Origin of the sequence: Kribbella sp. VKM Ac-2568 (assembly GCF_004345365.1) — a bacterium.
GTDB classification, from domain to species: Bacteria; Actinomycetota; Actinomycetes; order Propionibacteriales; family Kribbellaceae; genus Kribbella; species Kribbella orskensis.
Genome location: NZ_SLVF01000002.1, coordinates 57,672 through 115,342, shown reverse-complemented (window position 1 = coordinate 115,342; position 57,671 = coordinate 57,672). Strand labels below are relative to the sequence as shown.

Here is a 57,671-nt window from a genome sequence, read left to right as displayed (position 1 = left end):
ATCACCGCCTTGCACGCGCCCGACGAGCATCGTTACGCTCGCCCGGCGCCCAGCCCGACGAAGTAGCCAGCAGTATCCCTTGAGCGAAAGAGGACCGAGGTGTACCCCGAAGACCTGAAGTACACGGCCGAGCACGAATGGGTGAAGGCCGGCGAGGGCCCGGTGCGGGTCGGCATCACCGACTTCGCGCAGGACGCACTCGGCGACATCGTGTACGTGCAGCTGCCCGAGGTCGGGGCCGCGGTGCGGGCCGGTGACTCCTGTGGCGAGCTGGAATCCACCAAGAGCGTGAGCGACCTGTTCGCCCCCGTGAACGGCACCGTCACCGCCGTCAACGAGGCCCTGGCCGACCAGCCGGATCTGGTCAACACCGACCCGTACGGCGAGGGCTGGCTGCTCGACATCCAGGTCGAGGACGACGAGGAGGTGGCGGCGCTGATGGATGCCGACACCTACCAGGGCCAGCTGGAGCAGAACTGACAAGCCAGGACTGATAGGTTTTGTCGGACCTCAACCGCTGGTAGAGGGTTGAGGTCCGGGCTTTTGTCCGGGCCAGTCACACTGTCAACACGGGATCAACTGAGAACGTCGCCGGACCGCCGGCGATCGGGAGGATCACAGCATGCCGTTCTGCAACCAGTGCGGGCACGAGAACTCCGAGGGCAGCAAGTTCTGCTCGCAGTGCGGAACGATGCTCCCTGGCGCGGACCGTCCGGTCACCGCACCCGGCGTGACCGACACCGCGATGCTCACCCCGATCACCATCGAGCCCGAGACCGAGCGCTTCGACTCCGGTGTGCAACTGTCCGACGAGGACGAGGCCGCCGTCGGCGCACTGCCGGCCGGCTCCGCGCTGCTGATCGTCCAGCGCGGCCCGAACGCGGGCAGCCGGTTCCTGCTGGACGTCGACGTCGTCACCGCGGGCCGCCACCCCGACAGCGACATCTTCCTGGACGACGTGACGGTGTCGCGCCGGCACGCGGAGTTCCGCCGCGACGGGATGGGCGTGAAGGTCCGTGACGTCGGCAGTCTGAACGGCACCTACGTGAACCGGGACCGGATCGACGAGCTCCAGCTGTCGAACGGCGACGAGGTCCAGATCGGCAAGTACCGTCTGGTCTACTACGCCAGTGGCCAAGCCTGACGCAACGGTCGGCGACTCACCGATCGAGGGCTCATCGGTCGGGGGCTCATCGGTCGGGGGGTGGAGCATCGGCGAGGTGCTGCAGCTGCTGCAGACCGAGTTCGCCGACGTCACCATCTCCAAGATCCGCTTCCTGGAGGCGGAGGGGCTGGTGACGCCGGCGCGGACCGCGTCCGGCTACCGCAAGTTCAGCGCCGCCGACCTCGGGCGGCTGCGCTACGTCCTGACCGCCCAGCGCGACCAGTACCTTCCGTTGAAGGTGATCAAGGAACACCTGGGCGCGATGGACCGCGGCCTCCGTCCCCCCGCTCCGGGCGGACGGCCCGCAGCGCCCGAGCACCTGCCACAACCGGCCGGGCTGCCGGACGCCGAGGACTTCTCCACCTATGGCACCGAGCTGAAGCTCACCCGCGAAGAGTTGCGCGCGGCGGCGGACATCAGCGCCGAACTGCTCGAGCAGTTGGAGAGTCACAACCTGGTGGTGGCCCGGGGCAACCACTACGACGGCGACGCGATCCTGATCGCGAAGGCGGCCGCCGAGTTCGCGCAGTACGGGGTGGAACCGCGGCACCTGCGGCCGTTCCGAGCCGCCGCGGATCGGGAGGTGGGCCTGATCGAGCAGGTGGTCCAGCCGCGCCGCGACGACAAGACCCTGGAGCTCGCCGCGCTGGCCGTCCGCCTGCACGCCGCCCTGGTCCGCTCCCGCCTCACCCGCTGATCCGCACTCCGTCCCTGCGTTCGCACTCCGTACTCCGGTGAGCGCCGCGCCCGTGCTCCGGTGAGCGCCGCGCCAGTACTCCGGGGCGCATCGGCTCGTGGTCCGGGGTACTTGCGCGGGTGCTCTCGACCTGTGGTGGCGGGGACTTGGCTGGGGGGCCAGCCCGGGGCTGGCCCGCAGAGTAGGCTGAAGGTGTGCGCGAAGTCGACGTGGTCGGAGTCCGGGTTGAGATGCCCTCGAGTCAGCCGATCGTGCTGCTCCGGGAGGTCGGCGGCGAGCGGTACCTGCCGATCTGGATCGGTGCGGCCGAGGCGAGTGCGATCGCCTTCGCCCAGCAGGGGATGGAACCACCCCGCCCGCTGACCCACGACCTGTTCGCCGAGACGATCCGGGTGCTCGGCCACACCCTCAGCCAGGTCCGGATCGTGAACCTGACCGACGGCGTCTTCGAGGCGATCCTGGTCTTCGACGACAAGACCGAGATCTCCGCCCGCCCGTCGGACTCGATCGCCCTCGCGCTGCGTACCGGTACCCCGGTCTTCTGCACCGAAGAGATCCTGGCCGAGGCCGGCATCCCGGTCCCGGACAGCGAGACCGACGACGACGAGGTAGTCGAAGAGGAAGAAGTAGAACGCTTCCGCGAGTTCCTCGACCACGTCACACCTGAGGACTTCGACAAGAGCTGAGTACCTCCCTGGTTGCCGTCCGCAGTCGACTGACATCGGCTGCCTGGGCGACGGAAGAGTCGCGTCCTGGGTCGAGCGGCCGACGTACGAGGGTGCGATGCGGGCTCGCCGTACGATGTATTCGAGGTGGGCTGGTACAAGGTCGGACAGGTAACGATTCGAGTTGGGGGCGCGACACGCGTCCGGCTCGGGGCGGTTGTCGTTGACCGGGTCTGGTCGGCGGCTTACCTTGAAGGAGTTGTGGGGTCTTGTAACTCCACGGATGTGATCCGTTCCAGTCGGTACCCAGGGAGGCTCAGGCGTGACACGCACCGGCGACACTGATCTGACGGCGCAGTCGACGTCCGAAGCACATGCCGAGGCGGCAGCCACCGCCGGCGTCCAGGGTCTGCTCTTCGACGACGACCTGTCGCCGATGCCCGACGACGTCGGTTTCCGCGGCCCGACCGCGTGTGCCGCGGCCGGTATCACCTACCGTCAGCTCGACTACTGGGCTCGCACCGGACTGGTTTCGCCATCCGTGCGCCCGGCCACCGGCTCCGGCACCCAGCGGTTGTACGGCTTCCGCGACGTGCTGTTGCTGAAAGTGATCAAGCGCCTGCTCGACGCGGGTATCTCGCTGCAGCAGATCCGCAGCGCGATCGCCCACCTGAGCAAGCGTGGAATCGATGACCTGACCCAGATCACGCTGATGAGCGACGGCGCGTCGGTCTACATGTGCACTTCGCCCGACGAGGTGATCGATCTGCTGGCCGGCGGGCAAGGGGTCTTCGGTATCGCCCTCGGCGGTGTCTGGCGCGAGGTCGAGGGATCGCTGTCCGAGCTGCCGACGGAGCGTCTCGACGCGCACGCCGACAACTCCGACGGCCACGCCGGCGACGAGCTCGCCGCCCGCCGTCGCGCCCGCATGACCGGCTGACCCCGACCAAACTCAGTGCGCCACTCACCTCGGTAGATCTCCGCGGTGTGTGGGGGGCACTTCCTGGCGAGCATGACCAGGCTGGGAGCGCATGGCAGTTACTCGAATATCGCTGCTCTGTCGCCCGCCGGTGCCGTCCGGTGGTACGAGCAGATCTTGAAGGATCCCGCGGCTGCGCTCGACCTGGAGCGGCGGATCGGGGAATTCTTCGCGGAGCACATCGCGCCGCTGCAGAGCGCAGGTCTGTCCAACCCGGCGCTGGACAAGTTCCTGGCCGCGGTCGGCGGCTGGGCGGACGTCGGCACGCGGGTCCGCTGGCCGATGACGTACGCCACCGAGCAGCAGGCGGACGCCGCGCGGCCGGCTGCCGGGCGACTGCTGCCCGAACTTTTCGAGGGTTCCTGGTAACCTCAGAGACGCCGTACACAGCACTCGGGAGAGTCCCAGCAGATCGCGTCCTTCACGGGCACGGCAGCTGGGCGCCGAAGGGGCAATTCCTCCCCGGAACCTCTCAGGCCCATGGACCGGGTGCCACAGGCGACTCTGGAGCGTGCATGCGTGACAGAGGGGGAGGCCACCGGCAATAGTCAGCAACGGAGCCTCTCAGATGACTGTGCATGAATCCCCGAAGATCTCGGCAGCGTTCTCCGACCGGCACATCGGTCCGCGTCAGGACGAGATCGCGCGGATGGTCCAGACCCTCGGGTACGCCGATGTCGACGCGCTGGTGGATGCCGCCGTGCCCGCGTCGATCCGCTCCACCGAGGCGCTCCGGCTGCCGGAACCTGCCTCCGAGGTGGACGCCCTGACCGAGCTGAGGCAGCTCGCCGCGCGTAACAACGTGGCCACCTCCATGATCGGCCAGGGGTACTACGGCACCTTCACCCCGTCGGTGATCGTCCGCCGGCTGGTGGAGAACCCCGCCTGGTACACGGCCTACACGCCGTACCAGCCCGAGATCTCGCAGGGCCGGCTCGAGGCGCTGCTGAACTTCCAGACCGTGGTGTCCGACCTGACCGGTCTGCCGACCGCGAACGCGTCGCTGCTGGACGAGGGCACCGCCGCCGCCGAGGCGATGACGCTGGCGCACCGGTCCAACCGCAAGAGCAAGAGCAACCGCTTCCTGGTCGACGCCGACTGCTTCGCGCAGACGATCGCCGTCGTCCAGACCCGGGCGGAGGCGCTCGGCATCGAGGTCGTGGTCGCTGACACCACCGACGGCCTGCCCGAGGGTGACTTCTTCGGCTTCCTGGTGCAGTACCCGGGCTCCGGCGGCGTCGTACGGGATCTGAAGCCGCTGGTCGCCGCCGCGCACGAGCGGGAGGCGCTGGTCGCCGTCGCGTCCGACCTCCTCGCGCTGACGCTGCTGGAGGCACCGGGGGAGGCCGGGGCGGACATCGTGATCGGCTCGTCCCAGCGCTTCGGCGTGCCGCTGTTCTACGGCGGTCCGCACGCCGGCTTCATGTCGGTCCGGGCGGGTCTCGAGCGCTCCCTGCCCGGCCGCCTGGTCGGCGTCTCGGTCGACGCGGACGGCGCCCCGGCGTACCGGCTGGCACTGCAGACGCGCGAGCAGCACATCCGTCGCGAGAAGGCGACCTCGAACATCTGTACCGCGCAGGTCCTGCTCGCCGTGGTCGCCTCGATGTACGCGGTCTACCACGGCCCGGACGGGCTGGAGGCGATCGCGCAGCGTGTGCACAAGCACGCCGACAGCCTCGCCGCGTCGCTGCGCGCAGGCGGGGTCGAGGTCGTCCACGAGCAGTTCTTCGACACGGTGCTCGCCCGGGTCCCCGGTCGCGCGGCGGACGTCGTGGACGCGGCTCGCCAGACCGGCATCTGGCTGCGTCAGGTGGACGCGGACCACGTCGGCATCTCCTGCGACGAGAAGACCGACGCCACCGCGCTCGGCCGGGTCTGCCGCGCCTTCGGCGTCCGGTACGACGTATCGCTGAGCGGCGCTGGTCTGGCCGCCGAGGTGGCCCGGACCACGGAGTACCTGACGCACCCGGTGTTCAACACGCACCGGTCCGAGACGGCGATGCTGCGGTACCTGCGCAAGCTGTCCGACTACGACTACGCGCTGGACCGCGGCATGATCCCGCTCGGCTCCTGCACGATGAAGCTGAACGCGACCACCGAGATGGCAGCGGTCACCTGGCCCGAGTTCGCCGACGTGCACCCGTTCGCGCCGATCGAGGACGCCGCCGGGTACGTGAAGCTGATCGGTCAGCTGGAGCGCTGGCTGGCCGAGGTGACCGGTTATGCGAAGGTGTCGATCCAGCCGAACGCGGGGTCGCAGGGCGAGCTCGCCGGGCTGCTCGCGATCCGCGGCTACCACCGCGCCCAGGGCAACGAGGACCGCAACGTCTGCCTGATCCCCGCGAGCGCGCACGGCACCAACGCCGCCTCCGCGGTGATGGCCGGCATGAAGGTGGTCGTCGTCAAGGGCAACGACGACGGCACGATCGACCTGGAGGACCTGCGGGCGAAGGCGGCGGAGCACGCCGACAAGCTCGCGGCGATCATGATCACCTACCCGTCCACGCACGGCGTGTACGAGGAGAGCGTGACCGAGGTCTGCCGGATCGTCCACGACAACGGCGGCCAGGTGTACGTCGACGGCGCGAACCTGAACGCCCTGCTCGGCCTCGCGAAGCCGGGCGAGTTCGGCGGCGACGTGAGCCACCTGAACCTGCACAAGACGTTCTGCATCCCGCACGGTGGCGGTGGCCCCGGCGTCGGTCCGGTCGCGGTCGCGGAGCACCTCGCGCCGTACCTGCCGAACCACCCACTGCTGGACCAGGCCGGTCCGGACTCCGGTGTCGGTCCGATCTCCGCCGCGCCGTTCGGCTCGGCCGGCGTACTGGCCATCTCCTGGGCGTACATCCGGATGATGGGGGCCGAAGGGCTGACCTCGGCCACCAAGGCCGCTGTACTGACGGCCAACTACGTGGCCAAGCGGCTCGAGAACGCGTTCCCGGTGCTCTACACGGGCGAGAACGGGCTGGTCGCGCACGAGTGCATCCTCGACCTGCGGCCGATGACGAAGGAGACCGGTGTCACCGTCGACGACGTCGCGAAGCGGCTGATCGACTACGGGTTCCACGCGCCGACGATGTCGTTCCCGGTGCCGGGCACGCTGATGGTCGAGCCGACGGAATCAGAAGATCTAGGGGAACTGGATCGCTTCTGCGACGCGATGATCGCGATCAAGCACGAGATCGACCGGGTCGCGGCGGGGGAGTGGCCGGCCGGCGACAACCCGCTGGTGAACGCGCCGCACACGGCGTCCTCGGTGATCAACGACAAGTGGGAGCACGCCTACACCCGCGAGGAGGCGGCGTTCCCGCAGTCCGTCGACCGGACCACGAAGTACTGGCCGCCGGTCCGCCGCATCGACGGCGCGTACGGCGACCGCAACCTGATCTGCTCCTGCCCTTCCCCGGAGGCCTTTGAGTGACCCTGCGTTCTGACACCGCTGCCACCTTGTACGCCGAGGTGGCAGCGGCCCAGAGTGAGTGGAAGTTGCCGTCGATCAGTGCCGGGGTGGTCCGGGACGGCGAGCTGGTCTGGACCGGGTCGCGCGGGCGGTTCGCCGATGCGGGTGGGCTCGAGCCCGGGCCGGACGTGCAGTACCGGATCGGGTCGATCACGAAGACGCTGACCGCGGTGCTGATCATGCAGTGCCGCGACGACGGATTGCTCGCGCTGAACGATGCCGTGGGCAAGCACCTTCCCGGGATCGCGTTCGGTGATCTCACGCTGCGGCACCTGCTCTCGCACTCGGGCGGCATGAACGCCGAACCCGAGGGCGACTGGTGGGAGCGCAACCCGGGCGTTTCGTTCGACACGTTGACCGCGACGATGGACGAGTCCCAGGCGGCGGGCCGTCCCGATCGCCGCTACCACTACTCGAACCTCGGCTACGCCCTGCTCGGCGAGATCGCCTCCCGGCTGCGCGGTGCGTCGTGGATGGAGCTGGTCACCGAGCGGATCCTGAACCCGCTCGAGATGCGCCGTACGTCGTACTTCCCGCTGGCGCCTGCCGCCCAGGGGTTCTCGGTGCATCCCTTCAGCGGGCGGCTCTCGGAGGAACCCGCTCACGACGCGGGTGCGATGGCCCCGGCGGGTCAGCTCTGGAGCACGATCGAGGATCTCGCCCGGTATGCGGAGTTCTGGATCGACCCGGGGTACGAAGTACTCAGCCGCGACACCATCGAGGAGATGGCGTCGCCTACCGCCTCGGATCCCCGCGAGGGCCTCGCCGCGTCGTACGGGCTGGGTCTTCGGCTGCACGCGGACGACCCGAACCTCTTCATCGGCCATACCGGGTCGATGCCCGGGTTCATGGCCGGGCTGTTCGTGGACCGGGTCCGCCGGATCGGCGCTGTCACCCTCGGGAACGGCACGTTCGGGCGTTGTGCCTCGGTGCCGCTGGATCTGCTGCGCATCGTCGCGTCGTACGAGCCCGTGCTGCCGGCGGAATGGATCCCGGAGCCGGAGCTGTCGCAGGGCGAGGAGTTGCTGGGGCATTGGTACTGGGGGAACACCCCGGTGACCATGAGCGTGACCGCCGGCATCCTCCAACTCTCCGGCGCGCTGACCTCCCGCTTCTCGCCGCTCGGCCCCGACCTGTACCGCGGTCGCGACGGGTACTTCGCCGGCGAGAAGCTCCGCGTGGTCCGCGACGGCGACACCGTCAGCCACCTCAACCTCGCGACCTTCGTCCTCACCAGGACGCCGTACGGCGCCTAGGAAATGATCTCCACCAGCCGCAGGGATTCCGGCGGTCCCGACATGGACAGCTCAGCCACCTGGCCGATGCCCCTGACGTAGTACTTGTTGTCCAGCACGTCTGGCTCGAGGGCGGTGGTCTCGGCGGTCCGCAGCGCGTGCCGGAAGGTGCCGAACGGAACCGTGACGGATGCGTTGCGGCCGATGACCCAGAACACGTCCTCGGCGTGCCCCGGGGACCACTCCTGGCGGAACTTCCGGCCGATTTGTGGATGGGCCTGCATGAACACACCCGGCTGCGCGCCGTTCACGCCGGCATGGAACGACCCCTCCCTGCTGACGACCCGGCCGCGGCTGTCGAGCTCGGCGGTGTCCTCGCCGAAGTACCAGACGTTGCCGCAGCGGTCCTGGGCGTAGTAGTCGCTGGTGCGTTCTTGCAGCACGTTGTTCAGGTACAGGCGGTCCTCGACGACGCGGGTCCGGACACCGTCGACCATCCTGGTCCGCGAGGTCGTGACGACCAGGTTCAACGCCTTCCGGCCATCCTTGACACCGGTGGAGACCAGCGTCCGCCCGACCTGGAGCGGGAACCAGGCATTCGTCACGTTCGGGCTGAAGTCCTTCGGCCTGATCCGGGGGTGGTACTGGTTGCCCGGACCGAACACCGGCAACCGGCATCCCCACTCGACCTGTGCGGACGTGTCCGCCGCCGGCAACAAGCTCGCCACGACAGCCATCGCCGTCACCACCGCACCCTTCGCCATCCAGCCGAACATGATGAGCGATCCTTCCATCGGGGTTGTCACCGCTCACCCTGCGCCCGCCGTACTGAACCTGGCCTGAATGTGGTGTGCCGATGACCACAGTGGTGACAGACGGTGGGGCAGTTGACACTGAGCGGAGCCGAGCAGGTAAGTTAGGTCTGCCTTAGTAAGGCTTGCCTTACTCAACAACTTTCCCAGGAGAACTGGATGCCGCTGCCGGCGCGTCTTGTTGCGCTTAGCCCTCTGCCTGCCGATGCCTCCCTCAGTCCCTTCGGCCGCGATCAGCGGCTCGTCGAGGAGGACTCCTGTCCGCGCTGGCCGTTGGCGTCGACGGTGGCGGATCGCGACCGTGGCCCGCTGCCGGCCGGGCTGCCGACCGCGGTGCTGCAGCGGACTACGGAGATACTCGGCGCGGCACGGGTGCCGTCCACCGGTATCGGCGAGTCCGCGGCGCTCGACCTGATCGCAACTCTGCTGGACGAGTACGGCATCGACCTGAGCCACCCGCACGCCGCCGCCCACCTGCAGCCGCCGGTCCTCCAGGTCGCGGTCGACGCCGACGCGCTGGCCTCTGCGAGCAACGCCTCGATGGACACCTACGACTCCGGCCCCGCCACGCTGGCGATCGAGCAGTGGGTCGTGCGGTCTTTGGCGAGGCTGGCCGGCTTCGGCTCCGTCGCCGACGGAGTACTGACGCCCGGCGGCTCGATCTCCAACCTGCTGGCCGTGCTGATCGCGCGGGACAGCGCCGCCGCCGCGGTCGGGATCGACGTACGGCGTCACGGGCTGCACGGGCTCCAGAAGCCGGTGGTGTTCTGTTCCGAGTTGGCCCACTTCTCCGTGCAGCGAGCGTGTGCCGCGCTCGGCCTGGGGGAGGACGCCGCCGTCACGATCGCCTCCGACGACGACTTCCGGATGCGCCTGGACGTGCTCGCCGACGAGCTCGCCAAGCCCGGCCGTACTCCGATCGCCGTGGTGGCCACTGCCGGTACGACGGACTACGGCTCGATCGACCCGATCGAGGGGATCGCGGCGCTCGCGCGGCAGTACGGCGCCTGGGTGCACGTGGACGCGGCGTACGGGTTCGGCGCCCTGTTCTCCGACCGGCTGGCTCCGTTGGTCGTCGAGTTGCCGTGCGCGGACTCGGTGACGCTGGACCTGCACAAGATCGGCTGGCAGCCGGCCGCCACCAGCATGCTGCTGGTCGCCGACCGGAACCGGTTCGCCTCCTTCGGGCGGTCGGTGGACTACCTGAACCCCGCCGACGACATCGACTCCGGACTGGACGGGCTGCTCGGCCGCAGCCTGCAGACGACCCGTCGGCCGGACGCGGTGAAAGTCGCCACCACGCTGACCGCATACGGCCGGGCCGGACTGGGCCAGATGCTCGACACCTGTCACGAGCTTGCACACGCCGCCGCTGCCCGGGTCGTTGCCGACAGCAACCTCGAGTTGCTGGCGCCGGTGACCCTGACCACGGTGCTGTTCCGGGTCGCGGGGCGGGAGCCGGCGGCGGCCGAGCTGACCGATGACTGGCTCGACGCTGTCCAGGGTGAGGTCCGGCGCCGGTTGCTGACGTCGGGACGGGTGCTGATCGGCCGGACGAAGGTGCCGGCCCGCGGCGGCCGTCCGGCGGCGGTCGCGTTGAAGTTGACGCTGCTGAACCCGAATGCCACCGCGACGGACATCGAGGAACTGCTCGACCAGGTCGTGGCCACCGGTCACGACGTCCTGTCGGACCGGACGGCAAGCGGAGAAGGAGCGGCGTGACTTCACCAGGCTCAACGGCTGGACCTACCTCAGTGGCTGTCGAGGCACATCTGAACGCGATCCTAAGGTGCTACACCCGGGAGACCTCTGTGCCGGTCTCCGCCGGCCAGTTGTCCCTGACGGCCGGCGGCTCGACGGTGACGGCCGTCGTTCAGCACGCCTCGCGAACCGGTCTGCACTTGTTCACCGACGTACTGGTGGATGGAGTTGCGCCGGCGCCGGAGGAGTTGGTCCGGTTGCTGTCGGCCGATGCCGATCCGGCCGAGATCGAGGATCTCGTGGCCCGTACCGCGGAGTCGGTGCGGAACGTCGAGCTGTTCGTCGGCGACCAGGGTGAGCGAGGCCCTGGCCGCTTTCTCGAGGCCGAGCAGGCGTTGCTGTTCGGCCACCTGAACCACCCGGCTCCGAAGAGCCGGGACGGATTGAGCGGTGCCGAGCTCACGGCGTACTCGCCGGAGCTGGGAGGCCGTTTCGCGGTGCACTGGTTCGAGGTGGACGCTGAACTGGTCTCCTCGGACCAGGTGGCCGGCGCGCCATCACTGCAGGGACTGGACGCCCTGCAGCTGATGGCCGCGCTGGCCGGCATCACGCCCACTCCCGGGCGCGTGCTGATCCCCGCGCATCCGTGGCAGGCGGCGGACGTGGTCAAGCGGCCACGGGTCGCCGCACTGATCGCCGAGCGCCGGATGAAGCCGCTGGGGCCGCTCGGAGCCCGGTGGTACCCGACGTCGAGCCTGCGGACCGTCTACCACCCGGACCTGCCGGTGATGCTGAAGCTGTCGCTAGGGCTGCGCATCACGAACTCCCGGCGCGAGTCGACCCCGACGGAGCTCCGCCGCGGCCTGGAGATCAACCGGCTGCTCGATGCGGCGTACAACGCCGATACTGCGACCGCCCATCCGCGGTTCTCCATCGTGCGGGACCCGGCGTGGGTCGCGCTCGACGAGGGCGGGCCGACATCGACCGGGCTTGATGTGGCGGTCCGGGAGGTACCTGCCGGCGTCGACAGCTATGCGTGCCTCGCCGGGCTGGTAGCACCGCGGCCGGGCCAGCTCAGCCGGCTTGGCGCGGCCGTGGCAGGGCATGGCGAAGGTGGCGCGGCCGCGTGGGTAGCGGAGTACATAGACCAGGTGCTGGTTCCGATGCTCCACCTGTACGCCGAAACGGGGATCGGGCTGGAGGCGCATCAGCAGAACACGCTGGTCCGGCTCGACGACGACGGGCGGGTTGCTGGGGGTGCCTACCGGGACAACCAGGGGTACTACCTCGCATCGTCGTACCTGCGGGGTCTGCTGGCTGTCACAGGGCTAAGGGGCTCCACGCTGGCTGTGGTCGAGGACGCGATCGTCGACGACCGGCTGACGTACTACCTGCTCCATAACCAGGCTCTGGCGGTCGTCGGGTGTCTGGCGATGGACGGGCTCGCTGATGAGGGCACGCTGCTCTCTGTGGTCCGCGACCGGCTGTCGGAGGCGCTGCCGTCGCTGAAGGCGGCCGGGCCGGACGGGGATCGCCTGGCGCAGCGCTGGCTGTCCGCGGACCGGCTGCCCTGCAAGGCGAACATGATGACCCGGCTACGCGGGATCGACGAGGTGGTGGCGCCGCTGGACGCCCAGTCGGTCTATTTGGAGGTCCCGAACCCGCTCCAATTAGGTGCGCTGTGAGGTGCGAGGTCTCGGCAGTGTCGAATTCCTTGCCCACCCCACCACGGTCGTTGCACCTGGACGACGGCTTCGACCTTCGCCCGGCCATGCCTGCGGACGCGCCCGCTATCGCTGTGTGGATGAGGCAGCCGCACATCTGGCGGTGGTGGCAGCAAGACTGGGCGGTCGAGCGCTGGGTCGAGGTGCTCGAGGAGCAGGCCGCGGGCGAGCACTCGATCCCCTGCATGACCGCGCTCGACGGTGAGGATCTCGCGTACGTCGAGCTCTACCGGGTGCGGCACGACCGCCTCGCGGAGTACTACGCGTGCGAGGAGCACGACTGGGGCGTCCACATCGCCATCGGCGACACCACCCGGGTCGGCCGGGGGATCGGGCGCAGGTTGCTCCGGTCGCTCGCCGACGCGCTGCTGCGGGCCGATCCCCGCTGCGACCGGGTGGTCGCCGAACCGGACGTCGGCAACACCCCGTCGGTCCGCGCGTTCGCCGCGGCCGGCTTCGAACCCCAAGGGGAGCTACAGCTGCCCGAGAAAACCGCACTACTGATGGTCCGGACCCGGACTGTGGAGGCTGAGAGATGACTACCGTCCCTTACGACGTGATCGCGATCGGCTGTGGCCCGTTCAACCTGGGACTGGCCGCGCTGGCCGACAGCCTGGACGACGTGAACCTGGCGGTGCTGGACAGCCGGCCCGAGTTCACCTGGCATCGCGGGCTGATGTTCGACGACGCGATGCTGCAGGTTTCGTTCCTGGCGGACCTGGTCAGCCTGGTGGAGCCGGCGCATCCGCTGTCCTTCCTGTCGTACCTGCGGGACAACGACCGGCTGTACCAGTTCTACGTGCGGGAGAAGTTCCACCCGACCCGCCGCGAGTACGAGGCCTATCTGCGGTGGTGCGCGACGCAACTGGACTCCCTGCACTTCGGGCATCACGTGGCTGACGTGGTGTGGGACGGGGAGTTCTTCGTGCTGTCCGTCGAGCGTGGCGACCGGGTTGTGTCGTTGAAGGCCCGCCACTTGGTGCTCGGGGTCGGCACTGAGCCCGCGGTACCGGCTGCGCTGGCTGGGCTGCCTCCGGAGCGGTTCCTGCACTCCGCTGACTACCTGTTCCGGCGGGAGGATCTGCTGCGGGCCGGACGAGTCACTGTGGTCGGATCGGGCCAGTCCGGGGCCGAGTGCGCACTGGACTTGTTGAGGGCCAACGCCGCCGGTGGACCCGCCGTGAGCTGGTTGACCCGTACTCAGTCGTTCGCGCCGCTGGACTACTCCAAGTTGGTGCTGGAGATGACGACCCCGTCGTACGTCGACTACTTCCACGCACTGGAGGAGCCGGCGCGTGACCGGCTGGTCAAGGAGCAGTGGCGGCACTATAAGGGCATCTCCTCGGACACGCTGGAGGAGATCCACGACGTGCTCTACCAGCGCGACCTCAACGCCTCGCCGATGGCCTCGGTCGACCTGCAGTGCGCTGTCGCCGTGGAGGCTGCTGTAGCCCGTGCAGACGGCATCGAGCTGACCCTGCGCCATACGGACAGCGGTCGCACTTTCGAGCACCTCTGCGACGCCGTAGTAGCCGCCACTGGATACAGCAACCGCCCGCTGCCCTTCCTGAAGTCGGTAGACCCGCTTGTACGCCGAGACGCCGCCGGGCGCTGGGTGATCAACAGGGACCACAGTGTCGGCGTCTCCGACGATGCACTGGGCGGCCGGCTCTTCGTGGCGAACGCGGACCTGCACAGCCACGGCGTAGCGGCCCCCGACCTCGGTATCGGGGCGATCCGCAACGCGACGATCCTCAACGCCGTCGCCGGGCGGGAGATCTTCCGGCTGCCCAAGTCCACCGCCTTTACCAGCTTCTCCCTCCCCCGATGAGCTGGACCCGTTGCTCCTCGGAGCTGCTTGCCAAGCTGATCTCGCAGCTCTGCACCGAGGACCTGCTACATCCTGTCGACGGTGTTCTGGAGCTCGGTGCTGCGACCTACACCTTCTCGTCCATCCGTGGCGCCTTCGGCAGCTGGCGAGTCGACCCAGCCTCGGTACGCCGTACCGCTGCGGGCATCCTCGGCAACGACGAGAGCGAGGTGGCCACGGACCCGGTGCAGTTCTTGGTGGACGCGACCGGCGTATTGGGGCTGTCTGGTCAGACGGTGGCGGGCTATGTCGCCGAACTGTCGAGCACGCTGGCTGCCGACGTGCGGATGGCCTCGAGAGCTCTGCCGAATGCGGAGCTGCTCAAGCTTCACCACAGCGAGCTTGAAGGTCACCTGACTGGTCATCCGTTGCTGGTGGCCAACAAGGGGCGCCTGGGGTTCTCGGCGGCTGACAGCCTGCGCTACACCCCGGAGGCCCGGACGCCGCTTCGCCTTGTCTGGTTGGCCGTACGCCGCGGCCTCGCCGAGTTCCGCGGTACGCCGGACCTGTCGGAGCACGCGGTCGTCGGTCGCGAACTGGCTGCTGCTTTTGAGGACTTCCGGAGCCGGTTGGTCGATCCCGACTCGTATGTCTGGTTGCCGTGTCACCCGTGGCAGCTCGACCATGTAGTGGGGACGCAGTGGGCTCGTGAGCTGGCCACTGGGGAGATCGTGGTGCTGGGGGAGGGGCCGGACGACTACCTGCCGACGCAGTCGATCCGGACGATGGTGAACGTCTCGCAGCCGCTGCGGTACCAGGTGAAGCTGCCACTGAAGATCCTGAACACCTCCGTCTATCGCGGCATCCCCGAACACTGCACTCTGGCCGCACCGATGGTCACCCAGTGGCTGCGCGGCCTCTGGTACCGCGACGAGGTATTCGGCCGGCTCGGCACGGAACTCCTGGGCGAGGTCGCCTCCGTGACCGTGCGATATCCCCAGCTGTCCTCAGCGCCCGGAATCCCTTACCAGTGGACCGAAACCCTCGGCTGCATCTGGCGAGACCCCCTGGACCCGCGGCTCCGACCCGGTGAGTCGGCCTCGCCCCTGGCCGCAGTACTGCACCGCGACAACGCCGGCGAACCCCTGGTCGCAGCCATGATCGCCCGCACAGGTGTAGACGCCTCCGTCTGGATCGGCGACCTCCTAGCCACACTCCTGCGTCCCCTGCTCCACCTCATGCACCACTACGGCATCACCGTGAACCCCCACGGCGAAAACGTGGCCATCATCTGCGGCCCCTCGGGCCTCCCCGCACGCCTAGTTGTCCAAGACCTCGTCGACGACATCAATGTCTCCACCACCCCCATAGAAGCCCGCGGCATAGAGCCGGACTCCCACACCCGAGTCCTCCCCCGAAAACCCTGGCACATCCTCCACCAATACCTGGTCGTCGCCCTCCTGCTCGGCGTCTTGAACCCCCTCGCCGACACCTTGTCCGATTCAGGGTTAGTTGCTCCTGACAAACTCTGGGCCATGGTCCGTGGCGAGATAGAGCTCTACGCCGACACCAACCCCCAATACGCCGACCGCCTGGCCGCCACCGGCCTCCTCGACGAAACCTTTGCCCGTTACCCGCTGAACGGCTACAGGCTGACCCTCGGGTATGCCGATCTCAGCATCCGGCCACCGATCCCGGTTACAGGCCGGATGCCAAACCCACTCCATTTCGTCGCCGGATCTCCTCGCGTCCGTAACTGACACTTGGTCGCTTTCGTAACCGTTATCCCTTAGTGTCGTTACTCACAGTGCGACAAGGGCGCCTCGGGTAAGCCCTCGGCTCCAACTCGATTCAACCTCTGGACTGCCAGGTGCGGACGGGAGTAGCGTGCCCGCTTTCGGGGATGTGTTTCTCAGGGGCGGGATCCGATGCCGAAGGCAATGGGTGGCGCCTGCCCTTGATCCGTGTGCCAGCTATCGCATCTCACCGGGAGAACCGTTGTCGGTAACCGAAACCTCCGCGCCTGCCGACATCGAGACCACGCTGCGCGAGAAGATCCTGGCCATGCCGTCGTCCACGCTGGACGAGTATCGAGAGCGGCTGGAGACGAAGGGCTGGTCGCCCGACACGATGCACCGCGATTTCCGCGCGCAGTGTCCGGTGGACGCGGCCCCGTCCCATGGTCAATGTGGTGTCAGTTCGTTCTGGCTGATCGAGAAACTGCAGGTAGATCACGGTCTTGAGGCCGCTTACTGCTACGGAGATGTTCTCTCGGCCGAGGACCGATCGCCGATCGTAGCCCGGCATTGCTGGGTCGAGGTCGGGGGCGCCGACGACCCGGATCGGGTGATCGTCGACGTGACCTGGGACCAGGTGCGAGGGCTGAACCGTGCCTCCGTGCTCCGGGAGCCGCACGCCGACCTGATGACCCACGAGTCGATCGACTATGCGGCGCGCATCCGTCTGTCCCGGGATGAGTTGAGCACCGATCCGAGCTTTTGGGATCGCTTCATCCTCCTGAAGGAAGCTCTTCGCGAAGACGTCTCTGATCTGTCCACCTAAGCGTAAGAACCTGCGCTTGCCCGCCGAGTGTTCGGCCGCGGGGCAGACAGGAGCCATCGAGCTTGAACCCCAGCATCACGCCTGTCGGCCATGTCCAAGACATGCCGAAGGCGCCGTCTCAGCTATCCCTCGAAGAGTGCCGCAGGTCTGATTCGCACTTCGTCGCCATGGTGGCCGAGGTGGCGGTCAGACATGACGTCGAGCCGCGCGCGCTCGCGGTTCGGACGTTGCTGCAGTTGCCCCGCGTGGCCAAGTTCAACGGTCAGATCAATCGAAGACTGGTCGAGACCGAGTTGCGACGCTCGGCCGAGGGACTTCGCATCGACCAGAGGGCGATCCGGGAACTGATCCCGACGGACAAGTTCGCCCTGAGGGATCTGCGATTCGTTGAGCTCGAGGCGCCGGTTGCCGAGGCGATCTTCAGCCGGCTGCACTACCTACGCAACGCGAGGTCGGGCTCGCTGAACTATGCGCTCGTCGATCCGATCCACGGACTGCCGGTGACCATGTGCAGCGTTTCACCACTCGAGTGGAAGCGGGTCGCGCGTCAGGTCGAGACACAGTTCGGCGTCCCACAGGCCAATGTCTGGGACGTCTCCAGGGTGTACTCCTTCGACGTAGCGCCTCCCAACGCGATCTCTTCTCTGCTGGCCAAGGTACGTACGGCCATCCGGCAACTGGATGCCCAGGTCGACCTGCTGAGCACCGCCGTCGACCCGAATCTCGGCTTTCACGGCTCCAGCTACCGGGCGGCGAACTGGCAACTCTGGATGTCGATCCAGGCGCGGCCTTACCTGTATGTGGACCGCGTCTACGCGAGCCCAAGACAGTTGCTTCAGCGATTCGAAACCGCCAACCTCGCCGAGTTGGCGGCCCGTCATGGTGCGGTGGTCGAACAGAGCCGCGCCCGGCTCCTGGATTCGCTGATCTTCTGCTGCCGGGTCCGCCGAGAGACCGAGCAGGTGGCACCGGACGATCAGCGCAGGCTTCGCCGCTGAGCCGCCGTCTGCGGATCGACGCGAAAGGCTGAGCGCTCGAGCAAGGTCTCCACCCGGCGGCGGTCAGGCAGCGAGTTCGACAGAGGGAAGTCGGCGACCGTGCAGGACATAGCGGCGGTCGCCCAGAGAGCGACGTTGCCGTTGAAAGCGCGGTCGTTGTCGATGAGCGCTGTGGCGAGTGCGGCGCAGAAGGCGTCCCGGGCAGCCGAGGACTCCTTGTAGATCGCCGGGAACGCGGGCACGCTGATGGTGTCGTGGGCAGTCTCTGAGTAGATCGTGCATCCTCCGCCGACCACCAGACACAAGGTCTCGACTCCGTTGGACAGCAGATGTCTTGCGACAGGGTCCGGGTCGAAGTTCCGCAGACGTGGCGGCGCGTAAGGCCCTAGTTCCCACGCGTGGGCCACCAGATAGTTGATCCGTGCCAGCGAGGACGGCGAGATACCTGTCCCGGGATAGGGCTGACCAGGCGTGACGATCGTGATCGGCGCTGACTTGGGATCATCGCGGGCGAGGGTGAGCGTTCGCTCCGCGATCTCCCGCGGTACCTCGAAGGTGAGCAGGATCGCGTCACAGGCGGTCAGGACCGGCGCGAGCGCCTCCAGGTCCCTGGCATCGAGCGACACCTGCGAGTCGTTGCGCCAGTTCGCCGCGATGCTGTCGCCCAGTTCCATCTCGAAGACGCCCGTGAAGGGTGTCCGCGCGCCGGCCACCACCTTGATCAAAGACGTGTCAACGCCTTCGCGACAAAGGTGCTCAAGGATTTCGTGGCCGAACCTGTCGTCGGCCACTGCCGCGACGAGGGACACTTCCAGCCCGAGGCGGGCGGCTGCAACCGCCTGGGTGAGTCCCTTGCCGCCTGGTGACAGCTCGAAGCCGTGAGCCTCGCTGGAGGTCTCGGGAGCAGGCAAGGCCCTGGTGCGAAAGGTGGCGTCCATGACGGCGCCGCCTACCACGATCAGTTTGCCTGGGGCCTTCGAGGACGCACACTCTGCCGGTCGCGACTCATCCCGAGACACAGCAGCAGTCCGGGAACCGACCGAATACACCTCACGGCGAATCAGTTGCTGTGCGAGCTCTCGTAGCGCTGCGCTTTCCAGACCGCTCGGCAGGCCGCGAGTGGTTGGGCGAGGATCCGCGACCGCGGCCAACGCGCGGTGCAGCAGGTCCCAGTTGGCGACCAGCGCCCTGCGCCGGATCGTCAATGACCTTGCGGACAGATCCTGGATCAAATCGGCGGACACACCTGCCGCCGCATACGTCGGCGAGCACACGCCAAGCGCGAGGATCGCGTCCGCTACGAGTTGCCGGCTGCCACTCATCTCGTCACGGATGCACTCGGTCACGACCGTGATCGCCGCAGCAGGGCCTCCTGACCGGTCGATGCTCGCACGCCGTTTCGTCGCTGACAGCCCGAGCAGTCGCGCCCCTTCCTCGCTCTGATCTCCCTGTAACCGGGCGAGGGTGAGGCCTTCGCGCCGGCGGAACTTCTCCAGTGCCTGCGTCAACGCTGGCAGGTCGGGTGAATCGGCTCCGTTGCGATTGGTCATTGCTCCTCGTTCTCGCGATGTCAGGGGATCCGGGGGCGGGTCTCGGTATGGACGAAGCGGTTGAGGCGGGGAGTCGGACGTCCGCCGATGGGCTTGTCGTGGCGGACGTCCGACTGTGCCGGTCCGACGATCAGGTCGGGATGTTGCTGGCGACGCTGTAGAGGCCGAAGCAGAAGACGGTGACGAGGGCAAGAAGCATCAGGATGAGGATCTGCTTCCAAAACGAGATCATCAAGACAGCTGCGGTCACCATCAGAATCAGCACCAGTGCGTCATTGGCGGCCATGGGGATCCCCTCGCTTCCATTGCTCACATCAGAAGATTCCTTGCTTTCTGGACGATGTGCGTTAGATTGTTCTCTGGCCATCGCCTTGCTGTGTTGTTGATCTCAGTGAACAGCACGGCAATTGGGTGTCAATGAGGTTTTTTGGTCGCCGCGCGGTGCCGTAGCCCCTGCCATTCCACTGGGCGGATCAGTCGGGAATCCGGTTGCCAGCCAATTGCGCTGCCAATTGGCACGTCCGGCTGCCAATTGGCGGGGTTAGTGCGGGCTCCGAGTCAGCGTGCCTTCTTGGTCAGTCTGAGCTTGCGCTCGATGCGGTCGCGGTCCGGCATGGAGGTGGAGCGTGAGTAGTCCTCGGCGGCGCAGGCCATCGCAGCGGTGACCCATCTGGCAACGGCCGGCGTGAAAGACTTGCCCTCGGCCAGTTTGGCAGCGAGGGCTGCGCAGAACGCGTCGCGCGTGGTCGACGACTCCTTGAAGTGTGAGGTGAGCGTCGGCAGCCGTTTCGGCTCCGCGGTCTGGGAATAGACGGTGCCGCCGCCGTTGCCGAGGAGGCAGACGTGCTTCACACCGCGATGAAGCAGATTCTCACTCACTCGGTCGGGATCGAAGCGCTCGTCCGTCGACGGAGTGAGCTTCTCCAGTTCCCAGGTGTGCGCCACCAAGTAGTCGATCTGGGCCAGAGCCTGCCTGGCTAGTCCTCCATCCGGATAAGGCTGTCCCGGGGTGACGATGACGGCCGGCCCGGTGCGCCGTCCGGTCCGGGTCAGATCCAGCGTCCGCTCCAAGGTCTCCCGAGGAGTCTCGAAACTCGCCAGCAGAATGTCGCACTCACCGATCTGGCGCGAGCGGTCGTCGACATCCCGGACGGTGAGGTTGATCTGCTGCTCGTTGCGCCAGTATGCCGCGATACTGTCGCCCAGCGGCAGTTCGAAGACCCCCGTGACCGGAGTGCGGGCATTGGGGACCATTTTCAACAGGCTCGTGTCGACGTTGTGGGATCGCAGGTGCTGAACGATCTCCTGCCCGAACTGATCGTCCGCGACGGCCGCCACCAACGCGACGTCGAGCCCGAGTCGGGCCGCGGCCACCGCCTGGCTGAGACCCTTGCCTCCCGGCGCCAGCAAGAACTCCTGTGCCGGAGTGGATGTCTCGTACTGAGGGATGAGCCTGGTGCGGAAGATCGCGTCGATCACGGCTGCTCCGACCGCTATCACGCGGCCGCCAGGGGGTATCGATGGGTCGTTCGCAGCCGCGGCGGTCGTTTCTGCCCCGGGAACCGTTTCCGGAACGCTCGAGGCGGTTTCGAGGGCTATCAGCCGGCGAGCAAGGTCTCGCAGTACCTCTGGCTCGACGGATCCTCGAAGGGTGCGGTCGCTTGGCGGGTCGGTGGCTGGCGCGCCGAGCGCCAGATGCAGCCGGCGCCAATGAGTCAGCAACGAGGCCCGGCGCTTGCCGAGCGCGTCTGACCGCAAGGAATAGAGAATCCTTTCGTCGAGGTGATCCTGTAGGTACTGGTCTCTCAGGACACCTAGACCCAACACGGCATCGGCAACGATCCGGTGCGTCATATCGGGCATTTCCGCGACACAAAGGGAGATGATCTGCAACGCGGCATCGGCCGGATCGATGCTCTGCAAAACGGCTGTTTGTTGAATCGCGCCGATCCGGAGCAGCGGGCCGGCCTCTTCGCCTGGGCGCCGCAGCCTGGCATGTGTGATTCCGTCGCGGGCGCGCATCTTCTCCAGCGCATGCATCACGACGACAGCATCGGATGAATCCCATTCGTCGCGGTTGGCCATTCGCCCCCCGGTGCGCGTTCGCTGTAGAGACCATTATGCGGGAGAACTGAGTGCTGTGACAGGTTTCGGAGTGGCGTACTCCGATGGTCGGCGCTCTGGGTCAGTGGAGGGCGGTGATCCAGCGGGCGGCTTGTTTGGCGTTTTGGAGGCGGCGTTCGTAGGTGGCGCCTACGGTCAGGAGGATTAGGCCGGCGGTGGCGAGGGTGATCCAGCGGGGGATCAGGGGGGCTACCTCCAGGAGTTGCCAGAGGGCGATTTTCAGGAGGACTGCCGCGCCGATGATGAAGGGGGATTGGAGGGTGTAGCGGACGCCGATCAGGATGATCGTGACTGCGGTGGCTACTACGAAGGTGGTGCGGAGGTAGTCCTCGTTGCTGTTGGCAACTAAGGCGGAGGGGACCAGGCCGAGGAGGAGGCCGGGACCTAGGTAGACCCAGCTGGGTTGGTCGCGCCAGCCTAGGAGACCGATGGCCAGGAGGATGAGGGCCGGGGGGACGGTGTACCACTCGATGGTGGTGGAGGCGGCGCCGAGGACGAACGCGGTGTTCGCGAGGATCAGGAGCAGGGCGGCGAGCAGTAGAGCGTTGCGACGGGCTGGGCGCATGCCGTAGGCGACCAAGGGGGCCGCGGCGATGGTGAGGACGATGCCCGTGCCCGTGGTGGGGAACTCCAGCAGCATGAGGAGCTCTGCGAGGGTGACGGCTGAGGCGGCCGGGCCGAGGAGGGCGCGCTCCAGTGGTCGGCCGACGTGCAGGCAGGCGAGGGCGATGGTGAAGCCGCCGACTACTGCGAGGGTGATCGCACTCGTCCAGGTGCTGATGAGGCCGTCGGCCAGGACCAGCAGGATCGCCAGTTGGGTCGCGAGGCTTGCGGTGATGGCTGCGGTCGGGGCGGGCAGCCGCTTGCGCCAGACAGCGAGTAGTGACAGGGCGGCGGTGATGGCGGAGATCAGACCCAGTTGCCGAAGGTCTTCGAGGGCCAGGCAGGTTAGAAGGTTGACTGAGGCAACAACCAGCGTGGCGGTCTCCAGTACAGGCGTGAGAACGCCGGTACGTCGGGGTCGCAGGAGTGCGGCGATTGCCAGCAGTGTCGCGGCGCCGGTGGTCAGCCAACGACCGGCGGCGGGAAGCTGAGGCAAGCAGGTGGCGACGGTGAACGCGGCGGCCGCGACGCAGAGGCACTCGCCGAAGGCGGGCGGGAGCGAAAGGGGGAGCGTGACCTTGCGGAGCAGGCCGACTCCGGTCAGGGCGGCGAAACAGACCACTCCAGTCGTGGCGAGCACCGGAGAGAGCGCTGTCGTGGATCCGCCGATGATGTCGTCGAAGGAGGGACGGTCGCTGGGGGAGTGGATCGCGATCAGGCTGAGGAGGACCCGGACCGAGCCGATGCCGAGCAGGGCGGAGTAGACGAGACCCGCGCAGATCGAGCCGGTGATCCGGATGACGCGGGTTCCCTTGGCTGACCAGAGCACCGTGATCACGACCTGTGCGAGCAGGCCGAGCAGGTACGGAGCGAGGTCGACGCGGTCGGCCAGGATCAGCGGCAGCGGGAGTTGACCGACGATCACGGCGGCGACACCGAACGTGATCACCTTGGGTGCGAACCGTGACATCAGGAGGTTGATTGCGGCAACCACCGCGGCGGCGAGACCGGCGTACGTGAGGCCGTCGATCGCGCTGGGCGGGATCAGGCCGAGTTCGCGGACGCCGTACAGGTCGACGGTGAGGAGGCCGCACCCGAGGATGGCGAAGGCTTCGGCGGTGCCGTTGAGCCGGCGGCGGCTGGCGGGAACGGCGCCGGCCAAGGCGATCGCGGCGAGGGTGGCGATGATCGACGCCTGGACCGCGACAGGGAGGCTGTCCCAGGTCACGGCCAGGAAGGTGACGCCGGCGGCCAGCAGGAGGAGTACGCCGAGGCTCAGAAGCGTTGCTTGCGGGCTCAACCGGTGTCGTGGTCTGCGCGGCTTCGGAGGTTCAGGCGGTAAGCGACGAGCCTGGGGCAGCGAAGGCATAGGCAGCATCGGGGCCTGCGGGTCTGGCTGTACTCCGCGAGGGGGCGGCGCGGAATAGGCGGCGGGTGCCACAGGGTGCAACGGCGGAGCAGTGGATCCCGGCGATGCCAAAGGAGGAGCCGGGCTTGGTGGCGGAGGGTAAGCAGTGGGCACCGTCACCGGACGCGGGGTCGCGACCGGACCCGGGCGTACGAGCGGATGCGGCGCGACCGGAGGTGGGGCAGGTGAAGCCTGCAGAGGAGGTGAAGGGGATGGTGTGGCGTCGAGGTCGACGGCGAGATGGAGCAGGGTCTGGCAGGCGGGGCAACGGAAGGTGGGTGAGTCGGCGTTCATCCTTCGTCCTCCTCAGGGTCCCTTTCACTATCGAAGGAGGAACGAGCTGCCGCCTGAGTACGTCTACTCAAATCGTCGCGTAGGCTGCTGCGGGTCTGCCGGTCGTCCAGACCGGCGAGGCGAACACGGGGAGCAGGATGAAGACTGGATACGTCGAGCTCGCAAGGGCTCAGCAAGAGCGATGGCAGACGGCCTACGAGCAGAATCCGAGCCTGCACGGGCCGGAACCCTCGACAGCGGCCCGCTGGACCGCCGAGCTGTTCGGTGCCGCAGGCATCGATGACGTGCTGGAACTCGGCGCCGGCCAGGGGCGAGATGCGCTCTACCTTGCCCGGCAGGGATTCAGCGTGCACGCCACGGATTTCAGCGAGGCGGCCCTGCACCAGCTCCGCCTGGACGCGCAGCGTGACGGCCTGGACGACCGGGTGACGGCGGCGCTGCACGACGTCCGGGATCCATTGCCCCCCGCGGACGCTACTGTCGGCGCGGTGTACGCGAATGTCCTGCTGAACATGGCCTTCTCCCGGGCGGAGCTGCGTTCGCTGGTGAACGAGATCCGCCGGGTACTGCGGCCGGGTGGGCTGTTCGTGTACACAGTCTGGTCCACCGAGGACCGGGGTTACGGGAAATGCAGCGCTATCGGCGACGGGTTGTATGCGAAGGACGGCTTCGCCGGCCGGTTCTTCGATCTCGACCTGGTGCACGAACTCGCCGACCGCTGGGAACTGCGCGGCGCCGACGCCTACACCGAGGACCCGCATACAATGTGGCGAGTGACCCAGGCGAAACCGCACCCGGTGAGCTGAAGTCCGGTCCAGCTACGGCGTGCCGTGTTGCGGTGTGGTCACCAAAGCGAAAAGTTGCATTGACTCCTCCGTCCGGTTCCGACAGGCTCGGTCCGCGTCTCACCTTCGACCATCGGAGAAACACCAATGCAGTGGTACATGGACGTCATCAAGAAGTACGCCGAGTTCAGCGGTCGCGCTCGGCGCAAAGAGTTCTGGATGTTCGTGCTGATCAACGCGATCATCGGCATCATCCTGAGCATCATCGACAACATCATCGGGACGACCTACGGCGCGGCCAACCAGGGTGTGCTGAACTCGATCTACGGCCTGGCGGTGCTGATCCCGTCGATCGCTGTCGGCGTCCGGCGGATGCACGACACCGGTCGTAGCGGCTGGTGGCTGCTGATCAATCTGATCCCCTGTGTCGGGTGGATCATCTACATCGTCTTCGCCGCCCAGGAGGGCGTTGCCGGGGACAACCAGTACGGCCCGGACCCGAAGGCGGCCGAGCGCTTCGGCGGCCCGGGTGGGTACAACCCGCCGGAGCCGGGTTACCCGACCGTCTGATCCCGATGTCGGAACGTCCCGCGGACTTGGTGAGAGACGCCGGTCCGCGGGACGTTGCACGTCCAGCCAGGGTCAGTTGGCCTGGCTGACGCTGGACATGTTGAAGTCGGGCACCAGCAGCGGTGGCGTCGCCGTACGGGAGAACTCGTCGCCCCACTCGCGCGAGAAGGACGGCACGGTGGCCCCGGCCGCGGTGAAGCGGGCGAGCAGGTCGACCGGGCTCTCGTTGAAGCGGAAGTTGTTCACGGCGCCCGTCACCTCGCCGTTCTCCACCAGGTAGACCCCGTCGCGGGTCAGGCCGGTGAGCAGCAGCGTCTGCGGTTCCACCACGCGGATGTACCAGAGGCAGGTCACCAGCAGGCCGCGGTCGAGCCCGGCCACCAGGTCGTCCACAGAACCGGTCGCGCCGTCCACCGACAGCACGTAGTTGCCGATCGGCGGAGTCACCGCGGGCGCACCCGTGAGATCGGCCGTGAACCGGCTCTGCATCAGGTTCTCGAGCTTGCCGCCGCGGATCCAATCCGTCGCGCTCAGCGTGAGCCCGTTGTCGAAGACGCTCGACGATCCACCAGACGACCGCGCCACCGCGAACGGGAAGCTCTCCAGCCCTGCGAGGCGCGGGTCGGACCGGAGGCCGACCGGGTGCGGCGACAGCACGTCACCGATCCGGGTCCCGCCCGAAGGCTTCGAGAAGACGCTGCGCCCTTCATAGGCGTCGCGTCCTTCGAGCCGCCAATAGACGTACGTCGCGAGATCCGCCACGGCGGCGGGGGTGAGCACCGTGGGGTGCCGTCCGGCATCCACCGCAATGGTGCGAGTGGCCCAGCCGAGCCGCCGGGTGAGCTCCGCGTCGATCGCGAGCGGGTCGATGTCGCTGAAGTCGCGGGTGGCGGCTCCCACCCAGGCCGACTGGCTGAGGTCACCCGACTTGCCGGTGGCCGTCACGAATCCCCGAGGCAGGCTTTGACGCAACCGCAGGCCCGTCGACGACCCGACGTACAGGGTGATGACTTCGTGGTCGGCGAAGCCGTAGAGCCAGCGGTTCTCCTTGCCGGCCCGGGAGAGCGCTTCACCGAGTGCGGGGGCGAATTTCTCGTAGACATTGACCGAGGTCTCGTCGGGCTCCTCGTCCCAGCCGGGGCTGACGGTGCCGTCGACCAGCGGGCGGGCGTCCTCGGCCGGCCCGGCGGCGCGGGCGGCGGCGACCGCTGCCGAGACGAGGTCGCGCAACTCGGCCTCCGTGGCCGACGAGCGCCCGGCGACTCCGGCAGCGGTTCCCTCGCCCGCGCCGACCGTCGCGATCACGGTGACGCTCGAGCCGCGCATCGCGCCGTTCGTGGTGAGGGTGTTGTTGGCCCAGCGCAGGTTCGCGCTCGAGGTCTCGGCGACGAGGACCACGCAGCCGTCGGCCCCCTCGGCGGCGGCCAGGTCGAGGGCCCGCTCGATGGTGTCCTGCGGGGTGAGCTGAATGACGGTCGTCACCGGCCGGCCTCCTGCGTGGTGTTGAGAATGCGGACGCCGCGGAACAGCGCGGACGGGCAACCGTGGGTGACGGCGCCGGACTGGGCGGGCTGGGCTTTGCCGCAGTTGAGCGCGCCTCCGAGGACGTAGGTCTGCGGTCCGCCGACGGCCTCCATCGACCCCCAGAAGTCGGTCGTCGTCGCCTGATACGCGACGTCGCGCAGTTGCCCGTCGAGCTTGCCGTCGGTGATCTTGTAGAACCGCTGACCGGTGAACTGGAAGTTGTACCGCTGCATGTCGATCGACCAGGATTTGTCGCCGACGATGTAAATGCCGTTCTTCACCTTGGCGATCAATTCCTCGGTGGAGGGACCGTCTGGCACCGGCTGCAGGGACACATTCGCCATTCGCTGGATCGGGATGTGCCCGGCCGAGTCGGCGTACGCGCAGCCGTTGGAGCGGCTGGTGCCGAGCACGCCCTCGTTCACCTTCGCCATCCGGCGGTCCACCTGGTAGCCGACGAGGATGCCGTCCTTGACCAGGTCCCACTGCTGCCCGGCGACACCCTCGTCGTCGTACCCGACGGTCGAGAGGCCGTGCTCGGCGATGCGGTCGCCGGTGACGTGCATGACCGGCGAGCCGTACTTCAGGGTGTTGAGCTTGTCGAGGGTCGCGAAGCTGGTGCCGGCGTAGTTGGCCTCGTAACCGAGTGCGCGGTCGAGCTCGGTGGCGTGGCCGATCGACTCGTGGATGGTGAGCCAGAGGTTGGTCGGGTCGATCACCAGGTCGTAGGCGCCCGCCTCGACGCTCGGCGCGGCCATCTTCTCCGCGAGCCAGCCGGGGATCTGGGCGAGTTCCTCGTCCCAGTTCCAGCCGGTACCGGTCATGTACTCCCAGCCGCGGCCGGCCGGTGGGACGCAACTGGCCATCGAGTCGAAGCGGCCGGTCTCGGCGTCCACCGCGATCGCCTGGATATCAGGGCCGATCCGCACGCGCTGCTGCGTGGTGGAGGTGCCTTCGGAGTTCGCGTAGAACTTGCACTCGTTCACCGACGTGACGTGCGCCGTGACGTGTGAGACGCCCTCTGCCTGGAGCAGGCGGTTGCTGTAGTCGGTGAGCAGAGCGACCTTCTCGGCCCGCGGCAGACTGAGCGGGTCGATCTCGTACTCCGAGACCCAGGTGACGTCGTCGTACACGGGCTCGTCGGCGAGCTCGATCGGCTCCGAGTTGATCGGCCGCGAGACCTGCGCGAGGTGCACGGCCTGCTCGGCGATCCGGACGGCCTCGTCGGTCGACAGCGCGACCCCGGCGGCGAACCCCCAGGTGCCGTCGTGGATCACCCGGACGGCGAGACCGAGGTCCTCGTCGTCGCTGGCGCTCTCGAGTACGCCGTCGCGCAGCGAGATGGACTCCGACCGGATCCGCTCCAGCCGGAACTCGGCGAACGTGGCGCCGAGATCCTTCGCCCGTTGCAGCGCGGCGGAGGCCAGTTCGTGGCGGGGCAGGGCGAGGAATGACGCATCGACTTCGGGCACGTTGCCGACCTTATGACATCGGCCCAGCGGGTGAGCGACGAGATGGAACCGATCGGTGACCGGCGGTGTAGAGACAATGAGCGGATCGGACAGGAGGCGGAATCAGCGAGGTCGACGAACCGGCGATCCTGGCTCGGGTGCGTGGTGGGGACTCCACCGCGTACGGAGAGCTGGTGCTCCGTCATGCCCCGGTGGCGAAACGTACGGCGGTACTGCTCGGGGCTGGGTCCGAGGCGGACGACGTCGTGCAGGAGTCCTTCGTCAAGGCGTATCGCGCGCTCGGGAGTTTCCGCAGCGGCTCCGCCTTCCGTCCGTGGTTGTTGCGCATCGTCGCGAACGAGACGCGCAACCTGGTGCGGTCGCGGAGTCGCCGGTCGCGCCGGGAGGAGCTGTCCGTACTCCCGGAGTTCGTGCTGGACCCGGCTGACCACGCTCTGTCCACCGAGCGCCGCGACGAGCTGTTGGAAGCGCTGAAGGCTCTGCCCGAGCAGTACCGGCTGGTAGTGACGTGCCGCTACCTGCTGGACCTGGACGAGCAGGAGACGGCGACGGTGCTCGGCTGGCCGCGCGGCACGGTGAAGTCGCGGCTCCACCGCGCACTGGGACGCCTGCGGACCCAACTACCCGACAAGGAGGTGCAGCGATGACCGACGAGCAGCTGGCAGACGAACTCCGCGCGCTCGGGCGCACCGCCGCAGTACCTCCTGTTGCTGACGGGCTGGCCGCTGCTGTGCTGGAGCGGATTGCCGAGCCTCCTGTACGTCGTACGTTCGCTGAGGTGGTTCGGAGCCGGTGGCGGGCGCTGCTGGCTCTGCTGGCGGTTCTGCTCGCTGGGGCGCTCATTGCGCCGCCGGTGCGTGCTGCGGTGGCCGAGTGGCTCAACATCGGGGGAGTGCAGGCTCAGCCGGTCGGTACCGGGCCTACGAGTGCGCCGGAACCTCCTGTCGCTGCGGGTGAGTTGACCTTGCAGCAGGCGGCTGACCGGGCCGGCTTCGTGCCGATCGTTCCCAAGGCGCTGGGGACTCCGGCGATGGTCGATGCCTCGAAGGGGATGGTGGCGATGAGCTGGCAGACCGCTGACGGGGTGGTGCGGCTGGAGCAGTTCAAGGCGCAGCTGTCGCCGATGTACATCAAGAAGTACTACCAGGATCTCGAGTTCGTGCAGGTGGTGGACGGCTACTGGTTCAGCACGCCGCACGAGCTGGTGCTGGACGACGAAGCCGGGAACGAGGTCCGCGTGCGGGTGGCCGGGCCTACCTTGGTGTGGGTGTACGAGGGGCTGACCTTCCGGCTGGAGGGGTTGTCGGACAAGGCGCGGGCGACGGCGATCGCGGTGTCGGCTGTCAGGTAGCTGTTCTTCGTGTGGAACCCGTGGCGCGTCGGCGGTGTACCAGTGACAGTCGAATGAAGGAGACTGACATGCGCTCGTGGGTACGCCGTACCGTCCTGCTTGGCGTCGCCGTACTGGTGACGGCGGCTGTGGGAGTCGTGCCGGCCGACGCCGGCGGGCCGACGAGCGTGCTGCTGAGCGCGCCGGGCATCGGCAAGGTCGTTGCCACCGGCTACGAGGACCCGAAGTACAACGAGTTGCAGCAACTGCTGGACGTGGGAGTGCCCTCCAACGCGGAGACCGGCGGTGACGATCGATCGATCGGCGGCTTCATCCGGGCGACCTGGCTGATCCACGACATGTCGGTCTGGCGCCTCGACATCATCTACCCGGACGCGCCGGGCGGCCCGTGGATCGCGACCACCGAGGACAAGGGGATGTCGGGCCAGGGTCTGGACGCAAAGCCGGTCTGGCACCGCTCGGTCAACGGCGCCCGCCTGACCGAGGTCCTCGGCTCCCTCGGACTCCTGGACAAGGACCCCAATCACAACGGCTGGGGCGGCGGCCCCACCGGCCCTCCCCAGACCGACCCGTCCGGCCCGGTGGTGGTCGAGCAACCCGCCACCGTCGACCAGCCCGCTGCCGCCCCCGCCGGCACCGTCAAAGCCGAACAAGGAGCCCTCACCGGCTGGCGCTGGATCATCCCCGGCGTCCTCCTCGGCGCCGCAGCCGCCCTCCTAGCCACCCGCCTACTCCCCAAGCGCCGCCACTGGGAACTAATCGACGCCGAGTAACCCCCCGCCGCTCCTACGTCGCCCCCAACAGAACAGGCGCTCCGCCCCGACCTCCACCTATCGCCGGGGTGGGTGTCCACGTCGCTCCTGCGTCGCCACTCGTCACCCGCAGCCGCGGGTGTCCCCGGGTGCTCGCGATCATCCGTGTGCGGCTCCAACTACATCCATAGCTTCACCGAGGCGTGGATGGGCGGAGTCCTCGGCACGGGTCCGCTCGAGGCCCTTTCGGGCTGCCCGGTGGGGTGGGGCAGGGCGACTCCCTCGCTCCGATCACCCGCCCGCCACTCATCTCCACCTCACATCCGGATCGCCTCCGGCACCCGTGGGCTCGCACCCGCTACTGCTGCCCCGCTGTCTCGAGCCGCCTGCTGCGCCGTCCGTCCGCGTCGCCAGCGGCCTTCGCCTCCTTCCAGCCTTGTCCACCTCGCTTCCGCTTGTGCCTGACACATTCATAGGTCCTGCTCTGGCACTCATTCGTCCCATCACAGTCCCCGCCAGGTCCACAGCTCGCGTCGGGTTGTGGACAACTCGTCTGTATCCGGAGTGTCGGCACAATTCCGGCCAACCTTCGGAATCCCTTGTAAATAAGGGCCTTCCGGACCAGAAACTGTCCGAGCCGCCATCTAGGGTCTGGGGTATGGAGATTCTGGGTGAGCGGCCGGTGTGGTCGATGAGTGACAGCGAGCAGCTGGCGGCTCTCGACGCCCTGCAGGCTGAGATCTCCCGGTTGCAGACCTACCGTCTGCAGGTTCTGGCCGCCTACGACGCCTCTGGTCACGCCGCCACCCTCGGCGCCGGCGACACCGCCCGCCTCCTGGCGTTCCGGCACCGCCTCGACCCGGGCGTGATCAAGCGCGACCTGGCCCTGGCCAAGGCGCTGCGCAAGTACCCCGCCGTCACCAACGCCCTGCCAGCCACCGGCGTCGGGGACCCGGCAGACGCCAACGACGACGAGCCGGCCAGCGACCCGGGCGGCGACCCGGCCAGCGACCCGGGTGGCGAGCCGGGTGGTGAGCCGGGCGTGGAGGCCGGAGCCGATGCAGTGGTGTTGTCTCCGGCGCAGGCCGCGGCGATCGTGTCCGAACTGGAGAACGTGCCCAAGACCGTCGCGGTCGAGGACCTGGCCGTGGCCGAACAACAACTCGTCGCCCTAGGCCGCCATTTCTGTCCGTCGGAACTGCGCAAGGCGGCCCGCCGGGTCCGCGACCTGCTGGACGCCGACGGGCCGGCACCGGAAGAGGACAAGGCCCACGCCCGGGAGGAGTTGCGGCTGCGGCCCGCCGACCGGGGTGTCAAGTTCAGCGGCTACCTGGCCAACGAGAACGCCGAACTGTTCCAGTCCCTGATCCTGTCCGGTGCCAAGCCCCGTAAGACCGTCACCGGTGAACTGGACCCGCGCTCACCGGACAAGCGCCGCGCCGACGCCCTCACCGACGTCCTCAACGTCGCCTCCAACGCCATCACCACCGCCACCGCAGCTGGCCCAGCTGACACGGCTGACACGGCTGACACGGCCGGAGCATCCGACTCGGGCAGCGCGCCCGGGACCGCCGAGCTCCCGACCAGTCCCGGCGAGGCACCTGCCGCCGGGCGCGCCGCCGAGACCGGTACCGCCGGCCGAGGCACCGCCACGAGTCGTGCTGCGGCGGTGGCCGGGTACGGCCCGAAGGCACACGTCACGGTCACCATCGACCTGAAAGACCTGACCGACGCCGGTGCCCATGCGGTCGGGACGCTGGTGCACGGTGAAGGGTTGTCCGCGGGCGCGGTCCGGCGGTTGGCGTGCGAGGCGCAGATCATCCCGATCGTGCTCGGCGCGAACTCCGAGCCGCTCGACGTCGCCATGGCCCAGCGCTTCGTCAACCGCGCCATGCGCCGCGCCCTGAACGCCCGCGACAAGGGCTGCGTCGTGTGCAAGGCCCCGCCGATCTTCTGCGACGCCCACCACCTGATCTCCTGGATCGACAACGGCCCCACCGCCCTGACCAACCTGGTCCTGCTCTGCCGCCGCCACCACATCGACACCCACCACGGCCACTGGACCATCACCCTCCACCACGGCGGCACGGTCACCGTCGCCCGACCCGCCTGGGCCGAACCAAACCCCACCACCACCCGAACCCGCTACCGCACCCCCACCAGCAGCTACAGCGGAGCTGCGGCGTCGCCCGGCCCTGTCCGGAACCGCACCCACGACCCGGCATGCACCGGGACCGGGAACACCGCGGTGGCACAGTTCGACCCCTGGGCAGATCCCGACCCGCCCGACCCAAGCTCCAGCAACCACACCCCTCCACCCGACGACCCGCCCCCAGGTCAGCGGGCGCTGCAGCACGCCGGCAACCCGCCGGGAGCCGCCGTGGATGGCGCAGTCGCGCAGTTCGACCCGTGGACAGACACGGAACCGCCCAGGCTCCGCCAAACACACTCGTCCACCGAGGACCCGGCCCCAGGTCACAGGGCACTGCACCATGCCAACAACTCGGTACCGACCACGACCGATGACCGGGAGGGGCGCACTGCCGACGAGCGAGATCTCGGACGCGGCCACCTGGATGATCGAGGCGTCCGGCTTGAGGTCGGGGGTCGGTGATCCAGCCCCGGCGCTCGAGGTTGGGGGTGGTAATCCAGCGCGGGTCACCGCGGAGGACACTGCCACACGGTTCGACCCATGGAACGACCTGGACCGACCTTCCGGGAGGACGGACACCGCCCGTGGAACGATCTGTCCTTACCTTCCGAGGACGGACCAGCATTCCGCCAACGATTCGTCTGTCCACCCCAGTGAGGACCTCGCTGGCAACCGCACTGAACTGCCGAGCCGTCGCAGGCGCCCCCCAGCGGGAGTGACTCCGGGCCGGAGGGCTCCGGCTGGTGGGCGCGCCGCCGTCGCGGCAGCGGAGATCACCGACCGCGCTCCGCCGCGCCGGCGAGGCGGCTGTGGCGCGACAGTAGGTGCTGCAAATTGCCGCAGGTGGAGGTGCGGGTGCGCAGTCGACCTACGGAACGGGCTCGCGCTGCAGTGGCACAGTGCGGCGGCAGCACCGTGCCACGCGGTTCGCAGCGGCGGCATCGTGCCACGCAGTTCGCGGCGCAGCGCCGTGCCACGCAGTTTCGCAGCAGCGGCAGCACGGTGCCCGCGGTTCGCGGCGGCAGCACGGTGCCCGCGGTTCGCGGCGGCAGCACGGTGCCCGCGGTTCGCGGCGGCAGCACGGTGCCCGCGGTTCGCGGCGGCAGCACGGTGCCCGCGGTTCGCGGCGGCAGCATGGTGCCACCGCAGTTGTCCGCTCGCCGTCAGCATCAGGGCTCGGCGTCGGCAGCCTTCGCGATCGGCGGGCGATACTCGGCCTGCTATTGGGGGCACCTGCCTGGAGCCTGTTGCTTGCGGAGCTCCGAGCAGGCGTGCGGAGCTCCCAGCATTTTGGGCGACGGCGACACATTCAGCCGGCCACGTTTCCGAGCGTCCGGACTCGGCCGCGGAGCATCTGCGCCGGTCTGGCCAGCACCGCGTGGATTCCGCGTGGATATGGCGCCCTGGGTGCTCGTGTATTGCCGGGCTGGGGCCCTGTGGGCCCGCGCCGCTCTCCGTCGATGTCGCCTACCCCGGACGCGGCTCCTGCGCCGCGCCGACAGCAGCAGGTGTTCTGTTCCTGCAGAGTTCGCGCGTGGGGCTGGTCTCTGTGGCTCCCGCCCCTCGGCGGTGGCTCATCCATCGCGGTCGTCACCCGCAGCCTGTGGTGTCCCGGGCGGACGCGACGATCCAGGTGCAGCTACAACCGCACACAGAGCTTCGCCGACACCTGGATAGCGGCTGTCCTGGGCACGGATCCTCTCAAGGTTCTGCCGGTCGCTCGACGAATCAAATGGTGATTGCCCTGCCCAAGGTGATCACGCATGCGGATCCCCAGCTGGTGTAAGCGACGACGGAGGAGGAGCGGCCGGGCGGTGGGTGGGAGTGGCGACGGAGTACACCTAAACCCCACTGGAATGAGTGACTTTCTCATCATTCAAGATGGGACCTGGATGGTGGGAGACTCTGGCCTACCGTCATTCGGCTGGAGTCGAGTCCATCGTTGTCAGGAGTGCTCGTGAGTTCCTCGGTCGTCGCGGCCGTCTCACCGACCCGGCAGGCCCTGCGCCGGGTCCGCCGGGATCGCAGCGCCCGGTTCGGCGCGTGGCTGGTGGCCGCGTTGATCGTGATCGCGGTTGCCGCGCCGTTGCTGGTCAAGCTGTCCGGCCAGGATCCCTATACCTACCACATCGATCTGCTCGATCCGGCCAAGGGCGGAGCGCCGAAGGGTGCGCTCGGCGGGGTCAGTGCGGACCACTGGTTCGGGGTGGAGCCGCTGACCGGCCGGGACCTGTTCTCGATCGTGGTGCTCGGCCTGCGGACGTCGCTGGCGATCGCGATCGTCGCCACTTTGATCACCACGGTGGTCGGCACGCTGGTCGGGATCAGTGCCGCGTACTTCGGCGGCTGGTACGACGGGGTGGTGTCCCGGCTGCTCGACTTCCTCTTCGGGTTCCCGCAACTCGTCTTCATGATTGCCCTGGGCATCATCGTGCCGGCGGAGTTCCCGCGCTGGTTGCTGCTGATCCTGGTGCTGAGCGTGTTCGGCTGGGCCGGCCTCGCGCGGCTGATCCGGGGGCAGGCCAGGTCGCTGGCCACCAGGGAGTTCGTCGAGGCGGCGCGGTCGGTCGGGTCCAGCGGCTGGCACGTGATCACCCGTGAACTGCTGCCGAACCTGCTCGGCCCGGTGCTGGTGATCGCGACGATGGCGATCCCGGGGTACATCGGCGCCGAGGCGGCGCTGTCGTTCCTGGGTGTCGGGGTGCCACCGCCGACACCGAGTCTCGGCCGCTCGATCTCCGACTCGATCGTGTGGGTCTACACCGGCACAGACCCGTGGTTCATGGTCTTCCCGGGCATCATGCTCTTCCTGGCGGTGCTCGGCTTCACCCTGCTCGGCGACGGCGTCCGCGATGCCTTCGACGTACGGCTGCGGAGGGCCAACTGATGCCCGACCTGCTGTGGTTCGTACTCCGCAGGCTGTTCGCGACCGTGCTGGTCATGCTCGCGCTCAGCCTCGCCGTCTATCTGATCTTCTACGCGCTCCCGGCCGACCCGGCGAGACTGGCCTGTGGCAAGCCCTGTACTCCGGACCGGCTGGAGCAGGCGCGGCACTTCATGCAACTCGACCAGAGCGTGATCCAGCAGTACCTCGCCTTCCTGAAGGGGATCTTCGCAGGCCGGACCTTCGGCGAGGGAGCCGCGGCGGTCCAGTGCAACGCGCCCTGCTTCGGGTACTCCTTCCCGCTGGCTCGTCCCGTCACCACCCTGATCGTCGACCGGCTCCCTGTCACCCTGTCCATCGCGATCGGGGCCGCGGTGCTGTGGCTGCTTCTCGGGGTCACGCTCGGTGTCGGCGCGGCGCTCAAACGCGGCAAGCTCTTCGACCGGCTGGCCGTCGGGTTCGCGCTCATCGGCATCGCGACCCCGTCGTTCCTGCTCGGGCTGCTGGCGATCTTGGTGTTCGGGTTCTGGCTCAACATGGTCCCGGTCAACGGGTACGTGCCGCTGACCGAGAGCCCGGTCGACTGGGCCTGGCACCTGATCACCCCGTGGTTGGTGCTGGCCACGATCCAGGCCGCGGCGTACATCCGGCTGACCCGGGCGCAGATGCTCGAGGAGATGAACCTCGACCACATCACCACCGCCCGGGCCAAAGGCGCGGGCGAGCGCCGGGTGGTGGCGGTCCACGGACTGCGCGGCGTGCTGGTACCGATCGTGACCATCTTCGGCCTGGATCTCGGCGCCCTGCTGGGCGGTGCGATCCTGACGGAGAAGGTGTTCAGCATGCAGGGCCTGGGCGAGTTGCTGATCAGCGCCGTCGGTCAGCTGGACGTGGCGGTGGTGGTCGGCGTGACGCTGTTCTCGGCCTTCCTGGTGATCCTCGCGAATCTGGTGGTGGACGTGGTGCACGGTGTGCTCGACCCGAGGGTGGGCCATGCCTGACCAGACCGCGAACAACCAAGGCGCCACCCACTACAACGGATCGCCAAGACCCGTTCTCGAGGTCGCCGATCTGCACGTCACCTTCAAGACCGAGGGCGGGCTGGTCCCGGCCGTCTCCGGGATCGACTTCTCCGTCGCACCGGGCAAGACGCTCGCGATCGTCGGCGAGTCCGGCTCCGGCAAGAGTGTCAGTTCGGCCGCGGTGATGGGCCTGCTGCCGCCCAACGCCGAGGTGACGGGCGAGGTGCTGCTCGACGGCCGCGAACTGATCGGCCTGTCGAGCGAGGAGCTCCGCAGGATCCGCGGCAACGACATCGCGCTGGTCTTCCAGGACGCGCTCTCGGCGCTCAACCCGTACTACTCGGTCGGCTGGCAGGTCGCCGAGGCGTACCGCCTGCACCACGACGTCTCCAAGAAGGAGGCGCTCAAGCGCGCGGTGCGGATGCTCGACCTGGTCGGCATCCCGTCCGCGGAGCAGCGCGCCAAGGCGTACCCGCACGAGTTCTCCGGGGGAATGCGGCAGCGGGTCGTGATTGCTATGGCTTTGGTGAACGACCCGAAGGTGCTGATCGCCGACGAGCCGACGACCGCGCTCGACGTCACCGTGCAGGCCCAGATCATGCGGCTGCTGGAGGACGTGCAGGCGGAGTTCGGGACCGCTCTGGTGCTGATCTCGCACGATCTCGGAGTGGTCGCCGAGGTCGCGGACGACGTACTGGTCATGTACGCCGGGCGTGCGGCCGAGCGTGGTTCCGTGAAGGACCTGTTCCACCGCGCGGCTCATCCGTACAGCCTCGGGTTGCTCGGCGCGATGCCGCGGGTGGACTTGCCGCCGCGGCCCAGGCTCGCCACGATCCCGGGAAGTCCGCCCTCGCCCGGCTCGATCACCACCGGCTGCCCGTTCCAGCCGCGCTGCGCGTACGCCCACCTGGTCGGAGAGCGCTGCATCACCGAGCGCCCGGAGCTGACTCCGCGCCCCGGCGAGGGGTACCACGAAGCCGCCTGCCACCTCGGTCGCCGACCGGAGGTGATGCTGTGAGCACGGACGAACTGCTCCACCTCAAGGACGTGAAGAAGTACTTCGGTCTGCGCGGCGCACCGTGGCGCAAAGCCGGTGCCGTCAAGGCGGTGGACGGTGTGAATTTCGTCGTACGCCGGGGCGAGACCGTCGGGCTGGTCGGTGAGTCAGGCTCGGGCAAATCCACGTTGGCCAGGGTGGCGACGCGGCTCCTGGACCCGACGGCCGGCACGGTCGAGATCGGCGGCCAGGACGTCACCCGGGTCCGCGGTCGCAAGCTCCGGCCGGTCCGCCGCAAGATCCAGATGGTCTTCCAGGACCCGCAGGCATCGTTGAACCCAAGGCAGTCCGTCGGCACCATCCTGACCACGCCGTTCCGGGCCCAGGGGATCCGCCCGACCCGCGCGCAACTGGTCGAACTGCTCCGGCAGGTCGGCCTGTCCGAGGAACACCTGGAGCGCTATCCGCACGAGTTCTCGGGTGGCCAGCGGCAGCGGATCGGGATCGCCCGCGCGCTGGCCGTGAAGCCCGACCTGCTGGTCTGCGACGAGCCGGTGTCCGCCCTCGACGTCTCCGTCCAGGCGCAGGTGCTGAACCTGCTCGCCGATCTGCGCGACGACCTCGGGCTGTCATACGTGCTGGTCGCGCACGACCTCGCAGTGGTCCGTCAGGTCGCCAACCGCCTCGCCGTGATGTACCTCGGCACGATCGTGGAGGAGGGCCCGGCGGCCGAGGTGTACTCGGCTCCCGCCCATCCGTACACGCGCGCGCTGCTGTCCGCCGTACCGGTGCCTGAGCCGGGCGCCAAGCGCGACCGGATCGTGCTGACCGGCGACGTGCCGACGCCCATCGATCCGCCCTCCGGATGCCCGTTCCGCACCCGGTGCTACAAGGCCGAGGACGTCTGCGCGACGGTCCGGCCGGTGCTGGAACCCGTCGCAGGTGGCGAGCACCGGGTCGCCTGCTACTTCCCGGAATCACCCGCGGATCTCTCGAGCCCCCCACTGTCTGAGAGGACACCATGAAGCGCACCACCCGAGCGGTCGCGGTCGCGGCCGCACTGTTGCTGGCGATCACTGCCTGCAACGCCAACGACAAGACAGCCACCCCCGGTGGCGGCACCACCTCTTCCGCCGAGGCCGGCGGCGTACTGCACCTGCTCAGCACGAGCAAGGAGATCAGCCTCGACCCGGCGAAGAGCCAGAACCTCGGCACCAGCACGATCCACCTGGTGCTGCGCGGCCTGACCTCGTGGAAGACCTCGCCGGACAAGGCGGCCGAGCTGGTCCCGGACCTGGCCACCGACACCGGCCAGGTGACCGACGGCGGCAAGACCTGGACGTACAAGCTCAAGCCCGGTCTGAAGTACGCCGACGGCTCGCCGATCGTCGCCGCCGACATCAAGTACGGTGTGGAGCGGTCCTTCGCGCCCGAGCTGTCCGGCGGCCTCGGCTACCACAAGTCGCTGCTGGCCGGCGCCGAGAAGTACACCGGTCCGTACAAGGGCGGCGAGCTGCCCTCGATCGAGACGCCGGACGAGTCCACCATCGTCTTCAAGCTGAACAAGCCGTTCGGCGACTGGCCGTGGATCGTCAGCATGCCGGCCTTCTCGCCGGTGCCGAAGAAGGCCGACACCGACCCGGCGCACTACGGCGAGAAGCCCGTTGCCAGCGGCCCCTACCAGGTGAAGACCTACTCGCCGGGCTCGAAGCTCGAGCTGGAGCGCAACCCGTCCTGGGACAAGGCGACCGATCCGGCGCGGACCGGCCTGCCGGACTCGATCGTGCTCGACATGGGCCTGCAGGGCGACGTGATCAACCAGCGGCTGATCGCCGACGCCGGCGACGACAAGTTCTCCGCCACCACCGGTACGTCGGTCCCGGCCGCGCTGATCCCGACGGTCACCGGCAACCCGGCGGTGAAGGCCCGGGTGGCCACCTCGCCGTCCGGCGCGCTGCAGTACCTCGCGATGAACAACAAGCGCCCGGCGCTGGCCAACCCCGAGGTCCGCAAGGCGATCCAGTACGCCGTCGACAAGCAGGCGGTCCAGGTCGCCGAGGGCGGTCCGGAGTTCGGCGGTGAGCTGGCCACCACGCTGATCACCCCCGGTATCCCGGGCTTCTCCAAGTTCGACATGTTCCCGGCGCCGCCGCAGGGTGACCCGGCGAAGGCGAAGTCGATGCTCGCGGCGGCCGGGGTGAGCAACCTCAACCTGCTGCTGGTGGCCGACAACGAGAGCGGTCTCGGCGTCGCGCAGGCGATCCAGCAGGGTCTCAAGCGAGCCGGCATCAACGTCACCATCAAGCCGCTCGAGGCGGAGGCGCTGACCGACCTGATCACCGGGCCGAAGGGTGACTACGACCTGACGGTGTCGCCCTGGCTGCCGGACTTCCCGAGCGCGATCGGCAACATCCAGCCGCTGTTCGCGTCCTCGGAGATCGGCAACGGCGGGTTCAACCTGTCGCGCTACTCCAACCCGGAGGTGGACGCCGCGATCGCGACGGCGACAGGCGAGTCCGACCGAACCAAGGCGGCGGGTCTGTGGGCCGCGCTGGACAAGCAGATCATGACCGACTCGCCGGTGGTGCCGCTGATCTACGCGCGCAACGCGTTCCTGCACGGCTCGAAGGTGCAGAACTTCTACCTGCCGCCCTACCCGCCGTACCCGAACACGCTGATCCTCGGCCTCAGCAAGTAGTCACCCGGGCGGGTCGTCGGCGCACGTCCCGCCCGGACCACGCAGTACCGGAGCACGCAGTACCGGAGCACGCAGGACCGGAGCACGCAGGACCGGTCAGGTGCGGCCCTCGGACTCCTGGGCCTCGAAGAGGGTGGGCTGGGTCTCGGCATCGAGTCCCCAGTCCGCCCTCATCACCGTGTACCCGGCCTTCTCGGCCGCGTCGCAGACCTTGACGTCGTCATCCACCAGTACTGCGATCCGCCGCTCCTGTGCGAGCGTCCTCAACCGGGCCAGCTTCATCACGGCCGAGGGGCGGCGGTCGTTGTTGCCGCGCATCAGCAACTTGCCCTCGGGGAAGCCGTTGTCCTCGAACCACTTCACGGTGTCCCGCCGCAGCCGCTCGGGCCGCCCGCTCAGGTAGACGATCTCGTGGTCCGCGGCCAGCGTGGTCGCGACCGCCAGGCCCTCGTCGAGCACCGCGTCGTCCTTGGCGTGCGCGAAGAACGAGCCCCAGTCCTTCGGTCGCTTCTGCAGGAAGTGGACCCGCTGACTGGTGTCGGACAAGGTCGCGTCGATGTCCAGCACGGCGTACGGGCGTTGGTCGTCAGGCACACCGCATCATCTCAGGAGGCCGCCTTCCAGGTCGCGCGGTCCAGCTCGCACGGTCGACTCCCAGGTCGCGCGGTCGACTGCGTACTCGACCTCGCCGTGCTCCGTGCCGGGGAGAGGGTCGTCGAAGTGCACGTGGAAGACGCGGACGAACCGCAGCCCCGACTTCACCATCACCCGCCGGGACTTGGTGTTGACGGCCATCGTGTCGGCGACGACCCGCTCGATGTCGAGGTCGGTGAAGGCCTTGTCGATCAATGCGCGAGTGCCCTCGGTCGCGTAGCCCTTGCCCCAGGCAGACCGCTTCAGCCGGTACCCGACGCCTGCCACACGCTGCTCGCCCGTCGGTTGCAGCCCGAACCACCCGATGAAGGCGCCGCTCGACTTCTCATGTGCCGCGAAGGTGCCGCGCCCGGGATGCGTGTCGTACGTCGCGAGGATGCCCGGCAGCACCTTCTGCTCGATCTCGTCGCGGGGCGTCGGCTGACCGGTCAGGTACCGCATCACCTCGAGATCGGAATCCAGCTCCACCAGCACCTCGACATCCCCCGCGGTGAACCGCCGCAGTACCAGCCGCGCGGTCTCGAGAGTGAGGTCCATACCCGCGATCCTTGCCGCCGTGCGGTTCACCCTCAACCGCATTTCACCGCAGGGAGTCCGAAAAAGTGTTCGGATGGCGGGCATCCCGGGGGTTGTGGGTGTGTTGGTTGGGTGGTTGTCGGCGGGGCGGGTTAGCGTTCTCACCGCGATGAACGACTCGATCACCTTCCTGCACAGTTCCGACTGGCAGCTGGGCATGATGCGCCGGTTCCTGGGACCGGACGGTCAGGCCCGGTGGGCCCAGGCGCGACTGGACGCCGTCATGCGGATCGGCGAGGTGGCGAAGCAGACCAGCGCGGCCTTCGTGGTGGTGACCGGGGACGTGTTCGAGCACAACCAGGTGGAGCGGCAAACGATCCTGCGGGCCTGTGAGGCGCTCAAGCGGATCGAGGTACCGGTGGTGCTGCTGCCGGGCAACCACGACGCGCTCGAGCCGGGCTCGCTCTGGACGTCGTCGCAGTGGCTCGGCCACGCGCCCGAGCACGTGAAGGTCGTGACCGACACGCTGCCGCGGGAGATCGTGCCGGGCGTCGAGATCGTCGGCGCCCCGTGGCGCTCGCGGCGACCGGTGTCCGACCCCGCTGCCCCCGGGTACGCCGATCTCGCGCCGGCCCCGGCCGGAACGAAGCGGATCCTGCTCGCGCACGGGCAGCTGACCAGCCTCAGCGGCGGGATGTCCGACGTACCGACCATCGACCAGACGTCTCTCGAGGCGGCGGTGACCGACGGGCGGCTGCACTACATCGGGCTGGGCGACCGGCATTCCACCACCGAGGTGACGGACCGGATCTGGTTCTCGGGGACGCAGGAGGTCACCGCACCCGAGGAGACCCATCCGGGCAACGTGCTGAAGGTGACACTGACGGCCGAGGAGATCGAGGTGGAATCGATTCGCGTCGGCGCCTGGCACATGGTCGAGCACCACGCGGAGCTGTACGACGAGGAGTCGCTGACGGCGTTGGAGGACTGGTTCGCCGAGCTCCCGGAGAAGGAGCGGACCTACGTCCGGCTGGCCGCGGACGGGTCGTTGCCGTTGCCGTTGCTGAGCCGGCTCGACGCGATGGTCGACGCGCAGGGCGAGGTCTTCGCGAGTGTCGAGCGATGGGCCAAGTTCTGGACGGTCCGGCCCGCTCCCGACGCGGCCGACCTGGACGCGTTGCAGTTGAGCGGGCCTGCGCGGGCGGCGATGGAGGAGTTGCGCCAGGCGCTGGCCGGCGGTGACGAGGGTGCCGGCGCGGCCCTCACCTTGATGCACAGACTGGCGCGGGACGCGGGATGAGGCTGCACAGTCTGACGCTGCGGAACTTCCGTGGCGTCAAGGACCGTACCGTCGACCTGCCCGCGATCGGGACCACCGTGGTGGTCGGCGACAACGAGGTCGGCAAGTCCAGCCTGGTCGAGGCGTTCGCGCTGGTCTTCGACTTCCCGGACGACTCGAAGTCGACCCGGATCCGCGACATCCAGCCGGTCGGCCAGGACGTCGCCCCCGAGGTGACCGTCGAGCTCACGCTGGGCGGTCGGGAGCTCGCCTACACCAAGCGCTGGCTGAAGAACCGGTCCACCGAGCTGTCCATCGTCGACTCGGACGGCCGGCGCCAGACCTGGACCGGCCGCGAGGCGCACAACGAGGCCGAGCGGCTGTTCGCCGAGAATGTCGATCCCGTGCTCTGGCAGACGTTGATGGTCGGCCAAGGGCAGTCCCTGGTGCTGCCGACGCCGGCCGACGCGGAGCCCCTGATCACCGCGGTAACAGCAGAATCCGGGACGCCGGTCGACGGCGCCTCCATGCCCCTGGTGACCGCGGTGGAGCACGAGTACCTCCGCTACTGGACCCGAGGGGGTCGCCCGCACGGCGAGTACGCGAAGTCCGCTGCCGTGGTGGCGACGGCCGAGCTCGCCGCCGAGCAGGCGTTGAAGGCGATGGACGAGGTGGTCGCGGACATCCGCCGGGCCGAGCGTCTCGCCCTCGATCTGGACGACCTGTCGAGCCGGCTCGGCGATCACCTCAAGTCGGTCGAGGACCTGCGCGAACGCAAGAAGGCGACTGACGAGATCCTGCTCCGCCGGGACTCGATCCGGAGCCGCGCGGAGACCGCCCGCGCCCGGCTGGAGAACCACACCCGCACGCGCCTAGAACGGGAACGCCTGCTCGCCGACGTCGAGCGGTTCACCAAGGCCGATGCGGAATTGGCCGAGCGACGTACCGATTCCGAGACAGTCGCGCGCAAGGCCGCGGAAACCGTGCACGCGGCGGAAGCTGCGCTGGCCGAGGTCGTCGAGCTGAAGGACGAGCGGCGCGCGCAGGTCCAGGATGCGGAGCGACTCGTCTCGCTGCTGATGGATCGCGCCGAGCTCGATCGGTTGACGGGTCAGCAGGCGGAGCTGGTCGACGTACGGGCTCGCATCGCGGCGGCAGGCACCGTGCTCGACGGCATCAAGGTCGACGACGCGATCGTCGCCGAGCTGGAGGACGCCCGCGCCAAGGTGGTCGAGGCCCGCGCCGCACTCGCCGCCGGAGTACCGGAAGTCCTGGTACGGCGGGTCGGTGCCGAGGCGGTCGAGTTGTCGGGCACCGGGCTGGACGCGGGTTCGGGGAAGAAGGTGCCGGGCTCTCTCGCGGAAGACGGCGAGATCGAGCTTCTGGTGTCTGGTGAGCTGGTGGTCGGCGTACCGGGGCAGGTGGAGGTCAAGGTCCGCGCCGGCGGTGAGGCCGCGACCCTGCGAGCTCTGGTGGACGAGGCGGTCCGGCGCGAGAAGGACCTGCTCAAGAAGGCGCGGGTCAAGGATCTGCCGGCAGCGCGGGAGTTGTTGCGCAAGGGAGATCTGGCGTCGGCCGAGTTGCAGGAGGCCCGGCGTACCGAGCGCTCCCTGACGGCGGGCGGCGACCCGGCGGAGCGGATCGCTTTGCTGGCGGCGCGGCTCGGGATCGTCGAGGGCGAGGAGCCGGCCGAGGAGCGCGAGAGCAAGCAGCCCGCGGTCGAAGCCGTGCCGGGGCAGATGTCGCTGTTCGAGCAGTTCGAGCCGGACGAGAACGCCTTCGATTTCGAGGACTTCGAGGTACCGGCGCCGATGGATGTCGGCGAGCTCGCGGTCGCGCAGCGCCGACAGGAGGACGCCCGGTCCGAGCTGGCCGAGGTGGAGCGGCTGCTCGCGGACGCGGAGTTCGCGGCGGCCCAGGCGCGCAAGGCGGCTGACGAGGATCGCTCGGAGGCACAGCAGGCGAGGGCGCGGGCCGAGTTGGCGGGGGAGCGGCTGACCGCTGCCGTCGAGGCCCTGGAGGCCGCTCGGGCGGTGCTGGCTGACGAAGACGTCGACAGCGCTGAGGTCGAGGCGACTGCAGAGGTCGAGTCAGTGCTCGATGAGCTGACGGCTGTTCAGGAGCAGGTGGATGCTGTCGGGGCCGACGAGGTCGCCGGCGAGTTGGCCGACGCGCTGGCGGTGGCGACCCGGCTGCAGGGGGAGCGGGATGTCCTGCGCGACTCGCTGCGGACGACCGAGGGCCGGCTGGAGCAGTCAGGACGGGACGGGCTTGCGACCCGGCGGGACTCCGCCGAGCTGGACCTGGCCGCGATCCGGGCCGAGCACGAGTCCCTGAAGCGGCGGGCCGATGCTGCCAGGCGGGTCTACGAGACGCTCGGGCGTCACCGGGCCGAGGCGCAGACGAAATACTCCGAGCCGTTGCAGAACAGGATCGAGGCGCTCGGGCGGAGCGTCTACGGGCCGAGCTTCCGGGTCTGGCTGGACGACGATCTGGCTGTTGCCGAGCGGGAACTGGACGGCGCCCGGCTGCGCGTGGAGGCGTTGTCCACCGGCGCGCATGAGCAGTTGGCGATCATCACCCGGCTCGCGATCAGCCACCTGGTGAGCACCGGTGACAGCAGCGTGCCGGTGATCTTCGACGACGCCCTCGGGTGGTCCGACAAGGGCCGCCTGCGCGACATGGGCGCCCTCCTCGGCCGCGCCGGCGACCACGGTCAGGTGATCATCCTGACCTGCATGCCCGAACGCTACGAACACGTCCCCAAGGCGACGTTCATCAAGCTCGAGGCCTGACCAGACCCACCCGTCACTCGGCGCGGCCGCCCTTCCGGCACTGAGAGGCCAGGGCCTTATTCGGCCCAGGATCCGGTCGGCGCCGTCATCGTCATCATCCAGTAGCTCGCTGGAATATGGGTGGCATCGTTGACGACCTTGCCTTCGACCTGGCCGAACGACTGCAGAGCGAGCTTCTCGAACGCCGCCGGCTCCCGGACATACTCGCCGCGGTCGTTCTCCGACATCCACCGCGAGATCCGGCCCTGGGTCGGCTCGAAGCAGGTGTCGAGGCTGATCACCCGGCCGCCCGGACTCAGCACGCTCGCGGACAGGTTGAGCAGCTCTGTGCACTGCTCGTCCGACATGTGATGCAGCAGCCCGAGCAGCAGCACCACGTCGATCTGCGGCAGCGCCCGTGCAGCGGCTTCGTCGAAGATGCCGCAATGGAAGCTGGCGTTCTCACCGCCGAAGCGCTGCTCGGCCCAGTCGATGTACGGCGCATCCGTGTCGAACCCGTGGTATTTCACCGGCTGGGGCAGCCGCGGGAAGTAGTACGCAGGGCCGCAGCCGACGTCCAGGACGGTTTCACCCGGCCGGATCTCCTCTATGCAGCGGTAGCGCAAGCGGTCGGCGCCGACGATGCGCTGCAGCAGGACGTAGGCGGGCACATGCCTGAGAACGCTTTTCAGGCCCTCCATTGGGTATCTCCTCGGTCGGGGATGGACCATGCTTCAGTGTCTGGACACGCTAAGTCAACGAACTCGTTCAGTCCCTGAGCTTATAGATGATGATTTGCCCTCGGGTGTACCGCCGGTCGGCGAGCCGGTCGAGCGTGCGCTCGGCGACCGTGCCGGCCCGCTTGTCCGCGAAGACCCAACGGACACCGTAGTCGCGGCGCAGGGTCTCCAGCAGGTCAGGCGTCGGCGCCGTGAGTGCCTTCGTCGTCAGCTCCACCCGGTCGGGCCAGGGCGACGGCAGCTGCCTGTAGTTGACGTTCGTCCCGCCTTGGTTGGCCAGCGATTGCTGCGTGTAGGCCCAGCCTTCCATCAGCGTTCGGTGACCGCCGACACCGCTCACCAGGTAGCCACGCGCGTCACAGGCCGGACGACGTGGTCGCGACAGGCAGGCGGTGTTCGTCACGACCACGTCGTACCCTCCCGCGTTGCGCTCCAGCCACAGCGCGGCCTGGATCTCGTCCGTGGTGAACAGCGGCACCGCCGGGACCGGGATCTGCGGGGCCTCCCCGGTGAGCGCGTCCGCCGCATTGCGCCACTCCAACCAGGGCCGGCTGGGCAGGGCGAGGCCGACCGCGACGCACATCAGCAGGGCCAGGCCGAGGCCACGGACCTGGGGACGGACGGCGCGAAGGACGAACCAACCGACCAGCCCGACCGCGAGCGTCGCCGCAAGCCACAGCATCGGCTCGGTTACCGCCCGCGTGATCTCCGCCGGGGAGACAGGCCGGGCGTCGATGTTGCCGAACGCCTTGATCGCCAGAGCGAGCGCCGCACCGGCCAGCAGGCCACCGGCGATGATCACCCGGCGGGCCGGGCGGCGACGTCCGGTGACCGCGCCGTGGATCGTGTAGCCCGCGGCGACGGCGGCGAAGGGCAGCGCGCTGCCGAGGAAGTAGAACTGGCCAAAGCCCGGATGGTCGACGACCAGGAATCCGAGCATGGCGGCGATGAGCGTGCCGACCAGCCACCACTGCGCCGGATCGGTACGGGTCCGGCGCTGTGCCAGACCCAGGAACGCCACGACCCACACCGCCCTGCTCACCACGACGGACACCAGGATCGCGATCGCCCAGGTCAGCGTCTGCTGGTCGTCGCGGAGCCCTTCGACGATCCATCCACCCGGCGCCGGAACGGCGGTGTCACCGGTCAGAGCGGTGTATCCCGGGAAGGCCCGCAAGGCCCCGAACAGGCGCAGCGGAGTCCCCGCGGTACTGCCCGCCACAGTCAGCATCGACGCCACCGTCACACCGACCAGTGCGACGCCGACGCCGACGGTCGGCCAGGGGATGCGCCTGTTCCGTACCAGCAGGAACAGCGCCGCCAGACCGGTTCCGCCGAGCAGCAGCGGCACAGCGGTGGGCTTGGAGCCGGCGGATACGCAGACGACCAGCAGCACGATCACCCAGGACCGTCGCGGGGCACCGCGGTACAGGGCGCCGATCAGCAGTGCCGCGGCTCCGACGCTGATCGTCGTCCCGAAGGACTGGGACGGGCTCAGGAACACGAGTGGTGAGGCCCCGAGGCCGCCGACGAACTTCCAGATCGCGAGCCGCTGGACGATCGTCGTCAGGGCGACCGCGAGCGGGGCGGTCCACCAGGCACCGCTGACCTGGCGTGCGAGTGCAGCCACCGCGAGGACGAGCCCGATGATGATCGGGGCGAACCACAGCCTGAACAGCACGATTCGGGGGTCGATCCCGGCGATCTGTGCGGCCGACGCCAGGTGTGCGTCGGCGAACCAGTGGTACTGCATCGTCTCGCCCGCCACCTGCGGAATCTCCGGCGGGACGGAGCGGCCCAGCTCGTGCACGATGCTCAGGTGCCAGAGCATGTCCTGGTAGTAGTCGCCGCCGTACTTCGGGACCGGCGAGGCGCTGACCGTGCCCCCGTAGTACAGCAGCAGCGTCGCCGACAGCAGGAGCGCAAGCGTGGCGCCCCAGGCGAGTGGCAGCCGCGGCGCGTCCTGCGCCCGCCAGCAGCGCCGTAACCGCGGTACCGCGGCAAAGACGACCAGGACCGCCGCAGGCCACACCACCAACCACTGCTGTGTCCCAGCGGCCGTGAACAGGGCCCACCCCAGCAGCTCGTAGGAGAGCCCCACGACGATGCCGGTGCCCACGTCCTCCGGCCAGGTCCGCCGCCCCGGCGCGAAAGCTCGCAGCAGCAGCACTCCCGGCAGCACCACACAGCCCGCGAAGTAGGCCGAGTAGCGGAGGATGTCGCCGTTCCCCACCCCCGTGCCTGCCAGTACCCAGTACAAGGTCGCCGCGGGGAGCAGCCAGACGAGTGCACCCAAGAATGGTGGCTTGGTAGACCTCCCAGACCCGTCCTTCATGACGCGGAATCGCTACGTCCACCAAAGCCGTGCGCACCCTTGGTGAGGGGAATCAGGTCGGACATAGTGGTGGAGCCTAACCGTTGCTGTCAGTTGTTGGGTCGAGCGCGGCCATGAACTCCTCGAAGTGTCCGTACCAGACACTGTGTCCGGCACCTTCGATCGACCTCACGGTGAAGCCGCAGGCCTCCAGCTCGGTCGCCCTTTCGGCGGAAACATACTGGCTGGGCTCTGCTCGGATCAGCAGCGACGGCACCCCGTTAGTCGTGACCTCTGCAGACCGGGCCTGGTTGCTGTAGGCAACCTCAAGGGCAACGGCCGTAGCCACATCGAACTGCCGCGCACCCTCGGCCTCGACCCGGCAGTCCTCCTGCTGGTCAGGCGGATCTGACGAGGGTAGGGGAATTGGGGTTGACCTGGAGTTCACTCCAGGTAGCAGGGTGGGGTAGTGAGAGTCGCCGAGGAGGGCACAACCGCCGCCTCGCGACCGACCGAGATGAGAACCGAATATCAGGCACACGGGCTTGCGTGCTGCCGTGGTTTCGCATGCCCGCGGATGGAGGAGTAGATGATGGCAGCAACGACAGGACGGCGGCTCGGACGGACCGGCCGGAGTACCAGCGCACTGGGAGTCGGATGCTGGGCGATCGGAGGACCGTTCGAGTCCAACGGCCGGCCGGCCGGCCGGGGCGAGGTTGACGACGAGGTCAGCATCCGGATGATCCACACCGCGGTCGACGCCGGCATCCGGCTGCTGGACACGGCCGACGTGTACGGCGCCGGCCACAGCGAGCGGGTGATCGGCAAGGCCCTGGCTCAACTGCCCGAGAGCGTGCGGGCCGAGATCGTGGTGGCGACGAAGTTCGGCAACCGGTTCGACGAGACGACCCGCAAGTCCACCTCGCAGGAGGTGACGCCGGCCGTCGTCCGGGACGCGTGCGAGGGGAGTCTGCGCCGGCTCGGCGTCGAGTCGATCGATCTGTACCAGTTGCACGGCGGTGTGGACACGCCGGCCGCGGCCGAGGACGTGGTCGCGACGCTGGAGCAACTTGTTGCCGATGGCAAGGTCAAGAACTTCGGCACGAGTGTCGACGACCCGGCGATGATCGCGACCTTCGGCAAGTCGGCGGACGCCGTCAGCGTGCAGACGCAGATCAACGTCTTCGGTCACCACGCCGAGGTCCTCACCGCCGCTCACGAGCAGGACTTCGCGGTGCTCGCCCGGACGCCGCTCGCGATGGGTCTGCTGACCGGCAAGTACGACCTGTCGAACCGCCCGGCCGCGGACGACGTACGGCGGGATACGCCGTGGTGGACGTACTTCGACGACGACGCCATGGCTGACTGGCTCCGTCGCCTGGATGCGGTCCGGGAGCTCCTGACCACCGACGGCAGGACGCTCGTCCAGGGTGCGCTCGCCTACGTCTGGGCGCTGGACCCGGTGATCATCCCGTTGCCCGGAGCCCGTACTCCGGAGCAGGTGGCCGAGCACGCGGCCGCGATCGCCATCGGCCCCCTGTCCGACTCGACCAGGATCGAGATCGACACCCTGCTGGCCGATTCCCCTGAAAGGCGCTGACCGCACGGACCGCCACCAGCGTCCTTGGTGGCGGTCCTAGGTCTCCGGCCAGGGCTCCGGCGCGTGTCCCGCGGCCGGGAGGAACCTTTCGCCCTCCGCCCGCCGCCGTGCTTCCTCTGCCAGTGAGATCAGCCCGACCTCCGCCCGCCGCCGCTCGATCCCCACGTGATCGAATCCGGCTGGAAACACCGCGCGACCGTCCTGGATGGAATAGGCGGACATCAGCACGGCGTACTGCGGCCTCTCGTCCCGCCGCTCGCACAGCGAGTCCACCACATGCGCCAGCTGCCGAGGATGAGCCTCACCAAGCCCGACGGCTTCACTCAACAACGGCACCACCGCCGCCTGAAACGCCAGGTTCTCCACCGTCCCCAACGTCGGCACGCCGGACCCCGCGTGCTGCAAGATCAGCCACGCAGCATCCACTCCCTCAACCCCAACCACCGACCGCCCCGGCCACCCACGGTCCTCCACAACCTCCCGCAACCACGCCACGTTCCCCCGCACCACCTCAACCACCCGCCGTACCGGCCCCGGCGCAGTCTCCACCGGCGACCACTCGAGCAACGTGTACGGCCAAGGACTGACCGGCCGAGCCCCAGACCTCAGGATCGGCAGATCCCGGTAACTCTCCGCTGCCGCAAGAAGCGCTTTCACAGCCGCACCATCAGCCTTCGCCCGCCGCATCAGCTCAGCCCGGAGTTCGTGATCCATGGACGGGACTCTAGGCGCGAAACCTGCTGGCGGATGCCTAGAAGCGGGTGGAGACTGCAACGGTGAGGCCTGTGGGGGTACGGCCTGATCATCGGCTTGCCGGGCGGGGTGCCGAGCTGGATCTGCTCGCTCGCGTGGTCCGGCGCGCGGCAGACGGACAGCCGTGCGCGCTGGTCGTCCACGGTGAGGCCGGCGTCGGCAAGACCCGCCTGGTCCGCGAGACCTCGAATGATTCCGACCTCCTGGTCCTCTGGGGCTCCTGCGTCCACTTCGGCGGCGCCTCGGTCCCGTACGCGCCGATCATCGGTGTCCTGCAGAACTGGCTCGCCCAGGCCGCCCCTGCCGAACGCGCGGAGGTGCTGGCCGGCGTGGACGAGCTGAGCACCCTGCTGCCGATGCTGGGAACGGCGCCGATCGCGGCGACAGACCGGCTGATCCCGTTGATCGACCTGGTGCTCAACCGGATCGCGGAGCATCATCGAACGGTCCTGGTCGTCGACGACCTGCACTGGGCGGACGTGGCGTCACTGGACGTGCTTGCCTACCTGATCACCGGCTTCCGCGGCCAGCGGCTGACCGTTCTCGGCACGTGTCGCGACGAAGATCGTGGCGACGGTCATCCGCTGCACAGCTGGCTCGCGGACATGCGACGGATGCCGTCCTTCGAGGAGATCCAGCTCGAGCGGCTGGAGCCGGCCGCGACCGCGGTCCAGTTGGAGCACCTGCTGGGGCAGGCCCCGGACATCGACCTCGTGACCCAGGTGCAGGCCAGGTCGGGTGGCAACCCGTATCTCACCGAGTTGCTCGTCGAGGATCTGTCGGGCGAGCAGTCCGCCCTTCCGGCGACCGTACCGGCCCGCCTCCGCGATGCGCTGCTGGCCGCGTGGCACAGCCTGTCGGGGCCCGCGCGTCAGTTGGTCCGGGTGCTCGCTGTCGGCGGTCGCCCGACGCCTCTGTCCACCCTGGCAGCAGTCGCCTCGGAGCACGGGTTCGACGTCAGTCTGATGCCAGAATGCCTCACCGAAGCTCAGCAGCGCGGCGTACTGCGAGCAGGCCCCGCCGACCCGTCCTGGTTCCGCCACCCGCTCCTCGCCGACGTCCTGTACGACGGTCTGCCGCCGGGCGAGGCAGCTCGTATTCATGCCATCTATCTCCGAGTGCTGGAGACCACCTCGGTAGCGGTGGAAGCAGACGCGGCCGACCTCGCGGTCCACAGCCAGCAAGCCGGGCAGCTCGACGACACGTACCGCTGGTCGCTCGTCGCCGCCGAGCATGCGGCGAATCTGCGAGCCCCGGCCGAACAGGCCATGCAGTTGGAGCGCGTTTGCGAGATCTGGGAGCAGGTCTCACCGGCTGTCCGGGGAACGGCCGCCGATCGCATCGAACTCGTCCTCCAGGCAGGCGCCGTCTGCATGCGGGTCGGGCGGGAGGACGCTGCCATCGATCAACTAACCAGGGCGCTGAAGCTGGTGGACCGCGATCGCGAACCTCTACCGGCCGCGAATCTGCTGGTCGACCGGAGCATCCTGCGCTGGCACCGGACAGAGCCGATCGAGGCCGTCTTCGCCGACATCTACGAAGCGCTCGAGCTGACGACTCCCTTCCCGGACAGTGCCGAACGTGCCCGAGTTCTGTCCGCGCTCGGCTCGGCCGAGAGTTGGAGTGGTCGGCCCGAGGCACTGGCTCATGCTGATGAGGCTGTACGGATCGCTCGTGGAGCCGGCTCCGAGCGAGCACTGGCGGAGGCTCTGGCTGAACGAGCGAGCGTCATCGCGTTCGGATCGCCGACGCTGGCGATTGCCGATGCCCAAGAGGCCGAGCAGTTGGCGCGCTCCTGCGGGGCGATGGTCGATCTGCTGGATGCGTTCGTCTGGCAGGTGAACGCTCTGCGGAGTCTGGGCCGACGGGCGGAGGCCACGGAAGTGGCGCTGCGAGGGCATGCCGACATGCTGGCGCCCGGTCGGGATCTGTTCGGCTACTTCCTGGCCTTTCTAGCAGCCGATGGCCTGCTGGAGGCCGGCCGGTGGCAGGAGTGCCAGGATCTCCTGAGGTCGGCACTCGCCGCTCGATGCCGAGGCATCGCCGGGGGTGGGATCAGACTCGTCGCAGCATCGCTGGCCGTGCGCCGCGGCAGGCTGCCGGAGGCCCGGCAGCATTTCGACCGCGCCCGGGAGCTGATCTCCGACACGTTCCCGGGGATCCGCCAGATCATCGCCATCGGCGGCGCCGAGGTACTCGTGGCCGAAGGAAAACCGCGAGAGGCACTCGACTGGCTGCGCACCCGCGTCACCACCGTCCCCGGAGCACCACCCACAGATGCGGATGACTACCTGCTGGCGCATTACGCCCACGCAGCCGCCGAGTCCGCGCGGATGGCCCGGGATGTCGGTGACCTGGCGGGCGTCGCCGAGGTCGTCTCAGCGGTCGAGGAGGTGATCGATGGCTGGCCGTGGGAGCCTTTCACGACAGGTAGGCCGGACTCGGACTTCCAGGCGATGCATCAAGCACTCTTCCTCGCCGAAGTCGCACGCTGCCGGGACGACCCGGATCAACCCGACCGCTGGCGCAGAGCAGTCGAGGCCTGTGGCACAGCGGGTGCACCCTGGCATCAGGCTGTCTCACGCTGGCGCTGTGCCGAAGCGATGGTGGCAGCCGGTCTGCCGGGGGCCGGTGCCGGAGACCTCCTGCGGGACGCGCATCGTTGCGCGGTCGAGCTCGGTGCGAAGCCCCTGCAGGACAACGTCGAGTCACTCGCCCGGCGTTGCCGGGTCAGCCTTCGCGCGCCGGTCGCCGTACTGGTGAAACCGGCCACTCCGCTGGCGGCCTTGACCGCGCGGGAGCGGGAGATCCTCGCGTTCCTGGTGGCCGGCCGGTCCAACACCGAGATTGCGAGGGAACTCGTGATCAGCGACAAGACGGTGAGCGTGCACGTCTCCCACATCCTGCAGAAGACCGGTACGACGAGCCGCCTGGAGGTCGCCGCCTTGGCCGAACGCCGGGGCGGGCCTGGCGGGGCGGACGGCTCGGACGGACTTGGTGGCTGAGTTCGACCAAGGCCGTCCTGCCGCCCTTTCAGTGAGCCAGCACCGGATGACGTCGCCGGTACAGCCAGAGGCCCGCGATGACCAGTCCGGCGCCACCAACGGCTCCGGCGCCCGTCTGCAGAGCCTCGGCGACGTTGTCGTCCACCTGGACCTGTCTGGTCGGTCCCGGGTGCTCGACGACCACGATGGACCCGCGGTAGTCGGACTCGGGGTCGATCTCCCGAGCCGACGCCTGGGTCGTGCCGGCCAGGACCGCGCCGCAGACCAGCACCGGTACGGCGACGATGGCGTAGCTGTGTTTCATGGTTCCTCCTCACGGCGAGGGTCGCCGTCTGCTTCCACGATCTGGCGGCAATGAGGAACCCACATCAGGCATGCCCCCTTATATTCGGGGGCCTCGCCTTATGCCCTAGGTCAGGCCATGGCGATGAGGGCGGCTGGGGGGAGAGTCGGGGTGGGGGAGCCGGGGAGGTTTTCGACGGTTAGGCCGAAGTAGATCTTGTCGGCAACGCCGCCCTGGATGAGTTTGGCCTGGTCCGTTGCCTGGCCGCTGGCCAGGCCGGCGGAGTGCATGGTGCGGGACTTGTCCATCAGCCAGAGTTGGTAGGTCTTGCCGTTGGGCAGCTTCTGGAGGCCGTGCAGGAGGACGATCGCGCGGTCCTTGCTCGGGGACATCACCACGGTGGCGTTGCCGCCGCCCTTGACGTCGCCGCGCACCATCTGGGCGTCCGACTCGGCCAGCAGAGCCGCGAGCTGCTCGTTCTCCTTCGTGGTCCGCGAATTGTCGCGGTACTGGTCGATGGCGATTGCGCCGGCACCGGCGACGGCGAGGCCCGCCGCGGCCAGGCCGAAGAACGACCTGCGCGTGTAGCCCTTCTTGACCGCCGGGGGCTGCGGGGCGACGGGCTCCTCCTGCCTGACGAGCGGGTGGAGTTGCCGGATGGTGGCGATCTCGGCGAGGATTCGCGCCTTCAGCGCCGGTGGCGGCTCGGTGGCGACCGCGGTACCGAGCTTGTTGGCGGCTTCGCGGAGCTCTGCCACCTCCGAGCTGCAGGACTGGCAGTCGGCGAGGTGTGCCTCGAAACCGATCCGCTCGTCCTCGGGCAGTGCATTCAGTACGTAGGGTCCGGTGAGCGTGTGCACTTCCGGTGTCGTCATGGCCCTCACCTCCCCGTCACTCCCAGGCAGTCGCGCAGCCGGATCAGGCCGTCGCGCATCCGCGCTTTGATCGTCGCGAGCTTGGCGTCGAGCAACTCCGCCACTTCCCGGTACGAGTATCCGCCGTAGTAGGCGAGCGTCACCGACTCCCGCTGCAGCTCGGTCAGCGCGGAAAGGCAGTGCCGAACCTGTTCGACCTCGAGGTTCGTGGTCACCGTCTCGGCGACCTCGTCGTACTCCGTGGTCGAGCTGGCCGCCGCGACCGCCTGCTCGCGGTCGGTGGACGACTGCTCGGAGCGGACCCGGTCGATCGCCCGGCGGTGCGCCATGGTGAGGATCCACGAGGTGAGCGAGCCACGGTCGGCGTCGTACCGGGTGGCGGTGCGCCAGACCTCGACCATCACTTCCTGGGTCACTTCCTCCGACTGGGCCGGGTTGCGCAGCACCCGCCGGATCAGGCCGTAGACGCGCGGCGCCATCAGGTCGTAGAGCTGCGCGAACGCGGCCGAGTCCCCGCGGGCGACGCGCGCCATCAGGTCAGCCGGCGTACCGGCTTCTGGGTCGACCATGACGGGCCACGGTAGGGCCGTCGACTCCTCGCTCACAAGGCCGGATCCTCCCGTTCGGTGAAACTGGTCGGAGGAAGTTCGGAGCCGAGGCATGGCCGGATGGGTCAGCGCAGGACGCGTTCCGGTGCGCTGTAGATCACGCAGCGTTCGCCGCGGGTGAAGCCGGCCAGGGTGACCTCGAACCTCCGCGCCATGTCGACGGCGAGGCTGGAGGGCGCACCGACGGCGACGATCATGCCGAGACCCGCAGCAACCGCTTTCTGGATGATCTCGTACCCCATCCGGCCGCTCACGACCAGGACAAGGCCCTTCCGGCTGCGCTGGTTCAGCACGGTCCAGCCGACCACCTTGTCGACCGCGTTGTGCCGGCCGACGTCCTCCCGCACCACCACCTTCTCCCCGGCCGGGGTGAACAGCCCGGCCGCGTGCAGCCCACCGGTCCGTCCGAACGTCGGCTGGGCTTCCCGCAGCAGATCAGGCAACCGCAGTACGACTTCAAGCGGGACCTCCACCGGATCCACCGGGTCGTAGTTCCGCTCGGCGAGCTCGTCGAGGCTCTGCTGGCCGCACACCCCGCAGGCGGCGGAGGTGACGCCGTACCGCTGGGGTGGTTCGCGGTCGGGCGGCCCGTCGAAGCTGACGGTGACCGTGTTGAACTGCTGGTCGCGAGTGAGCTTCACGTCCGTGCAGTAGGCGACCGTCGAGATCGCGCCGGGCCGTACGGCGAAGCCCTCGCCGAGGCAGAAGCCGGCGGCCAGCTCGAAGTCGGAGCCGGGAGTCCTCATCGTCACCACCAGCGGCTCAGGCGGCCGCCCGGGCCACTCCAACCGCAGCTCGAGCGGCTCCTCGGTCACCACGACGTCCTCGCGCCGCGAGGTCCGTGCGCCGTCCTGCACCTCGACCTTGAACCTGGTGGTGGGCCCTTTGCTCATACCTCCAAGTTAGTTCCTCAGCTCCAGTTGCGCCGGACGGCAAGCCATTCGAGGAACCACCAGGCGTAGAGGCGCTGGTGGCGCCGGAGCTCGGGCGTGCAGCCGGGCGGTGGCGGTGCGTCGATCCTGTCGAGCATGTAGATGGCGATGCCGGCGGCCAGACAATCGAGGTGCTCGGCCGGTACGTCGGCCGTCAGCGGGCTCGCCTTGATCTCGGCGAGGGTGTCGATGCCGTCGCGGTGAGCGAGCGGAAGCAGGCCGACCCAGTCGAACCAGGGCGGCCCCAGGGAGAGCCAGTTCCAGTCGACCGTCCAGCACTGGCCGTCGCGGTCGATGAGGAGGTTGTCCGGGCGGATGTCGCCGTGGACGGCCGACGTGCCCGCGAGGGCGGTGGGGTAGAGGTCGACCAGGTTCTGCAGTTCTTGCAGCTTGTCGCCCAGCCAGGGCTGGAAGCCGGCGGGCATCGGCTCGGTACCGGCCAGGATCGCGGCCGCCAGCCGGGCGGTGAGTCCCAGGTCGTCGGTGAAGAGCTCCAGGTCGACCAGCGGGCTCGGGGTCAGGGCGGCGGCCATCACCTCGCAGGTCTCGGTGACGGTGCGGAAGTCCTCGGCGGTCCAGGGCTGGCCCGGCATCCTCGCCTCGATGCGCTCCGAGGCGACCGCGAACCAGTTGGTGCCGTCCTCGGTGACGTGCGCGGTCGCGACGATCTTCGGCACCCGTACTGCGGACGGCAGCTGCGGCACGATCTCCGCCTCCCGCCGGTACGCCGTGTAGGCGTGGTTCGAGTCGCCCGACGCCTTCGCGAACACCCGGCGGCCGTCGGCCAGCAGGAGCGGCGCGGCGAATCCACCGGTGAAGCCCGAGCGGACCGAAGGTCCCGCCTCGGCGATCTCGGTGCCCAGGGCAACGGCCAGCGCGCGCCGCAGGGATTCCGGGAGAGCGCTCCACGGCGGCCTGGCCGAGGTGGCGGTGTAGTCGACGTCCGGAGCACCGGTCATGCCGCGAACCCTAGCGCCCGGTGATCCACTGGTGCGCCTTGTTTTCGGCGGTCCTGCCCGGACCCAGCGGGTCACCCGGTTACGGTGCCAGGGTGAATGGAGACGTGGCCCTGCGTGTGCTCGACCTGGTCGGCATCTTCGTCTTCGGGATCACCGGCGCGCTGGTCGGCGTACGGAAGCGGCTGGACGTCTTCGGCATCCTGGTCCTGGCGATGGTGACCGGGCTCGGTGGCGGGTTCATCCGGGACGTGCTGATCGGCGCGACCCCGCCGGCCGCGTTGGTCGACTGGCGGTATCTCGTCGTACCGGTGGCGGCCGGGCTGCTCACCTTCTTCCTGCACCCCGGGATCGGGCGGGTCGAGCGGCTGGTGAACATCTTCGACGC

General features: G+C 68.6%; 49 protein-coding genes and 1 riboswitch (2 of these 50 cut by a window edge). Of the genes, 32 read left to right on the top strand and 17 right to left on the bottom strand.

Annotated elements, in window-relative coordinates:
- From EV648_RS43800 to EV648_RS04365, 9 genes are all read left to right on the top strand, one after another.
- Nucleotides 1-66, top strand: partial view of a DUF881 domain-containing protein gene (locus EV648_RS43800; RefSeq protein ID WP_241994883.1) — the end only. 1,290 nt of this gene lie to the left of the window's left edge; 66 of the gene's 1,356 nt are visible here — the last part of the coding sequence; the start codon falls outside the window, past its left edge; the stop codon is at nucleotides 64-66.
- Nucleotides 67-99: 33 nt separating this feature from the next.
- Entirely contained in the window at nucleotides 100-480 is a 381-nt protein-coding gene (gene gcvH / locus EV648_RS04400; protein ID WP_132285271.1) for a glycine cleavage system protein GcvH, read from the top strand.
- A 142-nt stretch (nucleotides 481-622) separates the two neighbouring features.
- Entirely contained in the window at nucleotides 623-1,144 is a 522-nt protein-coding gene (locus tag EV648_RS04395) for an FHA domain-containing protein (RefSeq protein ID WP_132285269.1), read from the top strand.
- Entirely contained in the window at nucleotides 1,131-1,862 is a 732-nt protein-coding gene (locus EV648_RS04390) for a MerR family transcriptional regulator (protein WP_370452694.1), read from the top strand. Before EV648_RS04395 ends, EV648_RS04390 begins: the two co-directional genes overlap by 14 nt.
- Nucleotides 1,863-2,056: 194 nt before the next feature.
- Nucleotides 2,057-2,548: a bifunctional nuclease family protein gene (locus tag EV648_RS04385; RefSeq protein WP_020389936.1), complete on the top strand. Its 492-nt coding sequence runs from the start codon at nucleotides 2,057-2,059 to the stop codon at nucleotides 2,546-2,548.
- Nucleotides 2,549-2,849: 301 nt separating this feature from the next.
- Entirely contained in the window at nucleotides 2,850-3,467 is a 618-nt protein-coding gene (locus EV648_RS04380) for a MerR family transcriptional regulator (protein ID WP_132285267.1), read from the top strand.
- 72 nt (nucleotides 3,468-3,539) lie between these two features.
- Nucleotides 3,540-3,875 carry a hypothetical protein gene (locus EV648_RS04375; protein ID WP_241994882.1) on the top strand — a complete coding sequence of 112 codons (336 nt, stop codon included), beginning with the start codon at nucleotides 3,540-3,542 and terminating at the stop codon, nucleotides 3,873-3,875.
- Nucleotides 3,876-3,890: 15 nt separating this feature from the next.
- A riboswitch (glycine riboswitch) is annotated at nucleotides 3,891-4,004 on the top strand.
- 70 nt (nucleotides 4,005-4,074) lie between these two features.
- Nucleotides 4,075-6,927 carry an aminomethyl-transferring glycine dehydrogenase gene (gene gcvP, locus EV648_RS04370; protein ID WP_132285265.1) on the top strand — a complete coding sequence of 951 codons (2,853 nt, stop codon included), beginning with the start codon at nucleotides 4,075-4,077 and terminating at the stop codon, nucleotides 6,925-6,927.
- A complete protein-coding gene (locus EV648_RS04365) occupies nucleotides 6,924-8,222 on the top strand; it encodes a serine hydrolase (RefSeq protein ID WP_132285263.1) in 1,299 nt (432 codons plus the stop codon). The genes gcvP and EV648_RS04365 overlap by 4 nt, the downstream gene beginning before the upstream one ends.
- On the opposite strand, the gene EV648_RS04360 is transcribed toward EV648_RS04365, so the two are convergent.
- Nucleotides 8,219-8,995, bottom strand: a complete 777-nt coding sequence (locus tag EV648_RS04360) for a hypothetical protein (RefSeq protein ID WP_206751927.1) — start codon at nucleotides 8,993-8,995, stop codon at nucleotides 8,219-8,221. The genes EV648_RS04365 and EV648_RS04360 overlap by 4 nt on opposite strands.
- 177 nt (nucleotides 8,996-9,172) lie before the next feature.
- Here EV648_RS04360 and EV648_RS04355 point away from each other — a divergent pair, with 177 nt between their 5' ends.
- The 7 genes from EV648_RS04355 (at nucleotide 9,173) to EV648_RS04325 (ending at nucleotide 17,808) form a co-directional block, all read left to right on the top strand.
- Nucleotides 9,173-10,735: a pyridoxal-dependent decarboxylase gene (locus EV648_RS04355; protein ID WP_132285259.1), complete on the top strand. Its 1,563-nt coding sequence runs from the start codon at nucleotides 9,173-9,175 to the stop codon at nucleotides 10,733-10,735.
- Nucleotides 10,736-10,824: 89 nt separating this feature from the next.
- The gene (locus EV648_RS04350; protein WP_241994881.1) at nucleotides 10,825-12,399 is read left to right on the top strand and encodes an IucA/IucC family siderophore biosynthesis protein; all 1,575 of its coding nucleotides are present in this window, start codon (nucleotides 10,825-10,827) and stop codon (nucleotides 12,397-12,399) included.
- A gap of 86 nt (nucleotides 12,400-12,485) precedes the next feature.
- Nucleotides 12,486-12,977 carry a GNAT family N-acetyltransferase gene (locus EV648_RS04345; protein WP_132286612.1) on the top strand — a complete coding sequence of 164 codons (492 nt, stop codon included), beginning with the start codon at nucleotides 12,486-12,488 and terminating at the stop codon, nucleotides 12,975-12,977.
- Nucleotides 12,974-14,269 (top strand): lysine N(6)-hydroxylase/L-ornithine N(5)-oxygenase family protein, encoded by a 1,296-nt coding sequence (locus tag EV648_RS04340; RefSeq protein WP_132285255.1) that lies wholly within the window; start codon nucleotides 12,974-12,976, stop codon nucleotides 14,267-14,269. Before EV648_RS04345 ends, EV648_RS04340 begins: the two co-directional genes overlap by 4 nt.
- A complete protein-coding gene (locus EV648_RS04335; RefSeq protein ID WP_132285253.1) occupies nucleotides 14,266-16,008 on the top strand; it encodes an IucA/IucC family siderophore biosynthesis protein in 1,743 nt (580 codons plus the stop codon). Before EV648_RS04340 ends, EV648_RS04335 begins: the two co-directional genes overlap by 4 nt.
- A 184-nt stretch (nucleotides 16,009-16,192) precedes the next feature.
- Nucleotides 16,193-16,810: a hypothetical protein gene (locus tag EV648_RS04330; RefSeq protein WP_132285251.1), complete on the top strand. Its 618-nt coding sequence runs from the start codon at nucleotides 16,193-16,195 to the stop codon at nucleotides 16,808-16,810.
- Between the two features lie 179 nt (nucleotides 16,811-16,989).
- Complete coding sequence (locus EV648_RS04325; protein ID WP_132285249.1) at nucleotides 16,990-17,808, top strand: hypothetical protein; 819 nt, start codon at nucleotides 16,990-16,992, stop codon at nucleotides 17,806-17,808.
- Here the strand turns inward: EV648_RS04325 and EV648_RS04320 are convergent.
- The 4 genes from EV648_RS04320 to EV648_RS04310 form a co-directional block, all read right to left on the bottom strand.
- Nucleotides 17,787-19,358 carry a PfkB family carbohydrate kinase gene (locus tag EV648_RS04320; RefSeq protein ID WP_132285247.1) on the bottom strand — a complete coding sequence of 524 codons (1,572 nt, stop codon included), beginning with the start codon at nucleotides 19,356-19,358 and terminating at the stop codon, nucleotides 17,787-17,789. The two genes, EV648_RS04325 and EV648_RS04320, sit on opposite strands and share 22 nt — an antisense overlap.
- Before the next feature lie 130 nt (nucleotides 19,359-19,488).
- Nucleotides 19,489-19,644, bottom strand: coding sequence for a hypothetical protein (locus tag EV648_RS42420; RefSeq protein WP_158293896.1), 156 nt, complete (start codon nucleotides 19,642-19,644; stop codon nucleotides 19,489-19,491).
- A gap of 272 nt (nucleotides 19,645-19,916) precedes the next feature.
- On the bottom strand, nucleotides 19,917-21,443 hold the full coding sequence (locus tag EV648_RS04315; protein ID WP_132285245.1) for a PfkB family carbohydrate kinase: 1,527 nt from the start codon (nucleotides 21,441-21,443) through the stop codon (nucleotides 19,917-19,919).
- A gap of 100 nt (nucleotides 21,444-21,543) precedes the next feature.
- Complete coding sequence (locus EV648_RS04310) at nucleotides 21,544-23,385, bottom strand: SCO7613 C-terminal domain-containing membrane protein (protein ID WP_132285243.1); 1,842 nt, start codon at nucleotides 23,383-23,385, stop codon at nucleotides 21,544-21,546.
- 539 nt (nucleotides 23,386-23,924) lie between these two features.
- Between EV648_RS04310 and EV648_RS04305 the strand changes: the two genes are divergently transcribed.
- Both EV648_RS04305 and EV648_RS04300 read left to right on the top strand, forming a co-directional pair.
- Nucleotides 23,925-24,593, top strand: coding sequence for a class I SAM-dependent methyltransferase (locus EV648_RS04305; RefSeq protein ID WP_132285241.1), 669 nt, complete (start codon nucleotides 23,925-23,927; stop codon nucleotides 24,591-24,593).
- A 126-nt stretch (nucleotides 24,594-24,719) separates the two neighbouring features.
- Nucleotides 24,720-25,142 carry a DUF805 domain-containing protein gene (locus tag EV648_RS04300; RefSeq protein WP_132285239.1) on the top strand — a complete coding sequence of 141 codons (423 nt, stop codon included), beginning with the start codon at nucleotides 24,720-24,722 and terminating at the stop codon, nucleotides 25,140-25,142.
- A gap of 72 nt (nucleotides 25,143-25,214) precedes the next feature.
- On the opposite strand, the gene EV648_RS04295 is transcribed toward EV648_RS04300, so the two are convergent.
- Both EV648_RS04295 and EV648_RS04290 read right to left on the bottom strand, forming a co-directional pair.
- A complete protein-coding gene (locus tag EV648_RS04295) occupies nucleotides 25,215-26,624 on the bottom strand; it encodes a metallopeptidase TldD-related protein (protein ID WP_132285237.1) in 1,410 nt (469 codons plus the stop codon).
- Entirely contained in the window at nucleotides 26,621-28,138 is a 1,518-nt protein-coding gene (locus EV648_RS04290; RefSeq protein ID WP_132285235.1) for a TldD/PmbA family protein, read from the bottom strand. Before EV648_RS04290 ends, EV648_RS04295 begins: the two co-directional genes overlap by 4 nt.
- Nucleotides 28,139-28,275: 137 nt before the next feature.
- Between EV648_RS04290 and EV648_RS04285 the strand changes: the two genes are divergently transcribed.
- The 9 genes from EV648_RS04285 to EV648_RS04240 all read left to right on the top strand — a co-directional run bounded on the left by EV648_RS04285 (nucleotide 28,276) and on the right by EV648_RS04240 (nucleotide 39,994).
- Nucleotides 28,276-28,785: an RNA polymerase sigma factor gene (locus EV648_RS04285; RefSeq protein ID WP_241994879.1), complete on the top strand. Its 510-nt coding sequence runs from the start codon at nucleotides 28,276-28,278 to the stop codon at nucleotides 28,783-28,785.
- A complete protein-coding gene (locus tag EV648_RS04280) occupies nucleotides 28,782-29,489 on the top strand; it encodes a hypothetical protein (protein ID WP_132285231.1) in 708 nt (235 codons plus the stop codon). The genes EV648_RS04285 and EV648_RS04280 overlap by 4 nt, the downstream gene beginning before the upstream one ends.
- A 68-nt stretch (nucleotides 29,490-29,557) precedes the next feature.
- The gene (locus EV648_RS04275; RefSeq protein WP_132285229.1) at nucleotides 29,558-30,262 is read left to right on the top strand and encodes a hypothetical protein; all 705 of its coding nucleotides are present in this window, start codon (nucleotides 29,558-29,560) and stop codon (nucleotides 30,260-30,262) included.
- Nucleotides 30,263-30,899: 637 nt separating this feature from the next.
- Complete coding sequence (locus tag EV648_RS04270; protein ID WP_241994878.1) at nucleotides 30,900-32,855, top strand: HNH endonuclease signature motif containing protein; 1,956 nt, start codon at nucleotides 30,900-30,902, stop codon at nucleotides 32,853-32,855.
- A gap of 1,495 nt (nucleotides 32,856-34,350) precedes the next feature.
- Nucleotides 34,351-35,280 carry an ABC transporter permease gene (locus EV648_RS04260; protein ID WP_132285225.1) on the top strand — a complete coding sequence of 310 codons (930 nt, stop codon included), beginning with the start codon at nucleotides 34,351-34,353 and terminating at the stop codon, nucleotides 35,278-35,280.
- Complete coding sequence (locus EV648_RS04255; protein WP_132285223.1) at nucleotides 35,280-36,278, top strand: ABC transporter permease; 999 nt, start codon at nucleotides 35,280-35,282, stop codon at nucleotides 36,276-36,278. Before EV648_RS04260 ends, EV648_RS04255 begins: the two co-directional genes overlap by 1 nt.
- A complete protein-coding gene (locus EV648_RS04250) occupies nucleotides 36,271-37,317 on the top strand; it encodes an ABC transporter ATP-binding protein (protein ID WP_132285221.1) in 1,047 nt (348 codons plus the stop codon). The genes EV648_RS04255 and EV648_RS04250 overlap by 8 nt, the downstream gene beginning before the upstream one ends.
- Nucleotides 37,314-38,321 carry an ABC transporter ATP-binding protein gene (locus EV648_RS04245; RefSeq protein ID WP_132285219.1) on the top strand — a complete coding sequence of 336 codons (1,008 nt, stop codon included), beginning with the start codon at nucleotides 37,314-37,316 and terminating at the stop codon, nucleotides 38,319-38,321. The genes EV648_RS04250 and EV648_RS04245 overlap by 4 nt, the downstream gene beginning before the upstream one ends.
- The gene (locus EV648_RS04240; RefSeq protein WP_132285217.1) at nucleotides 38,318-39,994 is read left to right on the top strand and encodes an ABC transporter substrate-binding protein; all 1,677 of its coding nucleotides are present in this window, start codon (nucleotides 38,318-38,320) and stop codon (nucleotides 39,992-39,994) included. The genes EV648_RS04245 and EV648_RS04240 overlap by 4 nt, the downstream gene beginning before the upstream one ends.
- A gap of 96 nt (nucleotides 39,995-40,090) precedes the next feature.
- Here the strand turns inward: EV648_RS04240 and EV648_RS04235 are convergent, their stop codons facing one another.
- Together EV648_RS04235 and EV648_RS04230 are read right to left on the bottom strand one after the other, a co-directional pair.
- Nucleotides 40,091-40,588, bottom strand: coding sequence for an HAD family acid phosphatase (locus EV648_RS04235; RefSeq protein ID WP_132285215.1), 498 nt, complete (start codon nucleotides 40,586-40,588; stop codon nucleotides 40,091-40,093).
- A gap of 6 nt (nucleotides 40,589-40,594) precedes the next feature.
- Complete coding sequence (locus EV648_RS04230) at nucleotides 40,595-41,185, bottom strand: GNAT family N-acetyltransferase (RefSeq protein ID WP_132285213.1); 591 nt, start codon at nucleotides 41,183-41,185, stop codon at nucleotides 40,595-40,597.
- A 148-nt stretch (nucleotides 41,186-41,333) separates the two neighbouring features.
- On the opposite strand from EV648_RS04230, the gene EV648_RS04225 reads away from it, so the two are divergent.
- Nucleotides 41,334-42,464 carry a metallophosphoesterase gene (locus tag EV648_RS04225; protein WP_132285211.1) on the top strand — a complete coding sequence of 377 codons (1,131 nt, stop codon included), beginning with the start codon at nucleotides 41,334-41,336 and terminating at the stop codon, nucleotides 42,462-42,464.
- A complete protein-coding gene (locus EV648_RS04220; protein ID WP_132285209.1) occupies nucleotides 42,461-45,238 on the top strand; it encodes an AAA family ATPase in 2,778 nt (925 codons plus the stop codon). Before EV648_RS04225 ends, EV648_RS04220 begins: the two co-directional genes overlap by 4 nt.
- A 56-nt stretch (nucleotides 45,239-45,294) precedes the next feature.
- Here the strand turns inward: EV648_RS04220 and EV648_RS04215 are convergent, their stop codons facing one another.
- Together EV648_RS04215 and EV648_RS04210 are read right to left on the bottom strand one after the other, a co-directional pair.
- Complete coding sequence (locus tag EV648_RS04215) at nucleotides 45,295-45,918, bottom strand: class I SAM-dependent methyltransferase (RefSeq protein WP_158293895.1); 624 nt, start codon at nucleotides 45,916-45,918, stop codon at nucleotides 45,295-45,297.
- Nucleotides 45,919-45,985: 67 nt separating this feature from the next.
- A complete protein-coding gene (locus EV648_RS04210) occupies nucleotides 45,986-48,253 on the bottom strand; it encodes a hypothetical protein (RefSeq protein WP_132285205.1) in 2,268 nt (755 codons plus the stop codon).
- Nucleotides 48,254-48,863: 610 nt separating this feature from the next.
- Here EV648_RS04210 and EV648_RS04205 point away from each other — a divergent pair.
- On the top strand, nucleotides 48,864-49,871 hold the full coding sequence (locus EV648_RS04205; RefSeq protein ID WP_132285203.1) for an aldo/keto reductase: 1,008 nt from the start codon (nucleotides 48,864-48,866) through the stop codon (nucleotides 49,869-49,871).
- 36 nt (nucleotides 49,872-49,907) lie between these two features.
- Here the strand turns inward: EV648_RS04205 and EV648_RS04200 are convergent, their stop codons facing one another.
- Nucleotides 49,908-50,585: a DUF6624 domain-containing protein gene (locus tag EV648_RS04200; protein ID WP_132285201.1), complete on the bottom strand. Its 678-nt coding sequence runs from the start codon at nucleotides 50,583-50,585 to the stop codon at nucleotides 49,908-49,910.
- 62 nt (nucleotides 50,586-50,647) lie between these two features.
- Between EV648_RS04200 and EV648_RS04195 the strand changes: the two genes are divergently transcribed.
- Nucleotides 50,648-53,629: a LuxR family transcriptional regulator gene (locus EV648_RS04195; protein WP_158293894.1), complete on the top strand. Its 2,982-nt coding sequence runs from the start codon at nucleotides 50,648-50,650 to the stop codon at nucleotides 53,627-53,629.
- A 28-nt stretch (nucleotides 53,630-53,657) separates the two neighbouring features.
- Here EV648_RS04195 and EV648_RS04190 read toward each other — a convergent pair whose 3' ends face one another.
- From EV648_RS04190 to EV648_RS04170, 5 genes are all read right to left on the bottom strand, one after another.
- Nucleotides 53,658-53,933, bottom strand: a complete 276-nt coding sequence (locus tag EV648_RS04190; RefSeq protein ID WP_132285197.1) for a hypothetical protein — start codon at nucleotides 53,931-53,933, stop codon at nucleotides 53,658-53,660.
- A gap of 110 nt (nucleotides 53,934-54,043) precedes the next feature.
- Nucleotides 54,044-54,787: an anti-sigma factor domain-containing protein gene (locus EV648_RS04185; RefSeq protein ID WP_132285195.1), complete on the bottom strand. Its 744-nt coding sequence runs from the start codon at nucleotides 54,785-54,787 to the stop codon at nucleotides 54,044-54,046.
- A 5-nt stretch (nucleotides 54,788-54,792) separates the two neighbouring features.
- Nucleotides 54,793-55,356, bottom strand: coding sequence for an ECF RNA polymerase sigma factor SigK (gene sigK / locus EV648_RS04180; RefSeq protein ID WP_132285193.1), 564 nt, complete (start codon nucleotides 55,354-55,356; stop codon nucleotides 54,793-54,795).
- 104 nt (nucleotides 55,357-55,460) lie between these two features.
- On the bottom strand, nucleotides 55,461-56,288 hold the full coding sequence (gene fdhD / locus EV648_RS04175; RefSeq protein WP_132285191.1) for a formate dehydrogenase accessory sulfurtransferase FdhD: 828 nt from the start codon (nucleotides 56,286-56,288) through the stop codon (nucleotides 55,461-55,463).
- 17 nt (nucleotides 56,289-56,305) lie between these two features.
- A complete protein-coding gene (locus EV648_RS04170) occupies nucleotides 56,306-57,286 on the bottom strand; it encodes a phosphotransferase (protein WP_132285189.1) in 981 nt (326 codons plus the stop codon).
- Nucleotides 57,287-57,378: 92 nt separating this feature from the next.
- Between EV648_RS04170 and EV648_RS04165 the strand changes: the two genes are divergently transcribed.
- Nucleotides 57,379-57,671: the beginning of a trimeric intracellular cation channel family protein gene (locus EV648_RS04165; protein ID WP_241994877.1), read on the top strand. The gene runs 325 nt beyond the window's last position; only the first 293 of its 618 coding nucleotides appear in the window; it begins with the start codon at nucleotides 57,379-57,381; the stop codon falls past the right edge of the window.

What these genes read in the sequence shown, in the direction of transcription:
- EV648_RS04355 (WP_132285259.1), top strand. Translation starts at nt 9,173, where the DNA reads ATGCCGCTGCCGGCGCGTCTTGTTGCGCTTAGCCCTCTGCCTGCCGAT.
- EV648_RS42420 (WP_158293896.1), bottom strand. Translation starts at nt 19,644, where the DNA reads ATGGCCGCCAATGACGCACTGGTGCTGATTCTGATGGTGACCGCAGCT.
- EV648_RS04190 (WP_132285197.1), bottom strand. Translation starts at nt 53,933, where the DNA reads ATGAAACACAGCTACGCCATCGTCGCCGTACCGGTGCTGGTCTGCGGC.
- EV648_RS04335 (WP_132285253.1), top strand. Translation starts at nt 14,266, where the DNA reads ATGAGCTGGACCCGTTGCTCCTCGGAGCTGCTTGCCAAGCTGATCTCG.
- EV648_RS04230 (WP_132285213.1), bottom strand. Translation starts at nt 41,185, where the DNA reads ATGGACCTCACTCTCGAGACCGCGCGGCTGGTACTGCGGCGGTTCACC.
- EV648_RS04170 (WP_132285189.1), bottom strand. Translation starts at nt 57,286, where the DNA reads ATGACCGGTGCTCCGGACGTCGACTACACCGCCACCTCGGCCAGGCCG.
- EV648_RS04185 (WP_132285195.1), bottom strand. Translation starts at nt 54,787, where the DNA reads ATGACGACACCGGAAGTGCACACGCTCACCGGACCCTACGTACTGAAT.
- EV648_RS04315 (WP_132285245.1), bottom strand. Translation starts at nt 21,443, where the DNA reads ATGGCCAACCGCGACGAATGGGATTCATCCGATGCTGTCGTCGTGATG.
- EV648_RS04255 (WP_132285223.1), top strand. Translation starts at nt 35,280, where the DNA reads ATGCCCGACCTGCTGTGGTTCGTACTCCGCAGGCTGTTCGCGACCGTG.
- EV648_RS04345 (WP_132286612.1), top strand. Translation starts at nt 12,486, where the DNA reads ATGCCTGCGGACGCGCCCGCTATCGCTGTGTGGATGAGGCAGCCGCAC.
- EV648_RS04275 (WP_132285229.1), top strand. Translation starts at nt 29,558, where the DNA reads ATGCGCTCGTGGGTACGCCGTACCGTCCTGCTTGGCGTCGCCGTACTG.
- EV648_RS04250 (WP_132285221.1), top strand. Translation starts at nt 36,271, where the DNA reads ATGCCTGACCAGACCGCGAACAACCAAGGCGCCACCCACTACAACGGA.
- EV648_RS04395 (WP_132285269.1), top strand. Translation starts at nt 623, where the DNA reads ATGCCGTTCTGCAACCAGTGCGGGCACGAGAACTCCGAGGGCAGCAAG.
- EV648_RS04305 (WP_132285241.1), top strand. Translation starts at nt 23,925, where the DNA reads ATGAAGACTGGATACGTCGAGCTCGCAAGGGCTCAGCAAGAGCGATGG.
- sigK (WP_132285193.1), bottom strand. Translation starts at nt 55,356, where the DNA reads ATGGTCGACCCAGAAGCCGGTACGCCGGCTGACCTGATGGCGCGCGTC.
- EV648_RS04280 (WP_132285231.1), top strand. Translation starts at nt 28,782, where the DNA reads ATGACCGACGAGCAGCTGGCAGACGAACTCCGCGCGCTCGGGCGCACC.
- EV648_RS04200 (WP_132285201.1), bottom strand. Translation starts at nt 50,585, where the DNA reads ATGGATCACGAACTCCGGGCTGAGCTGATGCGGCGGGCGAAGGCTGAT.
- gcvP (WP_132285265.1), top strand. Translation starts at nt 4,075, where the DNA reads ATGACTGTGCATGAATCCCCGAAGATCTCGGCAGCGTTCTCCGACCGG.
- EV648_RS04320 (WP_132285247.1), bottom strand. Translation starts at nt 19,358, where the DNA reads ATGACCAATCGCAACGGAGCCGATTCACCCGACCTGCCAGCGTTGACG.
- EV648_RS04240 (WP_132285217.1), top strand. Translation starts at nt 38,318, where the DNA reads ATGAAGCGCACCACCCGAGCGGTCGCGGTCGCGGCCGCACTGTTGCTG.
- EV648_RS04205 (WP_132285203.1), top strand. Translation starts at nt 48,864, where the DNA reads ATGGCAGCAACGACAGGACGGCGGCTCGGACGGACCGGCCGGAGTACC.
- EV648_RS04215 (WP_158293895.1), bottom strand. Translation starts at nt 45,918, where the DNA reads ATGGAGGGCCTGAAAAGCGTTCTCAGGCATGTGCCCGCCTACGTCCTG.
- EV648_RS04270 (WP_241994878.1), top strand. Translation starts at nt 30,900, where the DNA reads ATGGAGATTCTGGGTGAGCGGCCGGTGTGGTCGATGAGTGACAGCGAG.
- EV648_RS04220 (WP_132285209.1), top strand. Translation starts at nt 42,461, where the DNA reads ATGAGGCTGCACAGTCTGACGCTGCGGAACTTCCGTGGCGTCAAGGAC.
- EV648_RS04340 (WP_132285255.1), top strand. Translation starts at nt 12,974, where the DNA reads ATGACTACCGTCCCTTACGACGTGATCGCGATCGGCTGTGGCCCGTTC.
- EV648_RS04300 (WP_132285239.1), top strand. Translation starts at nt 24,720, where the DNA reads ATGCAGTGGTACATGGACGTCATCAAGAAGTACGCCGAGTTCAGCGGT.
- EV648_RS04360 (WP_206751927.1), bottom strand. Translation starts at nt 8,995, where the DNA reads ATGGAAGGATCGCTCATCATGTTCGGCTGGATGGCGAAGGGTGCGGTG.
- EV648_RS04225 (WP_132285211.1), top strand. Translation starts at nt 41,334, where the DNA reads ATGAACGACTCGATCACCTTCCTGCACAGTTCCGACTGGCAGCTGGGC.
- EV648_RS04375 (WP_241994882.1), top strand. Translation starts at nt 3,540, where the DNA reads ATGACCAGGCTGGGAGCGCATGGCAGTTACTCGAATATCGCTGCTCTG.
- fdhD (WP_132285191.1), bottom strand. Translation starts at nt 56,288, where the DNA reads ATGAGCAAAGGGCCCACCACCAGGTTCAAGGTCGAGGTGCAGGACGGC.